Below are 56,485 nucleotides of genomic sequence, written 5' to 3' on the forward strand. Positions count from 1 at the left end.
CCCCGCCGTTACTGTCGCACTCTGCCTTTTCGCGAATTTCGAAGGTCGTAAGGTATTGCCTTATATCCTGTCTCAGGTTGCGGGTGCCTTCTGTGGCGCGGCGCTGGTTTACGGACTTTACTACAGCTTGTTTATCAATTTCGAACAAAGTCATAACATGGTACGAGGTTCAGTTGAAAGCCTGAGCCTGGCGGGCATTTTTTCTACCTACCCTAATCCACAGATTGGCGTAGGTCAGGCCTTCCTGGTAGAGATGGTGATCACTGCTGTCTTGATGTCCGTGATTATGGCCCTGACCGATGATGGCAATGGCGTACCGCGTGGCCCGATGGCACCGCTGTTGATTGGCCTTCTGGTTGCCGTTATTGGCGGCTCTATGGGTCCCCTGACCGGCTTTGCCCTTAACCCGGCACGTGACTTCGGTCCGAAAGTATTTGAGTGGCTGGCTGGCTGGGGCACCATTGCCTTCACTGGCGGTCATCAGATTCCTTATTTCCTTGTGCCAATTTTTGGCCCACTGGTCGGTGCTTGCCTGGGTGCCTTTGGTTATCGCGCCCTGATTGGCCGCCATTTACCGGGTGCGGTGATCGTCACACCAACCAGTGACAAACCGATTGCGTCCGCGCATGAACGTAAAGCGTAAGTTCCACTTTTTATCATCAGGAATGAATTTATGACTACCACCGATAAAAAATACATCGTCGCTCTCGATCAGGGCACTACCAGTTCACGTGCTGTTGTGCTGGATCATGACGCGAACATTGTGGCGGTATCGCAACGCGAATTTACCCAAATCTATCCGAAAGCGGGCTGGGTAGAGCACGACCCAATGGATATCTGGGCATCACAGAGTTCTACACTGGTTGAAGTCCTTGCCCATGCAGATATTCGTTCTGATGAAATTGCGGCCATTGGTATTACGAACCAACGTGAAACCGCCATTGTCTGGGATAAAGAAACCGGTAAGCCGGTCTACAACGCCATCGTCTGGCAGGACCCGCGTACTGCTGACTACTGTAATAAGCTGAAGAAAGAAGGTCTGGAAGAGTATATTCAGAAAACCACCGGTCTGGTGATTAACCCTTACTTCTCCGGCACCAAAGTTAAGTGGATTCTGGATAACGTTGAAGGCGCGCGTGATCGTGCAAAACGTGGCGAGCTGCTGTTTGGTACAGTTGACACCTGGCTGGTGTGGAAGATGACCCAGGGCCGCGTCCATATCACCGATTACACCAACGCCTCACGTACCATGCTGTTCAACATCCATAAGCTTGAGTGGGATGAGCGCATGCTGGAGATCCTTGATATTCCGCGTGAGATGCTGCCAGAAGTGAAATCCTCGTCTGAGGTTTACGGGCAGACGAACATCGGTGGTAAAGGCGGTACGCGCATTCCTATCGCGGGTATTGCAGGCGACCAACAGGCGGCGCTTTACGGCCAGTTGTGTGTCCAGCCGGGTATGGCGAAAAACACCTACGGCACCGGCTGCTTTATGCTGATGAATACCGGTACCGAAGCGGTTACCTCAACGCATGGCCTGCTGACGACTATCGCCTGCGGTCCGCGTGGCGAAGTCAACTACGCACTGGAAGGCGCGGTCTTTATCGGTGGCGCGTCCATTCAGTGGCTTCGCGATGAGATGAAGCTGATCAGCGATTCCGCTGACTCTGAATACTTTGCAATGAAAGTGAAAGATTCTAACGGTGTGTATATGGTTCCCGCCTTCACCGGCCTGGGCGCACCTTACTGGGACCCCTATGCACGTGGCGCGCTGTTCGGCCTGACTCGTGGTGCCAATGCTAACCACATCATCCGTGCAACGCTGGAGTCCATTGCTTACCAAACGCGTGACGTCCTGGAAGCCATGCAGAATGATGCCAACACGCGCCTGCAGGCACTGCGTGTGGACGGTGGTGCGGTTGCCAACAACTTCCTGATGCAGTTCCAGTCAGACATTCTTGGTACACGCGTTGAGCGCCCTGAAGTGCGTGAAGTGACTGCACTGGGTGCCGCGTATCTGGCGGGTCTGGCCGTGGGCTTCTGGCAGGATCTGGAAGAAGTCCGCGCCAAAGCCGTTATTGAGCGCGAATTCCGTCCAACACTGGAAACCACAGAGCGTAACTTCCGTTATGCTGGCTGGAAGAAAGCGGTTGCTCGCGCGCAAGCGTGGGAAGAACAAGAGTAATACGCACTACGCCCGCGACGTCCACCGTCGCGGGTCTTTTCCCCGCCTCCTCCCTCCGCTAAACTGCCAGCCTGTTTTTTGTCAGGTACATGCGATGAAACGAGAACTTGCCATTGAATTTTCCCGCGTAACCGAAGCTGCTGCACTGGCTGGTTATAAATGGTTAGGGCGCGGCGACAAGAATGAAGCCGACGGTGCAGCCGTCCACGCCATGCGCCATGTTTTAAATACCATCCAGATCGACGGCCAGATTGTGATTGGCGAAGGGGAAATTGATGAAGCCCCGATGCTCTACATCGGCGAAAAAGTCGGTACCGGCCAGGGCGATGCGGTGGATATTGCCGTTGATCCTATTGAAGGCACCCGTATGACGGCCATGGGACAGGCGAATGCGCTTGCCGTTATGGCTGTCGGGGACAGAGGCAGTTTTCTTCATGCGCCTGACATGTATATGGAGAAGCTTATCGTCGGCCCGGCGGCGCGCGGTCATATCAATCTGGATCTGCCGCTTGAGATCAACCTGCGCAATATTGCCATCGCCATGAATAAGCCGTTGTCACAGCTCACCGTGTCCATTCTGGCAAAGCCGCGCCATGACGCCGTTATCCAACAGCTTAAGCAGCTGGGCGTACGGATATTCGCTTTCCCGGATGGGGACGTGGCGGCCTCCATTCTTACCTGTATGCCCGACAGTGAAGTTGACGTGATGTACGGCATTGGCGGTGCGCCTGAAGGCGTGGTGTCCGCTGCGGTGATTCGTGCGCTGGATGGGGATATGCAGGGCAGATTACTGGCCCGGCATGATGTAAAAGGTGACAGCGAAGAAAACCGGCGGATTGGGGAATATGAGCTGAAGCGTTGTGCCGGCATGGGGATTGAAGCCGGCAAGGTGCTGCCACTCCAGGCGATGGCGCGTAACGATAACGTGATCTTTGCCGCCACCGGCATTACCAGCGGCGACCTGCTGAAAGGCATAACCCGTCAGGGCAATATGGCCACCAGCGAAACCCTGTTAATTCGCGGCAAATCGCGCACGATTCGCCGCATCCAGTCAGTGCATTATCTTGACCGCAAAGATCCCGCACTGCACCCCTTTATCCTGTAACCGCATGATTTTCGCCGGCTGGCTGCCGTGAAAGTGGGAGCCAGCATAGCAACATCACCAGGGCAGTAATAAACATCAGCATGCCAAGGCTGAACTGATCGCGCTGTGGCATGAGCGCCGACAGCGAAGCCACCAGCCCGGAGCCCAGGTTCTGCAGACCACCAATCAATGCGCCCGCGCTTCCTGCCAGCCAGGCATAAGGTTCCATTGCGCCGGATGTCGCCAGGGGAAACAACATACCCGCACCAAAGAAGAACAGCGATGCCGGTACCAAGAGCGTCCAGATAGTCATGATGCCAAACCAGGCCGGTACCCACATGAGCACCGCCGCCAGCAGGCAACTGTTTACCCCAAACCACATCAGGCTGTGCCAGGAACGCTGCTCGCGCCCGGCGAACCAGGCGCCAAAGAAGGCGGCCGGGATAGGCAAGATAAACAAAATACTCACGGTGAAACTGTTCAGGCCAAGCACGCCACCGAGAAGTACGCCACAGCTGGCCTCAAATACGGCAATGCCCGACAGCGCGCCAACCAACAGCAGCAGATAGCGAACGAAATTCGCATCGCGTAACAACCGGATATAGCGCGTAAAGAACGGGGTGACTTCGGTAGTGACGGGGCGCGTTTCCGGTAGCCAGCGCGCCATAGCGATCGTCACGATCAGACACAGCACCAGCAGAAAAGCGAAACAGGCATGCCAGCCAAACAGCTGCGTTAACAGCGCGCCAATAACAGGTGCGACTAAGGGGCTGGCGAGCACGCCCATGTTGAGCCAGCTGTTCGCCTGACGTAAGGCATGACCGTTATAGAGGTCGCGCGGCATAGTACGCGCCATTACGCCAGCCACGCCGGTGCCCGCGCCCTGAATCGCACTGCCGAGCACCAACATATCCAGCGACGAGGCCATCATGGCGGTGATCGAGCCGATCATAAAGATCGCCATTCCTGCCAGGATCACCGGGCGACGTCCAACGCTGTCAGACAGCGGTCCGTAGATCAGCTGCGATCCGCCATAGGTGATTAAATACGCCGCCATCACATGCTGCATCATGCCATTACGCACCTGCAGCGCATCCGCCATCGCCGCCATGGCGGGCACATAGATGGTCTGCGCCATTTGCCCTACTGCAACCAGCGCAATGAGCATGACCAGCAACGGGCGATTTTCTATTTTTTTCATCATGATTGAACAAAAGGTCTGTATGAACATGAACGTTTAAGCAGCACAAATAACGGCTGAAACGGGTTGTGGCAGGAAAATATCAGGATTTCATGACAAAGCGAGTCATTAATGAAAAGTGAGTGTTCAATTCACGTCAATAATGGCTACCAGGTTGTAAACTTAACAATACAGTTTGTCGATTAGAGCCTTTGCAGCCTGACAGACTGGTAATCTGCAAGTGCAGTAGAGAAGATGCTTATTCGCCTGACGATTCAACGCTGAAGGAGTAACCATGGCCGAGTGGATCAATGCTCAAGTAAAGGAAGTGAAAAACTGGACCGACGCGCTGTTTAGCCTGCGGATTAAGGCACCCATTGCTCCGTTTAGCGCTGGCCAGTATGCAAAGCTGGCGCTGGAGATCGAGGGCGAACGCGTGCAACGTGCCTACTCTTACGTCAATGCACCGAATGACGACCTGCTTGAGTTCTACTTAGTCACCGTGCCTGACGGTAAGCTAAGCCCCCATCTTCAGGCGCTGCGTCCCGGCGAGCAGGTCATGATTACCAAAGATGCTGCGGGCTTTTTTATCCTGGATGAAGTGCCGGACTGTCAGACCTTATGGATGCTGGCAACCGGTACGGCCGTCGGTCCTTATCTGTCGATTTTGCAGCAGGGCGACGGTCTGGATCGCTTCGATAACATCGTGTTAGTGCATGCCGCGCGTTACGCAGCCGACCTCAGCTTTTTGCCTCTCATGCAGCAACTTCAGCAAATCTACAACGGCAAGCTGCAGGTGATTACGGTCGTCAGCCGTGAAGAAAGTATGGGCTCATTGACCGGTCGTGTGCCGGCATTAATCGAAAGTGGCGAGCTGGAGCGGGCGGCCGGTTTACCTATAGAGGCAGAAACCAGCCACGTGATGGTCTGCGGCAACCCGCAGATGGTACGTGACACGCAGCAGTTGTTGAAAGAGACACGTGGCATGCGCAAGCACCTTAAGCGCAAGCCCGGTCATATCACCAGTGAGAACTACTGGTAACTCGCACGTTTCAGACGTAAAGGCACCGGCGTGGCACCAAAGCGGTTGTCGCCGACGGTGCCACGAAACACGCCCAGGTCCAGAATGAATCCTGCCAGAATGATAAAAGGCAGCACGCGCCCGATCACCCACTGCAGGATATCGCCGGTCATGCTCCAGTTGCCCGCCATCAGCAGCCAGGCGGCAATCAGTAACAGCGCCCAATAACCCCGGCGATCGCGATCGTGCAGGCGCTTAACCAGGATGGCGCTGGCGGGCCACAATAAACACACGATGCCAAACGCGGCCATTTGTGTATCCACCAGATCGTTACCGGCCAGAAAAAACAGCACGCTGGTTAACAGTAACCAGATCGCCTGCCAGAGCCAGAAATCCCGGCGCCCGATGCGGCCCCGAAAAGAGAAAAACCATTGCTGTAATATCATGCACGTTCCTCCAGACAAAATTTTACGCTGCACGCTTTTGACCTTGAAGGTAAAAACCGTTCTAATTTGATATCGAGTTTATTGGTCAGGGCCGACAACATGAAGAATTTGCCAGGCGTACTGTTGCTGAGTCTTGCGCTAACGGTTCCGGTTTTTGCTGCCGATCCGCCACCCCTCGACAAGGCAGAACATATGCCTACCGCGCCCTACCTGTTAACGGGTGCGCCCACGCTGGATATGACTATCGGCCAGTTTCGTGAAAAATATAATCTGGCGAATCCACAACTGCCGCTGCTGGAGTACCGCGCCATTGATTCCCGCGATGAAAAAACCGATCTGACGCGGGCAGCCACTAAGATTAACGAAACGCTCTACTCTTCCACGGCGCTTGAGCCTGGCACGGGTAAAATTAAAACGCTGCAGATCACCTGGCTCCCGGTACCGGGCCCTGATCAGAGTGCGTCCCAGGCCAAAGCCATGGATTATATGACCGCTCTGTTACGTTTTTTTGTGCCGGGACTCACGCCAGAAGAGGGACGTAAAAAGCTGGAAACGCTGCTTAAATCGGGCAAAGGCTCACGATACTACGAGCACGTTGAAGGTGCACTGCGTTTTGTGGTTTCCGACAACGGGGATAAAGGATTAACCTTTGCCATTGAGCCGGTAAAACTTGCGCTCGCCGCGCCCTGATGGTCGGGGCAAAAATGACGAAAAGCAAAGCCACGACGTTATTTGATCTCTATACTGTCTGGCAGACAACGTTGCCCCGGGGCAGCGCCATTTCATGTATCGCGTTATGCGGAGGATAGAATGCGACATCCACTGGTTATGGGTAACTGGAAGTTGAATGGCAGCAAGCATATGACAGCCGAACTGATCGACGGTCTGCGTAAAGAACTGTCGGGCGTTGAGGGTTGTGGCGTTGCTATCGCCCCGCCCGCGCTCTATCTTGATCAGGCGAAACATGCCATCTCCGGTAGCCACATCGCACTGGGTGCTCAAAACGTTGATGTGAACCTCTCTGGCGCATTCACCGGCGAAGTGTCCGCTGAAATGCTGAAAGATATCGGCGCGAAATACATCATCATTGGTCACTCAGAACGTCGCACTTATCATAAAGAGAGTGACGAGTTCATTGCGAAAAAATATGCCGTGTTGAAAGCGACAGGCCTGGTGCCGGTTCTTTGCATCGGTGAAACCGAAGCGGAAAACGAAGCGGGCAAAACGGAAGAAGTCTGTGCACGCCAGCTTGATGCCGTGCTGACCACTCAAGGTGCTGAAGCGTTTAAAGACGCGGTCATCGCTTACGAGCCGGTATGGGCGATCGGTACCGGGAAGTCAGCCACACCTGCTCAGGCGCAGGCGGTTCACAAATTTATTCGTGACCATATTGCCAAAAAAGATGCTGCCATCGCTGAGCAAGTGATTATTCAGTACGGTGGTTCAGTTAACGATAAAAATGCTGCCGAGCTGTTTACTCAGCCGGACATCGACGGTGCACTGGTTGGTGGCGCATCACTGAAAGCCGATGCGTTTGCCGTGATCGTTAAAGCCGCTGCGGCGGCTAAACAACGCTAACCGGCGATTGAGAACAGCATAAGCGGCCTCATCAGGCCGCTTTTTTTATGGGTTGTAGCAGGGCGCAGTCGTGATCCTGCACCTCCTCTGCCGATCCCTTATTCAGCAAAAGCCAGTTGCGCTCTACCGCCATTAGCACCAGACGACCATCTGATAAGCCGGTCAGTGCCATGCCGTATTTCCCCATTGCATTCTTAGCATCCGGAACTTCAGACGCTAACCGGATAAAAACACTCTGTTGATCCAGTTCCGCCTGACTGAGCACCCGCACAATATAGTGATGGTTCAGAAAGGTAACATCCTTCCACTGCGCATTGAGAGTCGGTGCCAGTCCATCCAGTTGCTGACGGACATCGGGCCGTAAGCAGGAAATATGAATATGCAGCTGGTTTTGGGTACGCCCGTATTCGGAATTGATCGCCAGCGACAGCACAGTGTCTTTAATGGGCGAACCGAATTTCTGCGCCACTACGCCTCTGTCCTGCCAGGCAAAGCTGAAAAAATTGGGTGTGGCTGCGCTGAGCAACCGCGGGCTTTCGATGCCGGTTATCTTATCAACGGGAATTAACAGGTATTGCAAGGGGCCGTTACGGTCTTTGAGCAGTGTATAACGCTGCTGCAGATCGACTCGCTCGCAAGGCGCGGGTTGCCCGTTATTCTGCTGATTGGGTACGCACTTTTCGCTGACGATCTGCCAAAGCGCATCGGCATTGCCTTTAACATGAAGGGAAGCTATCCCCATTCCTGTCACGACAAGCACCAGCAGAAACGCAATGATGATGAAGGCCCGACGATTTGCCTGCATAGTTACCCTCTCCATACTGAATCAGTCAGCATCCTCGCCTGACAGCGCCGGAATGTCACGCATAAAAAAACCAGCGTTTCCGCTGGCTTAGATTGTGTCAGTCAATCGTTACGGCTTCATGACCTGGTCATAGGTGCCGCCGTCCGCGAAGTGGGTTTTTTGTGCTTTAGCCCAACCCCCGAATTTGTCGTCCACGGTAAACAGTTTTACAGGGGCAAAGGTGCTGGCGAACTTCTTCGCAACCTCAGCATTGCGCGGACGATAGTAGTTTTCGGCGGCAATCGTCTGTCCCTCGGTCGAGTAGAGATACTTCAGATAGGCCTCAGCCACGGGGCGAGTTCCCTTCTCATCAACCACCTTATCCACCACGGAAACCGTTGGCTCTGCCAGAATAGACTCGCCTGGGGTGACGATCTCAAATTTGTCTTTGCCCAGCTTATTCACGGCCAGGTACGCCTCATTTTCCCAGGCGATGAGAACATCACCGATGCCGCGCTCAACAAAGGTGTTGGTCGCGCCGCGCGCGCCGGAGTCCTGGACTTCGACATTTTTAAACAGGGCTTTCACATAACTCAGTGCTTTTGCCTGATCGCCGTTGTTGTGATCCAGCGCCCAGCCCCAGGCTGCCAGGTAATTCCAGCGAGCACCACCTGAAGTTTTGGGATTAGGCGTGATGACGGAAACACCGGGTTTAATCAGATCGTTCCAGTCATGAATCCCTTTGGGGTTGCCTTTACGAACCAGGAACACAATCGTGGATGTATAAGGTGCCGAATTATCCGGCAGACGCTTAATCCAGTTCTTATCAATACGACCGCGTTCAGCAATGGCATCGATATCAGACTGCAGCGCCAGCGTCACAACGTCAGCACGAATGCCGTTTATGACGGATGTCGCCTGTTTGCCTGAACCACCATGCGACTGGCGGACCACCACGTCATCGCCCGTTTCCTGTTTGTAGTGCGCACTGAAGGCCTTGTTGTATTGCTCATACAGTTCACGGGTGGGATCGTAAGAAACGTTTAACAGCTGGATATCCTTCGCCAGAACACTGCCTGATGCCAGTAACAAGCTAATACCAATGGCCCATTTATTCATTACGCACTCTCCCAGTTCATTATGGGACAAGCGTGACATAAACTTTTTCAGAGCTAAAAGAATTAAAAATAAACGGTTATAACTTTGGGGAATATAGGAAAGGCGTAAGGGCATACCGTTAAGCATGCCCGTTAAGGCTGAGAAAATCAGTAAAGCTGTTTCGCCGTATCCATCCAGTCACGTTTGAACGGACGCTTCATGTTCTCAATCGCATCGATGATATCGTGATGAACCATCTTGTCGTTCTGAATACCTACGCAACGGCCACCGTAGCCCTGCATGAGCAGTTCGATGGAATAGGCACCCATACGGGACGCCAGAATGCGGTCATAGGCACAAGGCGCGCCGCCACGTTGAATGTGGCCCAGAACCGTGGCGCGCGTTTCGCGTTTGGTTTCAGTCTCAATAAAGCGCGCCAGATCGTCGATGTCACAAATGTGCTCAGTGATGGCAACAATCGCATGCTTTTTGCCTTTCGCAATACCGGCTTTAATTTCTGCCACCAGCTCTTCGCGGGTGTATGGAATTTCTGGCAACACGATAAATTCGCACCCGCCGGCAATGGCGGCAGCCAGGGTCAAATCACCACAATAACGGCCCATCACTTCGACGATGGAGATACGCTGGTGTGATGAAGAGGTATCGCGCAGGCGGTCAATGGCTTCAACCACCGTCTCCAGTGCCGTAAAATAGCCAATGGTGTAATCAGTACCGGCAACATCATTATCGATAGTGCCTGGCAGGCCAATACAGGGGAAACCCATCTCGGTCAGTCGCTTCGCCCCCATATAGGAGCCATCTCCGCCAATAACGACGAGCGCATCAATACCGCGTTTTTTCAGGTTTTCAATGGCCACCTGGCGAACATCATCATTACGAAACTCAGGAAAGCGCGCTGAACCCAGAAAAGTACCGCCGCGATTAATCATATCGGACACGCTGTAACGGTCGAGATTGATCATGCGATCTTCGTACAAACCCTGATAGCCGTCATAGATACCAAAAACTTCCAGCCCTTCACTTAATGCGGACCGAACTACGCCGCGAATGGCTGCGTTCATGCCTGGGGCGTCACCGCCGCTGGTCAGTACACCAATTTTTTTGATCATGACAACCTCTGGATTGTTCAAAGCTAAGGGTTAATCCGGCCTGTTCAACGCTGATAAACACGATTGTGATGAGCGCGACATATGATGGCAGATAGTATATCAAAGGCCTGCGGCTGAATTGATTCAGGTCAGACAACTTTTCACTAATTTTTTGCAGTAATGTTAACGATATGCCGTTTCCATTTTGTTAACTTAATTCATGTAAGTTAAAAGTTAAAAGAATCCTGCTTTTCAAACGGTACCACAGAACAGGGATCCTGATGAATAATGACGTCCGAACCGGGAAAAGCTTTTCGCAGCGCTTTCTCTACCTGATCGGCGATACGATGTGCCTGGACGAGCGGTAGTTGATCTTCGAGCTCAACGTGAAGCTGGATGAACTTTGTCGGGCCAGACTGACGCGTTCGTACATCGTGTATCCCCTGCACGCCCGGCCAGTTGGATGAAATCGAAATGATTTGCTGCCGCTCTTCGTCGGGTAAGGCTCTGTCGAGTAACGACTGTACCGCCTCATAACCCATACGCAATGCACTAAAAAGAATATAGACACCAATGCCGAGCGCAAACAGCGCATCGGCACGCGTAAAACCGTAGCTGCTTAATATCAGCGCCACCAGAATAGCGCCGTTCATAAACACATCGGACTGATAGTGCAGCATATCTGCCCGAATGGCCTGGCTGCGGGTTTTTCGCACGACCCAGCGTTGAAAGGTGACCAGAAATAACGTCGAAACCAGAGCCACCAGGGTCACAATGATCCCGATGCCGGGCGAGCGCAGTTCATTGGGGGACGCGAGATGCTGAATACCGGTGAGAAAGAGGAAAAGTGCTGAACCCGAAATAAACATGCTTTGTGCCAGTGCCGCCAGTGATTCGGCTTTACCATGACCAAACGTATGGTCCGCATCGGCAGGCTGTAAGGAATAACGCACCACCAGCAGGTTAGTAAGAGAGGCGGCGATATCAACCAATGAATCCACCAGCGCTGCCAGCAAACTCACCGATCCGGTGTACCACCAGGCAAAAATCTTCACGATCAACAGGATGGAAGCAAGCAGCGTCGCCGCAACTGCCGCAGATTGTATTAACTTTCCGTACGAAGCCTGCATGCCATCACTCCATGGACATCATTACTGAGAACGTAAAGCAGAATGAGAGAAGGGATAAGTTTAACACCATAGGCAGCGTCGCGCCTGACTGTTCAACTGCCATGGAGAGTCATGAGGAAAGTGTATTTCGGAAGGGAATTAGCCTGGTACTTCGCCCCATCCTGATGTAAGACGGGGCGAATTGCCTGTCTGAACAGGCGCCAAATCAACGTGCAGATTTGGTTCAGTGCTTAGCAGCCGTTACTTTTTGCCGCCTTTCTTGCCCGCTTCGGAGGCTTTTTCGGGGTTATTTTTGAAATTACCGCCGCCGCCATTGCCGCTGCTCTTACCGCCTTTCTTACCGGCTTCAGACGCTTTTTGCGGGTTGTCTGCGAAATTACCTGAACCACCACGATGCTCTGCCATAATTTACTCCGTTAATAGATTAATTCGGACTACATGATGTGGTTGCTGCTCTCCGTTAATTTCGTAAGTACATCGGCGTCCATGCTGAGACAATTTAAGTGTAGGTGGGGGCAATTAACGTGCAAGCGGAACGGGATATTTCCAGCTAATTGAAATATAAATGAAATTAAATCGAATTCGAAAATAACACATAAATATCAGCAAGTTGAAAACCATAAAGAGAAATGAAATATGCGCAATGAGGGAAAGCAGCAAAAAGCGGAATGAATAAAAAACAGGAAGAAAACCAAAGGCATTTCATATTTACCCGGTTCGGGGCAGGAATTGTAAGTTTATCGTAAATGATAAATAACAGATAAAAAAAACCCCCTCATCATGAGGGGGAAGACAGGGATGTGTCTATGGCAAGGAAAACAGGGATACTATTTACTACTGGTCACTACTGGTTACTACTGGTACGACTTACGGGTTGCAGCGATGATGCCGGCTGCAGATTCGAGAGCTTGCGTAATGTGTTTAAACGCTGCTCGTAATTCTTCTGTAACGCGGCTTGCTGATCGGGCGTTAACAGGTGATACATCTGATTACGGACCCGCGCCATCTCAACCTGCTGTTCGACCTGAACTCTGGCAATGGCTTCGGCTTTATTGCGGATGGCCGCTTCGTTAAATTTATCTGCAGTCACCAGATCGTGCATGGCTGCGATATCATCAATGTTCGTTGCAGGACGCTCATGTCGGGCTTGCTGCATAAGGTCACGCATCTGCTGTCTTTGATGTTCCGTCAACTCAATGCCGTCGAACATGTGACTTTGCGAATTTTGCGTCATACTGCCTGTCGTAAATCCGCCGTGATGCACCTCATCAAGCGCCATCGACTCTGCTGCTCTTGCGCTGGCGTTACAGAGAACCATCGCTGAGGCAATAACGACGGCGGTTAATTTGCGCATCGTTTACTCCAGTTCGTTCTGTTTTGCGATTCAACGATAGCCAGTGTACGGCGACAGCTGCAAACATCCGTCAGGGGGTGTAAAAGTACGTAAAGCGATGGATTGGTATCATAGGAACACGCTATTTTGCCTGCGGAGGGCTACAAAAATGAATAAAATCCTGTTGGTAGATGATGACCGCGAATTAACTTCGCTTTTGAAAGAGCTGTTAGAAATGGAAGGGTTTGAAGTCGTGGTCGCCAGTGATGGTGAGCAAGCGTTGAACCTGCTCGATAACTCAATTGATTTGCTTTTACTGGACGTCATGATGCCGAAGAAAAACGGTATCGACACCCTGAAAGAATTACGCCAGCAATACCAGACGCCCGTTATTATGCTCACCGCACGTGGAAGCGAGCTGGATCGCGTGCTGGGCCTTGAACTGGGTGCTGATGACTATCTGCCAAAACCCTTCAACGATCGTGAGCTGGTCGCGCGTATCCGCGCTATCCTGCGCCGCTCGAACTGGAGTGAACAACAGCAGCAACACGACAACAGTTCACCGACGCTCGAAGTTGACTGTCTGCGCCTGAATCCGGGTCGTCAGGAAGCCAGTTTCGACAGTGAAACGCTGGATCTCACCGGCACGGAATTCACCCTGCTTTATCTTTTGGCACAGCATTTGGGTCAGGTTGTCTCTCGCGAGCACCTTAGCCAGGAAGTTCTGGGTAAGCGCCTTACGCCTTTTGACCGCGCCATTGATATGCACATCTCCAACCTGCGTCGTAAGCTTCCCGAACGCCGTGACGGCCACCCGTGGTTTAAAACCTTACGTGGCCGCGGCTACCTGATGGTTTCTGCATCATGATAGGAAGTTTGACTACCCGCATCTTTGCTATCTTCTGGCTGACGCTGGCGCTGGTATTGATGCTGGTGCTCATGGTACCCAAGCTCGACTCACGTCAGATGACGGCACTGCTGGAAAGCGAGCAGCGTCAGGGGACGATGATAGAGCAGCACGTTGAAGCAGAGCTATCGCGCGATCCCCCGAATGATTTGATGTGGTGGCGGCGCTTATTTCGGGCTATTGAGAAATGGGCACCGCCCGGTCAACGCTTGCTGTTAGTCACCAGCGAAGGCCGGGTCATTGGCGCGCAGCATAATGAAATGCAGGTTATCCGTAACTTTATCGGTCAATCAGATAATGCCGACCATCCGCAGAAGAAAAAGTATGGTCGGGTCGAGATGGTCGGCCCCTTCGCTGTACGCGATGGGGAAGATAATTATCAGCTCTATCTGATCCGTCCCGCCAGCAGCTCTCAACTGGACTTTATTAACCTGCTGTTTGACCGGCCTCTACTGTTGCTTATCGTTACCATGCTGATTAGCTCACCGCTTCTGCTCTGGCTGGCATGGAGCCTGGCGCGTCCAGCGCGAAAACTCAAATACGCGGCGGATGAAGTCGCCAGCGGCAACCTGCGTCAGCATCCAGAACTGGAATCTGGCCCGCAGGAGTTTCTGGCAGCGGGTTCCAGCTTCAACCAGATGGTCAGTGCGCTGGAACGTATGATGAACGGTCAGCAACGCTTACTGTCCGATATCAGCCACGAATTGCGTACGCCACTGACGCGATTACAGCTGGCTACGGCTCTGCTGCGTCGCCGTCATGGCGAAGGCAAAGAGCTGGAGCGCATTGAGATGGAAGCTCAGCGACTGGATGGCATGATTAATGACCTGCTTGTGCTGTCGAGAACGCAGCACAAGAATGCGCTGGTGAGCGAAGCCATGAAGGCGAATCAACTCTGGAACGACGTGCTGGAAGATGCCAGGTTTGAAGCGGAGCAAATGGGCAAAACCCTGGAGATTCCTTATCCTCCTGGCCCCTGGCCGCTTTACGGTAATCCGCATGCGCTCGAAAGCGCCCTGGAGAACATTGTGCGTAATGCTTTACGCTACTCACATACGCATATCAGCGTCAGTTTTTCAGTCGATATTTCGGGCATTACGGTGCACGTTGATGACGATGGTCCTGGCGTGAGCCCGGAAGATCGCGAGCAGATATTCCGCCCTTTCTACCGAACGGATGAAGCCCGGGACAGGGAATCCGGCGGCACAGGTCTGGGGCTGGCGATTGTGGAAACGGCCATACAGCAACATCGTGGATGGGTCAAAGCGGATGACAGCCCACTCGGTGGCTTGCGTCTTACTATCTGGCTCCCACTCTACTCCTCTGCAAGGCAATAATTTGCTATGCTTCGGCCCTCGTTATCGGGGGCCTTATGCTTAACATCGTATTATTTGAACCAGAAATCCCACCTAACACAGGCAATATTATTCGCCTGTGTGCGAATACCGGTTTCCAGCTCCACCTGATTGAGCCGCTTGGCTTTGCCTGGGACGATAAACGTCTTCGCCGTGCGGGGCTGGATTACCACGAATTTACCGCCATCAAATTTCATGCTGATTATCCGGCTTTTCTCGCAACAGAGCAGCCTGAGCGCCTGTTTGCGCTAACCACGAAAGGCACACCGGCACACAGTGCGGTCAGCTATCAGCGAGGTGATTATTTGCTGTTTGGCCCGGAAAGCCGTGGGTTACCTGCAGAGGTGTTGCAGGCATTGCCTGCAGAGCAAAAAATACGCATTCCCATGATGGCGGAAAGCCGCAGCATGAACCTGTCTAATGCGGTATCGGTTGTGGTGTACGAAGCGTGGCGCCAACTCGACTATGCTGGCGCACTGATCAAATCCTAAATACCATCACCAAACTGGAAGCCGGCACCATTGCCGTTAAAGTGTTGATCCATATCCATTGACGGCTTTTCACTGCCGGGCTTACCGACGATGCGGGCAGGGACACCGGCAGCAGTCGTATGCGGTGGAATAGATTGCAATACGACAGAACCGGCCCCAATTTTGGCACCGCGCCCTACCTCGATATTGCCCAGGATTTTTGCACCTGCACCAATCATCACGCCTTCACGAATTTTCGGATGGCGGTCTCCGCTGGTTTTACCGGTGCCGCCAAGCGTGACTGACTGCAAAATTGAGACATCGTTTTCCACAACGGCTGTCTCACCGATCACAATGCCGGTCGCATGATCCAGCATGATCCCGTGACCGATTTTTGCAGCCGGATGAATATCCACCGCAAACGAGACAGACACTTCGTTCTGCAGATAAACCGCTAAGGCGCGTCGACCTTCATTCCACAGCCAGTGTCCAATGCGATGTGCCTGAAGAGCATGAAATCCTTTCAGATAAAGCAGTGGCGTGGAATATTTATCAACCGCGGGATCGCGCAGACGTACCGCCTGAATATCACAGGCCGCAGAGGCAATCATTGAGGGATCTTCACGGTATGCTTCTTCGACCACTTCACGAATAGCGATAGCAGGCATAATTGGATTAGCCAGTTTATTCGCCAGCATATAGCTCAGGGCACTGCCAAGATTCTCGTGCTTGAGCAATGTCGCGTGGTAAAAGCTGGCCAGCATCGGCTCGCAGTCTGCCAGCGCTCGTGCTTCTGCCTTGATATTATTCCAGACCAGTTCTAACTCATCAGACGACATGCTGTTTTCTCCCGATAAAAAAAGCGCCTTAACCGGCGCTACAGGTGATGATGCCTGGCTTCCTGCTTTAGTTTGTACTGTTTTCGTCCTTCCTTGAACGCCCCAGCAGGCTTAATGCTGCATCTCGTGCCGGTTTTCCGCAATAGAGCACCTGATAAATCTGTTCGGTAATCGGCATTTCGACCCCGACGCGTGCGGCCAGTGCTTTGACTTCTTTGGTGTTTCTGTAACCTTCTACAACTTGTCCGATAATGCGCTGCGCACCATCAACATCTTCGCCCTGTCCGAGCATCATGCCAAAACGGCGGTTGCGCGACTGATTATCGGTACAGGTTAGCACCAGGTCACCCAGACCGGCCATGCCCATAAACGTCGTCGGATCGGCACCCAGCGCCGCGCCAAGACGACTCATCTCAGCCAGCCCGCGGGTGATTAAGGCTGTTCGGGCGTTTGCGCCAAAACCGATGCCATCTGACATCCCGGCACCAATCGCAATCACGTTTTTCACTGCGCCGCCCAGCTGAACCCCAATAAAATCGGGATTACTGTATACGCGAAAGCTTTTGCCGCAGTGCAGTCGCGCCTGCAAATCATCCGCAAATTGTGAATCGGTGGCCGCCAGAGCAATCGCCGTCGGTAAACCCGCAGCCAACTCTTTCGCAAACGTTGGGCCGGAGATCACCGCCAGTGGAATCGCCTCACCCAGGATTTCCCGTGCAACGTCCTGCAGCAGACGACCGGTTTCTTTTTCCAGCCCTTTCGTCGCCCAGACAATGCGTGAGTCATCGCGCAAACCGGGTTTGATCTGCGTCAGCACATCGCCAAAAACGTGGCTGGGCACGACAACCAGCAGATCGCGGCTGGCAGCGATGACACTCGCCAGATCGGGTTCAACAGTCAGATTATCGGGAAAAGGAACATCAGGCAGGAAAGCAAGATTGCAGCGGTCGGACTGCAGTTGTGCCATATGAGCGGGATTGTGGCCCCACAACAACACCGGATGGCCATTGCGGGCCAGCGTAATCGCCAAAGCGGTGCCGTATGAACCGGCACCGATGACGCTAATCGAAGCGTGAGTACTCATCAGGCATCCTGATGTTGCGCAGCACCTTCTTCGCCTTGCTGCTGCTGCAGATAGTTCATGAACAGCGCATCAAAGTTCACTGGCGCAAGGTTGAGTTGCGGGAACGTTCCACGGGAAACAAGGCTGGTGATACATTCACGGGCATACGGGAACAGGATATTCGGACAGTAAGCGCCCAGGCAATGCGCCATCTGAGTACCGTCAATGCCGCCGATGGTGAAAATACCGGCCTGCTGAACTTCACACAGGAAAGCGGTCTCTTCGCCAACGGTCGCGGTTACGGTCACACGCAGCACCACTTCATACACTTCATCAGCCAGCTGCGAAGAAGCAGTATCCAGATCCAGCTTAACGTCTGGTTCCCACTCTTTCTGAAACACTTGTGGCGCGTTCGGCGCTTCAAAAGAAATATCTTTCGTGTAAACGCGCTGAATCTGGAATTGCATTTCGTTAGTGTTATGTTCTGACATGTGACTAAGTCCTGTAAGTTAAAATGTCTGGCGTAAAACTACGCCTGAAGTAACGGATCTAAACCTTCACGATCGTTCAGCGCCATCAGATCGTCGCAGCCACCAATATGCTGACCGTCGATAAAAATCTGCGGGACGGTAGTCCGACCACTGCGCTTAATCATCTCTTCGCGTTTTGCCATGTCCCCATCGATGGGAATCTCCTGGAACGCCACGCCTTTTTGACTCAGTAGCGCTTTTGCCCGGTGGCAATAAGGACAGGTTGCTTTAATGTAAATCTCAACGTTTGCCATAGGGACCTCAGGATGATTATTTACCGCGAACCAGCGGCAGATTTTCGCCGCTCCAACCGCTGATACCGTCTTTCAGAACGGACACCTGGTTGAATCCGGCCGCACTCAGATGTGCAGCAGGATCAGCTGCGCTTTGTCCGGTTGCACATACCACAATTATGGGCTGTGCTTTGTGCTTTTCCAACTCACCCAGACTGCCTTTCTTGATATCTGCGGCAGCCACATTAATCGCGCCCGAAATATGACCCTTGCGGTAATCGTCACGCGAACGCACGTCTACTACCACCGCGTCCTCTTTGTTAATAAGTCGGGTTGCTTCACCTCGACTGATCGTTTTTACTTTAGAGAACATTCCTTTAACGGTGGTCACAATCACCAATATAAGTAATACGACCCATGCCAGACTCAGGACGGGGTGATTGCTTGCAAACTGCATAATTTCTTGCATGAGGGGTAACGACTCCAGACCGGGCTAATAAGCTAAAACAAGGCTTCTGAGTATACCTGCGCCACTTCGCATGTACAGACGCTAAGCGGACAGAGTGAAGATTTGTGCGTCATTTTCCAAAAAAATGAGCGGAATGGCAAAAATGACGTGACGCTGGTGCCTTGTCCTGATGAAAATGGATCACTCTGGGAAAGCAAAAGCCGGTCGGCAATGCTGGTAAGCAACTGTTCATCGTGGAATAATCATCGACCTATGAAGGGAAAGATAACCGTTCTACCAACATGGACTCGTTACAACGGTCGCATCCTGCCGTTGTTCACCCGCTTGTCCGCCCTGTCTTTTAGCCTGCTTTATGCGGGCCTGTTGCTTTTCCCTGCGCCCGGCGTGGCTGCGGATGACAATAAAGCGCAACTGAAATCTATTCAGCAAGAAATTGCAGAAAAAGAAAAAAGCGTAAAAGCGCAAAAAGTTCAGCGTAGTCAGTTGCTCAATCAGTTGCAGAGTCAGGAAAAAATCATTGCTCAGGCAAGTCGACAGTTGCGGGAAACCCGTAACAGCCTGTCGGCCCTGAATGGTGAAATCACGCAGGTCACCGCCTCGGTTTCCCGCCTTGAGAAACAGCAGGCTCAACAGGAAAAGCTGCTTGCAGAACAGTTGGACGCGGCTTTCCGCCAGGGTCAGCATAAAGGCCTGCAACTCCTGTTAGGAGGCGAAGAGAGCCAGCGCAGCGAACGTATTCTGGCTTACTTTGGTTATCTGAATACCGCACGCCAGGAAAATATCACCGCCCTGCAAACTACCCGTCAGGAATTAGCCCAACAGCGCGCGTCACTGGAACAAAAGCAGCAACAACAGAAATCGCTGTTAACACAGCAGCAAGAACAACAAGACAAACTCCAGCAAGCCAGCGCAGCCCGTAAAAAAACCCTGACCTCTCTGGAAAGTGCCCTGCAGAAAGATCAGGCTGACCTGGTTGAGATGCGTCAGAACGAAAGCCGTCTGCAAGATAAAATTGCCCGTGCCGAACGTGAAGCCCGTGAGCGCGCAGCCCGTGAAGCACGCGAGGCAGAAAAAGTGCGTCAGCGTCAGGTGCAGGCTAAAGCCAAAGGCTCCAGCTATCAGCCAACACAAAGCGAGCGCGAACTGATGGCGCGAACAGGTGGACTGGGCCGCCCCAACGGTCAGGATATCTGGCCAGTACGGGGCCGCGTCGAGCATCGCTTTGGCGAGGAGCTCCAGGGTGAATTACGCTGGAAAGGCCTGGTCATTGCCGCCCCAGAGGGCACAGAAGTCAAAGCCATTGCCGATGGTCGTGTGTTGATGGCCGACTGGTTGCAAGGTTATGGCCTGGTCGTGGTCATCGAGCATGGTAAAGGGGATATGAGCCTGTATGGTTATAACCAAAGTGCGCTGGTCAGCGTGGGTGCCCAAGTGAAAGCAGGCCAGCCTGTTGCGCTGGTCGGCACCAGCGGCGGTCGCGGAACGCCTTCGCTCTACTTTGAAATCCGACGTCAGGGCAAGGCGGTCAACCCCATTCCGTGGTTAGGGAAATAAGTGCTACATCATCGTCATAAGATCACCGCGTTGTTGTGCGGCTTGCTGCTCAGTTGCGCGGCCCAGGCTGCTAAGCTCGCCATCGTTATTGATGATTTCGGCTACCGGCCAACGGAAGAGAATAAAGTACTGCAAATGCCGCGGGCGATTTCTATTGCCGTGCTTCCCGATGCGCCTTATGCCCGCCAGATGGCGACCAAAGCGCATAACGGCGGGCGTGAAGTGCTGATTCACCTGCCTATGGCACCGTTAAGTAAGCAACCGCTGGAAAAAAACACCTTAACGCCCGAAATGAGCAGCGCGGAAATTGAGCGCATCATTCGGAGTGCGGTGAATAATGTCCCCTATGCGGTGGGGCTGAATAACCATATGGGCAGCAAAATGACTTCCAGCCTGCCCGGTATGCAAAAAGTCATGCAGGTGCTTAATCAGTACAACCTGTATTTCCTCGACAGCATGACGATTGGTAACAGCCAGTCACTGCAGGCCGCGCAGGGAACGCACGTCAGAGTACTCAAGCGCCGCGTATTCCTGGATGACAGTCAGGACATCAATTCTATTCGTCAGCAATTTAGCCGGGCAGTCAAGCTAGCCCAGCGGGATGGCTACGCTATTGCGATCGGTCATCCGCATCCTAATACCGTGCGTGTGCTGCAACAAATGTTGCCCTCCTTGCCGGCGGATATCACCCTGGTGACACCGGGTCAGTTACTGAATGAGCCGATGCGCAACGGCAACACCTCGCCGACTAACACTCCGCCACGCAGCAAGCCATCGCAGGGTTTCCAGCCGCCGGGTGAATGTAAAGTGAAGCAGCCGCTGGCGCCCGTACCGGCTACGCGCGCGCTGGGCGTGATTGGAGAAAGCATCACAGAAAGTCCGCTTTATCACCGGCTCGATGAACTCTTCTGAAATATGCTGCACCCGGCATTAAACCGGGTGCAGCATATTTACACTACGCAAACTTACGTCATCTCACCCTGTGTTTGATGAGCACTCGCGGGCTCAATTATGCCCAGTTCAAAATCACCTTTCCCGACTGCCCCGAGCGCATTTCGTCGAACCCCTGCTGGAAATCATCGATAGCATAACGATGGGTAATGATTGGTGTAAGATCTAACCCTGACTGAATCAGTGCAGCCATTTTATACCAGGTTTCAAACATCTCTCGTCCGTATATCCCTTTGATAAACAGCCCTTTGAATATCACCTGGTTCCAGTCAATGGCCATTTCTCCGGGAGGAATGCCCAGCAAGGCGAGCCGACCGCCGTGATTCATCACCTCAAGCAGGGTTCGAAAAGCAGGTGGTGCGCCTGACATTTCTAATCCCACGTCGAAGCCTTCTTTCATATCCAGTGACTGCATGACCTCACGCAGATCTTGTTTTGCGACATTGACTGCACGGGTTACACCCATTTTGCGGGCCAGCTCAAGGCGATAATCATTGATGTCCGTAATCACGACATTACGCGCACCGACATGCCGGCACACGGCCGCGGCCATAATACCGATAGGGCCGGCACCGGAAATAAGCACGTCTTCTCCGACCAGGTCGAAAGATAAAGCGGTATGTACCGCGTTGCCGAAAGGATCAAAAATCGCCGCCAGTTCGTCGGAGATATTGTCAGGGATTTTGAACGCATTAAAGGCGGGAATAACCAGATATTCAGCAAAACACCCTTGCCGGTTAACGCCCACGCCTTGAGTATTGCGACACAGATGGGTACGACCGGCACGGCAGTTGCGACAGTGCCCGCACGTTATGTGACCTTCGCCAGAAACCCGATCGCCAATGTTAAATCCCTTGACCTCCTGACCAATAGCGACGACCTCGCCCACATATTCATGGCCGACAATCATAGGCACCGGAATCGTTTTACGTGACCAGTCGTCCCAGTTATAGATATGTACGTCAGTCCCGCAGATGGCGGTTTTGCGAATTTTTATCAATAAATCGTTATGACCCGGCTCGGGAACCGGCGCATCAGTCACCATCCAGATGCCCTGCTCTTTTTTCAACTTAGCCAGTGCTTTCATGGTCAATCCTCAGGCGATGACGCCAAGTTGTTTACCAATACGCGTGAAAGCCGCCACCGCCGTTTCCAGTTGCTGCTGGCTGTGTGCTGCTGAAATTTGGGTTCGGATTCGCGCCTGACCTTTTGGCACAACCGGATAGAAAAACCCGGTAACATAGATACCTTCATGTTGTAACAGCTGAGCAAATTCCTGCGCGACGCTGGCTTCTCCCAGCATGACTGGAATGATGGCGTGATCGGCACCAGCCAGCGTAAAACCTGCCGATGTCATTTTTTCACGGAAGAAGCGTGCGTTGTCCCACAGGCGCTGACGCAGACCGTCGCCTTCGCTTAATAAATCCAGTACGCGAATAGAGGCCGCCACAATCGCCGGTGCCAGGGAGTTAGAGAACAGGTAAGGTCGTGAGCGCTGGCGTAGCCATTCCACTACCTCTGCTTTTGCCGCGGTGTATCCGCCCGATGCACCGCCCAGCGCCTTGCCCAGAGTGCCGGTGATAATGTCTACCCTGCCCATGACCTCGCAATACTCGTGGGTGCCACGACCGGCGTTACCCACAAAACCCACCGCATGGGAATCATCCACCATGACCAGCGCTGAATATTCGTCTGCCAGATCGCAAATGGCTTTCAGATTGGCGATCACGCCGTCCATTGAAAACACACCATCCGTCGCAATCATCACTGTCTGCGCACCGTTATCCCTGGCTTCCTGAAGGCGGGCGCGCAGTTGGGTCATGTCATTGTTGGCATAACGATAGCGCTGTGCTTTGCACAAGCGGACACCATCGATAATCGACGCATGATTAAGCGCATCTGAAATGATGGCATCTTCCGCGCCAAGTAAGGTTTCAAACAGCCCACCGTTGGCATCAAAACAGGAGGAATAAAGAATGGCGTCCTCCATGCCAAGAAAGTCAGCCAGTTTTTTTTCCAGTTGTTTGTGCATATCCTGCGTACCGCAGATAAAGCGCACCGACGCCATGCCAAAGCCGTGTGAATCCATGCCCTCTTTAGCGGCCTGAATTAAGGCTGGATGGTTAGCCAGGCCAAGATAGTTATTGGCGCAAAAGTTAATGACAGGATGGTTATGTCCGACCTCAATCTCCGCCTGTTGCGCGGAGGTAATGATGCGTTCTTTTTTAAATAAACCTTCACGCTGGGCGGCGTCGAGTTGCTGTCGGATATGTTGGTAAAAATGCACTGGCATTATTCTGCTCCTGATAAGGTAGGAATGAGGCAAATATTACTGAACATATCGCCTTTCTACGCTTAATCGACCAACAGAATGTTAATTTTGCAGCATAGTTCACGTCGTTAAGAGGTATGAGTAACGCCTTACAGAGTCATCTGGCTGTCTGTGACGGGATGAAATGTTATGATGTAAGCATTACGTGTGAAACGTCCCGTTTCACCCCAAAACTTCAAAGGTAACAGTATGATTATCGTCACCGGTGGCGCAGGAATGATCGGCAGCAATATCGTGAAAACGTTGAACGATCGCGGTCACAACGACATTCTGGTCGTGGATAACCTGAAAGATGGCACCAAGTTCGTGAATCTTGCCGATCTGGACATCGCTGATTACATGGATAAAGAAGAATTTTTGACCTATATCATGTCCGGTGAAGACCTCGGTCCGATTGAAGCGGTTTTCCATGAAGGTGCCTGCTCAGCCACCACTGAGTGGGATGGCAAGTACATGATGGACAACAACTATCAGTACTCTAAAGATCTGCTGCACTTCTGTCTGGAGCGTGAAATTCCGTTCCTTTACGCGTCGTCGGCCGCCACCTACGGCGGACGTAACGAGAATTTTATTGAAGAGCGTCAGTATGAGCAGCCGCTAAACGTTTACGGCTACTCTAAAATGCTGTTCGACCACTATGTTCGCCAGATCCTGCCTGAAGCCACCTCGCCGGTATGCGGTTTTCGCTACTTCAACGTTTACGGCCCGCGTGAAGGTCACAAAGGCAGCATGGCAAGCGTGGCGTTTCATCTGAACACACAGATCAGTAACGATGAAAATCCAAAACTGTTTGAAGGCAGCGACAGCTTCAAACGTGATTTCATCCATGTTGATGATGTGGTGTCCGTGAATTTGTGGTGCTGGGAGAATGGGATTTCCGGCATTTATAACTGCGGAACAGGCCGTGCCGAATCCTTCCAGGAAGTGGCCGATGCCGTGCTTAACTTTCACCAGAAAGGCCAGATTGAATACATTCCATTCCCTGACAAATTGAAAGGCCGCTACCAGGCTTACACACAGGCCGACCTGTCAAAATTACGCGCAGCGGGTTATGACAAACCGTTTAAAACCGTGGCACAGGGTGTGTCTGAATATATGGTTTGGTTAAACCGTAACGTCTAAAGGAACGGATACCCGCGATGAAAATTCTGGTGATCGGCCCATCGTGGGTCGGCGATATGATGATGTCGCAAAGTCTCTATCGTACGCTCAAGGCCGAACATCCTGATGCGGTGATCGATGTGATGGCACCGGCCTGGTGCCGTCCGCTACTTTCACGGATGCCTGAAGTTAATCAGGCGCTGGCGATGCCGCTGGGTCATGGCGCATTGGGGATTGGCGAACGCCGCCGACTGGGCAAATCTCTGCGAGCCAGGGGTTACGATCGCGCCTATGTTCTCCCCAACTCTTTCAAATCCGCGCTGGTGCCCTTTTTTGCCGGGATTAAACGCCGTATCGGCTGGCGCGGAGAAATGCGTTATGGCCTGTTAAACGATCTTCGGGTGCTGGATAAAGAGGCGTTTCCGCTGATGGTCGAGCGGTATGTGGCTTTAGCTTATGACGCGCCAGTCCGTTCAGCCCGGCAACTGCCCCAACCCTTGCTAACGCCTCAACTGCAGGTTAGCGAACAGGAAAAAACAGAAACTGCCGCGCAGTTTCAGCTCGCTGCTGAGCGCCCGACGATTGGTTTTTGCCCCGGTGCAGAGTTTGGCCCGGCGAAGCGCTGGCCACATTTTCATTATGCTGCCCTTGCAGAGCAGTTAATCAGCGAAGGTTTTCAGGTCTTGCTATTCGGTTCGGCGAAAGATCATCCAACCGGTCAAGATATCATCTCTTCTCTGCCTGAAGATAGCCGGGCACACTGCCGTAATCTGGCCGGCGAAACTCAGCTTGAACAGGCCGTTATTCTTCTGGCACTGTGCCGCGCAGTCGTCAGTAATGATTCTGGCCTGATGCACATCGCCGCAGCGTTAAATCGACCGCTGGTCGCCTTATATGGCCCCAGCAGCCCTGACTTCACGCCACCACTCTCCGATCGGGCGCGGATTATCCGTTTGATTAGCGGCTATCACCGCGTACGTAAAGGGGATGCCGAGCAAGGCTACCATCAAAGTCTTATCGATATTCAGCCCGCACAGGTCCATGAAACACTGAGCACGCTATTGCGTGAAGCCCAGGAGGGGACATGCACGTCCTGATTGTTAAAACCTCTTCTATGGGCGACGTGCTGCATACGCTTCCGGCACTGACCGATGCCATGTATGCCCTACCCGGCATACGCTTTGATTGGGTGGTAGAAGAAAACTTTGCGCAAATCCCGTCCTGGCATCCGGCAGTGGAAAAAGTTCTGCCCGTCGCCATCCGTCGCTGGCGTAAACATTGGTTTGGCAGCCAACAGCGTGAAGAACGCGTTCAGTTTAAACGTGAGCTGCAGTCTCGTGAATATGATGTGGTTATCGATGCTCAGGGCCTGATTAAAAGTGCCGCGCTCGTCACCCGACTGGCTAAAGGCGTTAAGCACGGCCTGGACAATCGCAGCGCACGTGAACCTTTTGCCAGTTGGTGGTATGACAAAAAACATGATGTCAGCAAGAAGCAACATGCGGTTGAAAGAACGCGTGAGCTGTTTGCAAAAAGTCTGGGTTACGATAAACCGCACACTCAGGGCGATTATGCGATTGCCGAACATTTCCAGAAACACTTAGCATCGCGTGAAAACCCTTATCTGGTATTTCTTCATGCTACGACACGTGATAATAAACACTGGCCTGAAGCCCATTGGCGAGACTTAATTGAACGCATCCAGCCAACAGGTTTACGTGTGAAGTTGCCGTGGGGTGCCGAACATGAGCACCAGCGTGCGCTACGTCTGGCTGAAGGTTTTGAGCACGTAGAAGTCTTGCCTAGGCTTTCTCTTGAAGCTGTGGCACAGCAGTTGGCAGGTGCGGATGCCGTGGTGTCAGTGGACACGGGCCTGAGTCATCTGACAGCCGCGCTGGACAGGCCTAATATCACTTTATATGGTCCGACCGACCCGGGTTTGATTGGCGGTTACGGGCAAAATCAGCATATTTTGCGCCCTGTTGAGGGCAGCAAATTAGCAGACATCAGCGCTAAGGACGTCGCAGATATGGTCTTTGAGATTCTTGCATGAAGAAACTCCACATAATTAATCTTGGCAAAATGGGTGGCGTTGAGCGTCTGTTCTTGCAGTACATCAATGACTTTTCTGACGGGCATGACGATGTGATTTGCATCAGCAATGAGATAGACGACGACATTCGTCGCCATATTCCTCAACAAAAAATCACCTTTGCCAATCGTTGGGTTAATGGCCTGAAATTAAAAGTCCCACAATTTCTTCGGAAATATGTACTACAAAAACGGATAGAAGCCAGCGATGCCGATGTGATTGTAGTTTGGGATTTGATTCCGGGACTGGCAGCCAAACCCAGGCGCGCTGCTCTGGTCTATTACGACCACGGCTGCTCATGGCGCTATCCCAAGAATAAAAAAACGCTTAACTTTATGGCGATGCTGGATGGCGTTATTTCAGCCTCTTATGCTTCAAACCGCGTGATGCAGCATCGTTTTAATTTGCCTTGCCCACATCATGTCGTTATTAACCGAATCATGGTGCCACAGGGAATTAACCCCGCAACCAGAACGCTGAAAAATCCGATCAGACTGGGAACCGCATCACGCCAGGTTAGCCTTAAAGGTATTAGCGTAGCGCTACTGACGTTAAAAGAATTACGTCAACGTGGGCACAATGTTGTGCTGGAAATCGCGGGTAAAGGACCTGACCACGACGCCTTTGTGGGGCTCGCAGAGCGTTTAAATATTAGTGATTTCGTGACCTTTAGCGGTTTTCAGCATGACATAAGCACCTTTTTCAACCGTATTGATCTCTATCTCAGTACGCCCGTCACTGAGCCATTTGGTCTTTCTTGTATGGAAGCGCTTTATTTTGGTGTACCGGTCATTTTTCCAATGATCGATGGCCAACCAGAAGTCGTCAGCCATCAACAGTGTGGAATAGGTTTAATGCCCTCAGTGACGATTGATGAACATGAGAAATTAACTGGCATACGCGTTGATTTCCCTTATCAGATCTACGATCCTGTCCACGATGTTATGGAAGAGGCCAAACTGGTTTCTCATATTGATTGCGCCAACGCGGTTGAAATCTTATCCGGACATGAAACCTACCAACGATTTAGTGAAACCGCCAAAGCCTGGACAGCAGAGCATTTCGACTATGCGCTGTTTAAGACAGAATTCAATGATGCTTTGATGGACGTAATCAGTAAAAAATGAAACTTAATCATTTAATCTTAAAAAAAGATGCACCTGCCAACGTTCTTAACCAGCTGATTTTTATCGGATGTGCGATAGCCTTTATTACATCGCCATTTGGGGGAGATTTTGGCAAGAATGTTTTTTATCTATCGAGCTATCTGGCCTTTCTGGTCGTCATTTTCCATTTCAGATTTTACACCACCAATAAAAAAAATTTGATTCTTCCCGGTGCTCTTTTGGTTGTCGGTATCATCAGTATTATCTGGACAGCCATATATAAACAGCCTGGCGATTTCATCAGCCTTTACCGACAGTATCAGTCAACCGGAAGATTGCAGATCGCCGCAGCGTTTATCTTACTGACAATGCTCAATATTAAAATCGCACTGCAAAAACACACCGTGTTGACCGCCATTATTTGCGGACTTGCGGTAAATGGCTATGCCATTTACCAGGGTGTTTTCTTACATATAGACCGTGTAGAGCTTAATTTTGATCGGGCGACGGTTGCCGCCTATATTATTACCTCGGTTAATCTAATTTTTATTAAAGCCGTTTTACTCTTAAAGAACCGTCATAGAGTGCTGCTTTTTTTAGCCGCTTTCGCCTTTACCTATGCTTCCATTGTGCTGACCGGAACGCGTGCAGCGATGCTGGCTTATCCTGTGTTGACCTTAATGATTGTACTGATGAGTACACATGTCATTAGTCGTCGACATAAAATGACGCTGTTCACTTTGGTGCCGGTGATGATTTTGCTGAGCGCCGCGCTATTTCATAACCTCATTGCGACACGTATACAGCAGTTCAATCAGGACATTGCTCACATGCATGAGAAAACTGGTGAGAATTCAATAGCTTCTCGCTTGAGCATGCAAATTATTGCATTTCGTACCGGCTCAGAGGCCCCATGGGGAGAGTCCGCTGAGCAACGCGCGGAAGAGGCAAAGGCAATCGTGGCAAAAGAGCCTTCGCTTTATGGGGCGTTAACCTATCTTACCGTTCACATGCACAATGAACTGATGGAAAATTTCTCAATTAAAGGTATTATGGGGCTGTTGGCGATGGTCGGTTTATATCTCTGCTTAGTGCGTAATGCATTCACACCTTGCCATAATCCTGCACTCCTGGCCGTGACTGTATCATTAATAACATATGGCTTGAGCGACGTGATCTTTTTTAGTACTGAGGGCACACTAGCCTATTGTCTGGCTGTGATTATTAGCGGCTTGTTGGTCAATACGTCCGTTACATTACAGGACGCAGCATAATGCAAACCCGCGACTGGCTGCTAAGCGTAATTATCCCTTTGTACAATAGTGAACGTTATATTATCCCCTGCCTGAATTCACTATTTACGCAGATCGATGACGATATTCAGGTCATCATTATCGACGATGGTTCGACAGATCTTTCTGCGCAGCGCGTAAAAGATTTTCTGAGCGGTTATCCCTCAGCTTCTGTCGAATTCATCCAACAGGCTAACCAGGGCGTTGCCGCAGCCCGAAATGCCGGACTGCTCAAAGCCAGAGGAAAATTCATTACCTTCCTGGACGCTGACGATCTCCTCAGTAAAAACTATCTGTCGATTATCAAGCCATTATTATTATCCGATCAGGACGATCTGATTGATTTTAATTATGCCCGATTTGAACATACGGTGCCTGAAGCATCAGAAAACGAATCGCCTCAGCGTGTTGCTTATGATTTTTCAGGGCGGGGACTGGATTGTCTTCACCCTCTTTTTATCCGATCGATGTGGCATCTGTGGAACCGGGTATACAGAAATAGCTTACTGGAAGGAGACGCGTTTGAGGTAGGAAGGCGCTATGAAGACGTTATCTTTACGCCATTTCAGTATCTTAAGACGCAAAAGATCGCTCATCTTGAGAATACGCTCTACTATTACCGCGATAATCAGCAAGGTATTACGCGTAATGTTCGTGAGAGCGATATTCAGGACATGCTGTTCGCCATGAATAAAATGTGTGCCATCGCGCAGACAAACAGTGAACGGCGTCGGTTGGCGGCAGGCATGATAGTGAACTGTTTTAATGAAGTAAAAAGCATGTCGAAAGCGGTTTTTGGCTATTACCATTACGATAAACAAACAAAACTGGCGCTTAAGTCAGCAGCACGCCTTTGTAAGGGCCATTGCAAAACGAAAAAGTTTTGGCAAATGCGCTATCCCGAAGTCGACACGCTTTTTTCGTGGTTGCGATTTAAAACCCGTAAACCGGCTACTGGTGTGAATCGGTGACGGCTCCGAGTGCCGTTTTTTTCTTCAGGGCATATTCGGTTAATGTCATGCCCTGAGTGCGCACCTGAAGCCAGCTAAACAGCTGCTCTAAATCATCATAAAGACGGTCAATATCTGCGTCATTTTTAAACGTTGGGCTGCCATCAGGCATAAACTCAGAAGAGTGCAGCATAAATTCAACATAATCGTTTCCCTGCGACAGTGTTTGTTCAACTACCTGCTTCATTTGCGCCAGATTTCCGCCTATGGGTCGTAACCAGTTGACCCGAGCCCCTCTCGACTTGCCCCGAACAGTGTCCCAGGCTTTTTTAAACTGATTTTTCAATGGGCCATGTCGATACTGAATGCTCATCGGCAATTCCAGTAAGGTTGAGTGGCCGGGTTTTGAAATATCGTTGATATCGACGTAATAGGCACAGTCAGGAAACCGGCTGTAATCTGTACCACCTTTACCCTGGGGTGCACCAGGTGAGCCACGCCAGTCGACACGCGGCGTAACGGAGCAGTCAACCAGATAACCATTATCGATCAATGCGCGCGCATAAACTTCATTAAAGGCCCAGCGACCAGCACGATGACTGCGCATTTTGGTATCAAAAGCCGTTTCAAGCAGATCAGTCATGTAGGCGACTTTATCGCGCAGGACCGCCTCTGGGTACTCAATCAGATAAGGCTGGTAACGCCAGTCATCCTCCGTAAGTGCGAAATCAGGAGGGCTGTACCAGGCATGTAAATGCATGCCTATTTCACCCTGATTACGATCAAGAAGGTCGCGGCCAAACTCCACATAGGCAGGATCGCTGACCATCTCATAGTTAGTGAGCCAGGTGGGTTTGAACGCATATTTTTCGCACAACGACTGAAAACGCGGTAAAAAGCGAACATTATGCGTGGTGACATTGCCGCTGCGATTGCGCCAGAGGTTGTCACCTTCTGTATCAAGGGTGATTAAAAATGCTGGTTTATCCATGATTTATCCAACAATCAGTAGAGATTCTCTTTACCATGTTACGCAGGGTGCGCAATCCGCGCAAAAATATAATTGCGGTGAGTTTGGTTTTTATTCGTAGTCATCTATGCGCCGATAACCTAAAATCATTACCTTAATCCAAGGGGCATTCCGTTTATAAGCCATTGAATAACAGAGCGTTGTAATGTTTTTTATATTTGAAAAATTATTTGAAACTGCACTCACTATTTTACTCTGTTACGACTTGTTTAATGCCTGTGAGTCACATAATTAAGACCACGCACAGCGCAGGCGAGTCTTTGAGGTGAAAATTTGTCCAAGCGTATTTTGATGATAATTGACGGGCTGCCAGGCGGCGGTGCTGAAAAGGCCGTGCTGACGCTGGCACAGGGCCTGATAAATGACGGGCACCAGGTAGCACTTTTTTCTTTGCGTAACGTCTGCGATTATCCCCTACCTGCAGAACTCGATTACCAGATAATTAACGACGCTAGCCGTAGCCCATGGCGTAAGCTCACTGAAACATCGCGTCGCGCCACACTCCTGGATAAGGCCGTCCGTGCCAGTGAGACCCGGTATGGCAAATTTGATTTGGTACTGTCCCATCTGCATAAAACTGACCGCATTGTATCTTCCTCGCGTGCGCTCGATCCGTTAAAAACCTGGTACTGCATCCATGGCGTTTTTTCGGCCTCTTATCTGGCGCGCAAATCAGGTTTTGCGTTTTGGCTTAAGCGCCAGAAAATCCGTCACGTCTACCGTAATCGTCAGGTGGTCGCGGTTTCACAATATGTACTGGATGATTTGATCCATTGTGTCGGCGTGAAACCCTCGCGAACCAACGTGATTTTTAACCCTTTTGATTTTGATGAAATCCGCCAGCTTTCTCAGGAACCTTGTCCGCTCGCAGGCACAGATTTTCTGGTACATGTTGGTCGTTTTCATGAAACAAAACGGCATGATCGCCTGCTGGAAGCTTACGCACAAAGTGGCATCCAGGCTCCTCTGGTCTTACTGGGGCAAGGCAGCCCTGCAACGAAAGAGAAGTTACATCGATTGACTGAACAACTGGGCATTTCAGATCGCGTGCGCTTTGAAGGTTTCCAGCGTAATCCCTATCCCTGGATTCGTCATGCCAGGATGTTGATTCTGAGCTCAGACAGCGAAGGGTTTGGCAACGTTTTGATTGAAGCGATGAGTTGTGGAACACCGGTAGTGAGTACGCGTTGTCCTGGCGGACCAGCAAGTATTTTAACCGGCGACCTGGGACGCGGACTGTCTGAGATGAATGCAGCCTCTTTAGCGGAAAAAATGCGTGAAATCCACGATAATCCCCCTGATTTGCATCAACTTGATTTGAACATCTACAGCCTGTCGGTTATTTGCCAGCAATATTTGCACCTGGCTGACACCTGATCTGAACGCCCACATTTCTGCCGTTGAGCACACATCCTGTTAACCAGCCGTTCCTTAAATCACCGAACAGATTAAGGGAACGGCAGGTTTGGCCGTTGTTTGCGCAACGAAAGACGCCTTTAGTCTCAGACGTTCAATAAATGATAAGATTGCTACGCGACAACGGCTTCCGGACTGCCTTTGAGCTGTTGCCACGCATCAATAACGCTTTCCAGCGTCACGTCATTACATTCCCCGGAAGGCGTCTGCAGGATTTTATATTCACCTGACCATGGGTGCCATCCGGGGGCATCAGTATCGCCAAAAAACACCACCTGCTTTTTATGTAAACCTGCAGCGATATGCATTTGGCCACCATCGCTACACAGAATTTGGTCACAACAACTAAAGCCCGCCATTAAATCACGCACCGACGTTGTCGAGTAGGCGGCGACACGAGAGGAATTGACTAACGCCAGGAGGTTCTCTGCACGGGCATCATCACCCCTGTCATCCGGCCCCAGTGCACCCTGCGGAGACCAAAAGATCAGCACACGCGCTTGCTCATCCTCTAACAGATAATGGATAAAAGCCGCATAGCTTTCCAGGCCCCAACGTCGCTTCGGGCTACGGCTGCTGATGTGTATACCGTAAGTTTGGCCGGCTACGGAAAACATGGAATTGACACGTTTTTTTGCCTGCTCACGCTCTTTATGAGTTAAATAAACTCTTACCGGCGGAACTGCAGGCAAACGATCGGTCAGCGCTGAGAGATACGAGTAAGTGTGTTCGACCTGGTGGTTGCCAGAAAAATCGTCTCTGCAAAAGATTCTTGTCAGCCCGTTACTGGCTTCACCCGCGCCAATAATATGGGTGGCTCCCGCCATACGCGCCAGACGTAAGCTGTATTTGCAGGGGACCGGGTTAGCCAGTACCGCCGCATCAAACTTCGTTTTACGTAAAGCCCAAAAAATTTTTAAACGGTGCCAGTAAACGCCAATTGCGGTCTCATTCTTGCCACGGTGCTTGGCTTTCTTATAGACATGAAGCGCATCAACATGGGGGTTATGCAGTATCACATCCTGCGCCACTTTATTTACCAACAGCGTCAGTTTAGCTTCGGGAAAGGCCGTTTTGATGCCTTCGAGCAACGGCGTGGTACAAACCATATCACCAATGTTGTCGCGCCTGATGACGAGGATATTTTTCATACAATACTCAGTTTAGGAAAGCACGGCCGGGCTATAGCATACCTGGCGTTAAGAGTGGCGAAAAAATAAATTTCTGCTACACATAGTGTTTGACCCATATTGCAAAAAAAGTTCTGAATGCTTTCGTAATAATGTCCGCAAACATCCGCTCAATTTTCATTTGAATTTATGATGCCGTGTCACAGAATTTGCCTTTATTATCAATAATCACACCAATGTTTAACGCTGGTGCCATGTTTGAGACATTTATCCAGTCTTTGCTGGCTCAGACGCTGACATCCCTGGAAATCATCCTCGTTGATGATGGCTCCACAGACGGCTCAGGTGAGAAGGCAGACGGCTATGCACAGTGCTACCCCCACATTCAGGTCATCCACCAGCCCAACGGTGGCGTCTCACGTGCGCGCAATGCAGGGCTGGCGGTCGCTCGCGGCAAGTATGTGACCTTTCCAGACGCTGACGACACCATGAAGCCCGAGATGTACCAGACGCTGGTAGATATGGCAGAGTCAGACAATCTGGATGCGGCACAATGTAACGCCGAGTGGTTTTTCCAGGCGGATGGGAACGTTCAGCCACTTATTCCCCCGGACAGGCTCACCAGCACAGCCGTGTTGAGCGGACCAGAATGGCTCAACAAGGCGCTGAAGACTCATCGCTACAAACATGTCGTCTGGCTCGGTATTTACCGACGCGAACTGATTGAAAAACTGAAGCTGAATTTTGAACCCGGCCTGCACCATCAGGATATTCCGTGGACCACCGAGTTCATGCTGAATGTAGAGCGCGTACGCTATACCGATAAACAGCTGTATCGCTACTATCTGCACGATGCTTCTATCAGTAACCGTAAGCGTACCGGCCTGCGCAATGTTGAATATCAACGTCACTACCTGAAAATTGCCCAAATGCTGGAAGCGATCAATGCGCGCTATCGCCATAAAGTCAAAATCTACCCGGCATTCCACTATCAGATCACTTACGAAGCACTCAGCGTATGCCACAGTATCCGACGCGAACCTGAGGAATCAGCCCGTCAGGCGATGATTGCGGATCTCTTCGCTACCCAGACACACAAACGCATGCTGCGTAATGCGCGTGGTGTAAAACAGTGGTATCAGTTGCTGCTCTGGCTGAGCCGTATTTATTACTGGCGCAGGAAATAAGCGACGTCACTTGCTTTAACCCCTTCAGGGTTTGCCCTACAATCAGCTCACTGAATTCTGAGAGCATTTGAGTATGACAAGCCCGATTCCAGCCCAGTTTGCACCGAAAAAAATTCTGTTAATCAAACTGCGTCATCACGGCGACATGCTGCTGACTACGCCTGTCATCAATGCTTTGCATCAGCATTATCCGCAGGCCACCCTTGATGTCCTGCTTTATAAAGAAACACGCCCCATGCTGGAGGCGCATCCTTCCATACATCACCTGCATATCATCGATCGCAACTGGAAAAAGGAAGGCGGCTGGCAGAAGTTGCGCCATGAAATGGCCCTGCTCTCAGCGGTGCGATCCCGTCATTACGATGTGGTGATTAACCTTGCCGATCAGTGGCGCAGTGCGATTATTACCCGGCTGTCTGGCGCGCCGGTGCGCATTGGCTTTGCGTTTAAGAAACGCGATAACGCCTTCTGGGGTTGGTGCCACAATCATTTGGTCACCACAGAAAATCATGATCGGTTGCACACGGTGGAGCAGAACCTGTCAGCCCTGTCACCGCTGCAGATTTCAACCGAGGGCGCCAAAGCCTCTATGCATTTCAGCCCGAACGACGATCGGAAAGTGCAGGATATGCTGCTCCAGCAACAGATAAATAGCCCTTTTATCGTACTGCAACCTACGTCGCGCTGGCAGTTTAAATGTTGGGAAGAAGATAAAGTTGCAGCCACTATCGACCAACTGGCTCAAGCCGACCGAAAAGTCATCCTGACAGCAGGACCGGATGATAGTGAGCTGGCGATGGTTGAGCGGATTCTGGCGCAGTGCCATTCTCCGCATGTTATCTCCCTGGCAGGCCAGCTGACGCTGCCTCAGTTGGCCGCGCTTATCGCTCGCGCCAGGCTTTTTATTGGCGTGGACTCGGCCCCCATGCATATGGCCGCCGCGCTGGACACACCGTGCATTGCGCTGTTTGGTCCCACTAAGTTGCAACACTGGCGTCCGTGGGGTGACAACAATCGGGTCATCTGGGCTGGCGATTATGCCCCCCTTCCTCCGCCAGACTCCATTGATACGCGCACCGGGCAACGGTATTTATCCGTTATTCCGGTTGAGGACGTGGTGACCGCCGCAAGGAGCTATTTAAATGAGTAAGTTACGTCTGGCGATTGTCCGGCAAAAATACCGCCCCGATGGCGGGGCCGAGCGTTTTATTTCACGCGCACTGGAAGCCCTGGGTAGCGAACAGTTAGATCTCAATATCATCACCCGAAGCTGGCAAGGAAAACCCAATCCGGACTGGCATCTGCATATCTGCAATCCTGCTAAACTGGGACGGGTCTCGCGTGAGCGGGGTTTTGCCCATGCGGCACGGGCCTGCTGGGAACGGGAGAAGTTTGATATTGTCCAGAGCCATGAGCGTATAGCGGGCTGTGACATATTTCGGGCCGGCGACGGTGTACATCGTGTCTGGCTTGAGCAACGGGCACGCATTGTTTCTCCGCTGCAGCGCTTGAGCGCCGCAATAAGTCCTTATCATCGCTACGTCCTGCAGGCGGAAACGGATATGTTTCATTCCCCCTCGCTGAAAGCGGTAATATGTAATTCTGAGATGGTGAAAAAAGACATCCTGCGCTGCTTTACGCTGCAGGCAGAGAAAATACATGTCATTTACAACGCTATCGATTCAACGCGCTTTCAGCCGGCCACTGAGGCCTCTCGTCATGCTGTGCGTACACAGCTGAACCTGCCCACTAACGCAACCGTACTGATTTATGTGGGTTCTGGATTTGAACGTAAAGGCCTGAAAGCCGCCATTGAAGCGCTGGCCAAAAGTAATCGCTATCTGATTGTGGTCGGTCAGGATAAACAGGTGAAACGTTATCAGCAGTTAGCCAACCAGCTCAACTGCCTTGAACGGTTACGTTTTGTCGGCGTACAGCAGGATGTGCAGCCCTTTTACCATGCTGCTGATGGTTTGCTACTGCCAACGCTCTACGATCCTTTTCCCAATGTTGTGCTGGAAGCGATGGCATGTGGTTTGCCCGTGATTACCAGCACGGGCTGTGGCGGCGCGGAATTTATTCGCGAAGGCCAGGAAGGCTTTGTACGCGATGCGCTAGACATCACAGGCCTTAACCAGGCTATTAACGCCCTTTCTATGCTGACCGTCGATATGAGGATGGGAGAAGCGGCGCGGCGCAGGATCGAACCCTACAGTCCACAGAACCTGGCGAATTCACTGAATGCGCTTTATCAGCAGGTGCTGAATAGCCACTCATGATGTGGGATGAGTGATTATGCTGTTTCTGATAAGATGCAGTAATCTGACTTTAATCTGTTTTTTTGACGCCAACGTGTCATAACGGTAACTATGACGACCATTTACACCGCATTGCTCTATTTTATTCAGCCACTGATTTGGCTGCGCCTGTGGCTGCGTGGTCGTAAAGCCCCTGCCTACCGTAAACGCTGGGCAGAGCGTTATGGCTATTGCGCCGGAAAAGTAAAACCTGAAGGCATAGTTTTGCATTCCGTCTCCGTGGGTGAAACCCTGGCGGCGGTGCCTCTGGTGCGCGCACTACGTCATCGTTATCCTACGCTGCCTATTACCGTAACAACCATGACGCCAACCGGCTCTGAACGCGCGCAGTCTGCGTTTGGCAAAGATGTGCATCACGTCTATTTGCCCTACGATCTGCCAGGCTCCATCAATCGCTTTCTTGATACGGTTAATCCGCGCCTGGTGATCATTATGGAAACGGAGTTGTGGCCAAACATCATCCGCATTCTGCATGAGCGCCATATTCCGCTGGTGATCGCCAACGCCCGGCTGTCGGAACGTTCTGCAAAGGGCTACCGCAAGCTGGGCAAGTTTATGCGTAACCTGTTACAGAGCATCACGCTGATTGCCGCTCAGAACGCCGAGGACGGGGAGCGTTTTCTTCAGCTCGGCCTGAAACGTTCTCACCTGTCGATTACCGGTAGCCTGAAGTTTGATATTTCTGTTACGCCAGAGCTGGCCGCAAGAGCGATAACGCTGCGGCGTCAGTGGGCGCCCCGCCGCCCGGTTTGGATTGCCACCAGCACTCATGAAGGCGAAGAGGCGATTCTGCTGGATACGCACCGCCGTTTATTACAAACCTTTCCGGATCTGCTGCTTATTCTGGTGCCACGTCATCCGGAGCGTTTCAACGATGCCCGCGAACTGACGCAAAAACGCCAGTTCAGTTTTACCTTGCGTAGCAGCGGTGAAATCCCATCCAGTTCAACGCAGGTCGTCATTGGCGACTCGATGGGGGAACTGATGCTGCTGTATGGCATTGCCGATCTGGCATTTGTGGGCGGCAGTCTGGTTGAGCGCGGCGGTCATAATCCGCTTGAACCTGCAGCCCATGCTATTCCTGTGCTGATGGGCCCGCACACCTGGAACTTCAAAGATATTTGCAGCAAGTTGCAGCAGGCACAGGGACTGATCACCGTCACCGATGCTGCGTCACTTGAAAAAGAAGTGACGAATCTGCTGCAGGACGATGATTATCGTCGCTACTACGGACGCCATGCCGTAGAAGTGCTCCACCAAAATCAGGGAGCCATACAGCGTCTGCTACAGTTACTTGAACCCCATTTACCGCCACGAGCTCATTGATGACTTCAACGCGCCAACGCCTGTCAGTGGTGATGATTGCCAAAAATGAAGCAGAGCTGCTGCCTGACTGTCTTGCATCCGTACATTGGGCCGATGAAATCATCGTGCTGGATTCAGGCAGTACGGATAACACCATAGCGCTGGCCCGTGAAGCAGGTGCACAGGTTTATCAGGCGACGGAATGGCAGGGCTATGGCAAGCAGCGTCAGCGGGCGCAGAGTTTTGCCCGTTGCGACATGATTTTGATGATCGATGCCGACGAGCGTGTAACGCCAGCGTTACGTCGGGCGATTGAGCAGGTACTGGACGCGCCGCCGGGCCGCACCGTTTACAGCCTCAGCCGAAGTAATCTTTTTTTAGGGCGTTTCATGCGCCATAGCGGCTGGTACCCTGACCGGGTAATGCGTCTGTATCCGCGTACGTTACGCTATAACGACAATCTGGTGCACGAGTCGCTGAACACCGAAGGCGCACCAGTCAAGGTCCTTAACGGGGATTTGCAGCACCTGACCTGCCGCGACCTGATGGCATTTCAACGCAAACAGCTGGCCTACGCGGAAGCCTGGGCACAGGAAAGATTCCTGCGCGGAAAAGCGTGCAGTCTGTTTTCTGTCTTCTCGCATACGCTGGGTGCCTTCATTAAAACGCTACTGCTGCGTGCCGGTTTCCTTGATGGCAAACAGGGTTGGCTGCTGGCGGTCGTTAATGCCCAGTACACGTTCAACAAATATGCGGCGCTATGGGCGCTGAATAATGCTTCGGCGAAAGGGCGCACATGACCACTAAAGCTATCTATCCAGGCACCTTCGATCCCATCACATTAGGCCATATTGATATTGTGACGCGTGCTGCACAGATGTTTGACTGGCTTGTCGTGGCGATTGCGGCCAGCCCAGGCAAAAAACCCTTGTTTACGCTGGATGAAAGGGTTGCGTTGGCGCGTCAGGCAACCGCCCATTTATCGAATGTTGAGGTGGTGGGTTTTAGCGATCTGATGGCCAATTTTGCCCGCGCGCAGCAGGCAAATGTCTTAGTACGCGGATTACGTGCGATATCGGATTTCGAGTATGAGATGCAGCTGGCGCGTATGAACCGGCATTTGTTGCCGACGCTGGAAAGCGTGTTTTTGATGCCGTCAGAAGACTTTTCTTTTATCTCTTCTACGCTGGTAAAAGAAGTGGCGCGGCATGGCGGCGATGTTTCGGCCTTCCTCCCCGCGCCTGTTCACCAGGCGTTACTGGCTAAGCTACCTTAGCGCTGACAGTTTGGGCACCAGTAAGTACTGCGTTGCCCATGCTTACCGCTGACAATGGGCGTGCCACATGCCCGGCACGGCTCACCCGCACGACCATAAACCTGTAGCTCTTGTGCAAAATAGCCGGGCTTACCATCACTTTGCAAAAAGTCGCGTAATGTCGTCCCACCCTGCTCGATTGAGCGTAGCAACACCGCTTTGATGGTATTAGCCAAAAGCGCGGCGTCTTCATGGGACAGACTCATTGCGGGGCGATCAGGAACGATCCCGGCGGTAAACAGCGACTCACTGGCATAAATGTTACCCACGCCAACCACAACTTTATTGTCCATCAGCCACTGCTTAATCACCGTTCGCTTACCACGGGATTTTTCGAACAGATAGTCGCCATTGAACAGTTCACTCAGCGGCTCTGGGCCGAGGTGTGCCAGTACGCTACTGCCGGCCAGGTCACTGCTCCACAGCCAGGCCCCAAAACGCCGGGGATCGGTATAGCGCAGCACTTTACCGTTGCTCATCACCAGGTCGACATGATCGTGTTTGGCGGCAGGCAACTCTTCTGAAAGCACGCGCAAACTGCCAGACATACCCAGATGGATAATGATCCAGCCGTGCGGCAACTCCAGCAAAAGGTATTTGGCGCGACGTTGAACACTCAGCACAGGCTGATCGCTTAGCGCCAAAATTTCTTGTGAGACCGGCCAACGCAATCGCGCGTTACGCACAACCGCGTGAAGAATTGTTTGACCAACCAGATGTGGCTCAATGCCGCGTCGGCTGGTTTCTACCTCTGGCAACTCAGGCATAACCTCTCCCCTGCGCATTACACAAACAAAAAACCCGGCCTGAGCCGGGTTTTTTGCAGAAAACCAAAATTACTTAATTTTGGCTTCTTTGTAGATCACATGCTGACGTACAACCGGATCGAACTTTTTCAGTTCAAGTTTCTCTGGTTTAGTACGTTTGTTCTTCGTGGTGGTATAGAAGTGACCTGTACCAGCAGAGGAAACCAGCTTGATCTTCTCACGAATACCTTTAGCCATGATTCAGTTCCTTAGTACTATTAGTACTTCTCACCACGGGCACGCATGTCGGCTAACACCGTATCAATGCCCTTTTTATCAATAATACGCATACCTTTTACAGATACACGCAGAGTAACGAAGCGCTTCTCGCTCTCAACCCAAAAACGGTGTGAGTGCAGGTTCGGAAGGAAACGGCGTTTCGTCGCGTTCATTGCGTGGGAACGGTTGTTACCGGTCACCGGACGCTTTCCAGTTACCTGGCAGACTCGTGACATGTCTATTCTCCAAAAATCAAATCAGCTCGAGCTTTAAAAATTAGGTTTTGGCCGCCTCGTCAGGCTTACAGCCCGCCAGGCGAGTTCCATGGAACCCGCTAAGCTGGCCTAACCGCCAAACCCGAGATTCTCAAAGGTGGCGTAGTATACGCCGCTCGGCCCAAGTGCTCAAGTCCCGAACAGATAAAGATCCCGAATGATCGTGTAAAAAGCCGTCATCTGGACCAGATTTTCAGGCTCAGAGCCATCCCCGTTCGGTAAATGAGACAGATTCACCATGTCCAATCACCAGATGATCGAGCACGCGAATGTTTACCAAGCGACAAGCTTCGCAGATTTTCACCGTAATGTCGCGGTCAGCCTTACTGGGCTCGGCTTTTCCCGACGGATGGTTATGCGCGATGATCAACGCTGCAGCGTTAATTTTAAGCGCCTCGCGCACAATCTCTCGTGGATGAACCTCCACACTATTAATGGAGCCAGAGAACATTTGCCGGGCGGTTATCACCCGATGTTGATTATCTAAAAACATCACGATAAAAATCTCACGTTCCTGCTCCGCCAACAGCATTTGCAGATACTGGCGTGTTGCAATGGGGCTATCGAGCGTATTTTCACGGGCCAGCTGGCTGGCAAAAAAGCGTTTAGCCAGCTCAGCAACGGCCCGGAGCTGGATTAACTTAATTTCGCCCGCCCCTTTAATGCCTTTAAAATCCTCGGCACTGGCGTTCACGATGTTGTATAGCGAGCCCAACTCTTGCAACATCTGCTGTGCCAGCTTCATCACCGGTACGCCTCTTGAACCGGTGCGCAAAAAGATGGCTAACAGTTCTGCATCACTTAATGCATCTGCGCCCAGTAGCTTAAGTTTTTCCCGTGGTAGAAAATGATTCATTGCTGCTCTCCCTGTCGCCCCCTGTATCATCCCCTGTCAGTGAAAACGCCACCAGTGAGCAAATGTGATTCTTCGGCACATCTCGCAAACGCAGTCATTGAAAAGGTGCCTGAGAGGTTTTGTGATAAAATTCGACCATTCCGCCGTCCCGAAACGGCAATTGAAAATGAGGTTAGCTGCATGATGGGATTAGCCGGTAAAAAAGTGCTGTTAGGCGTAAGTGGTGGTATTGCGGCCTATAAAACACCCGAGCTGGTGCGCCGTCTTCGCGATCGCGGTGCCGATGTGCGCGTGATGATGACCCATGCAGCAAAAGCGTTTATTACGCCGCTCAGCCTCCAGGCCGTATCGGGCTATCCGGTAATGGACGATCTGCTCGACCCAGCAGCCGAGGCAGCAATGGGCCATATTGAGTTGGCCAAATGGGCCGATCTGATTCTACTGGCACCGGCATCAGCAGATGTAATTGCGCGAATGACGGCCGGTATGGCGAATGATTTAGTGACGACCGCCGTGCTGGCTACCGCGTCACCTGTCGCGATTGTGCCCGCAATGAATCAGCAGATGTACCGTGCAGCCGTCACGCAAGCAAACCTCGCGACGCTTCAGTCGCGTGGCGTGTTGATCTGGGGGCCTGACAGCGGCAGCCAGGCATGCGGCGATGTCGGGCCGGGTCGTATGCTCGACCCGCTGGCTATCGTGGACTACGCGGTGCAGTGGGCAAGCCCCGTCAACGATCTGCAACATCTCAACATTATGATTACCGCCGGTCCTACCCGTGAAGCCATCGATCCTGTGCGTTATATCAGCAATCACAGTTCCGGAAAAATGGGCTTTGCCATCGCGACAGCCGCCGCCAGCCGTGGTGCAAATGTCACGCTGGTTTGTGGCCCGGTGACCTTACCTACGCCCACCGGTGTTAAGCGGGTTGATGTGACATCGGCACTGGACATGCAGGCGGCAGTGATGGGCGAGATAAACAAACAACATATTTTCATTGCAAGCGCTGCCGTGGCAGACTACCGGGCAGCCAACATTGCGGATGAGAAAATCAAGAAACAGGATGACAATAATGATGATAATGTCACCCTGCAACTCATCAAAAATCCCGATATTGTCGCGGGCGTTGCCGCGTTACCGCAGGGCCGACCGTTTGTGGTTGGATTTGCGGCTGAAACCCAGAATGTGGAAGAATACGCCCGGAAAAAACGCGCGCGTAAAAAGCTGGACCTGATCTGTGCTAACGACGTGTCAAAAGCAGGACAAGGGTTCAATAGCGACACCAATGCTCTTCACCTTTTTTGGCAGGAAGGAGAAAAGACCTTACCGCTCAGCGATAAGTCACTCCTTGGTCAACTTTTAATAGACGAGATTGTCAGCCGTTATGATGAAAAAAATAGACGTTAAAATTCTCGATGCGCGCGTCGGCAAGGATTTCCCATTGCCGACTTATGCGACACCGGGTTCCGCTGGGTTAGATCTGCGTGCCTGTATTGATGATGCGATGGAAATCGCACCGGGTACCACAATACTGGTCCCTACCGGACTGGCTATTCACATTGCCGATCCGAGCCTTGCTGCTGTTATTCTCCCGCGCTCAGGCCTGGGTCATAAACATGGCATCGTACTGGGTAACCTGGTCGGCCTTATTGATGCCGATTATCAGGGACAACTGATGGTATCGGTATGGAATCGTGGGCAGGAAAGCTTTACGCTACAGCCGGGCGACCGCATGGCCCAGCTGGTTTTTGTACCTGTCGTCCAGGCCGAATTCAATCTGGTGGAAACGTTTGACGCCAGCTTGCGCGGCGAAGGTGGCTTCGGTCACTCAGGCCGTCAGTAACCAGCACTACCGATTTTCACTTACGCCAATCATTTTATTTCTCATCGCCATAAGTCTTTCTCTTGTGGCTGATGCGTAGGTGTTGCCTGTTTATGGTGAAATTCAGGGGTTTTTAAGGGCATGGCAGAAAAAAAAGTCGTAAAGCGGAATCGTCGCGAAGAGATTTTGCAGGCGCTGGCACAGATGCTCGAATCCAGCGATGGCAGCCAACGTATTACTACCGCAAAACTCGCGGCTAACGTCGGTGTTTCGGAAGCGGCGCTTTATCGTCATTTTCCCAGCAAAACACGCATGTTCGACAGCCTGATCGAATTTATTGAAGACAGTCTGATTACCCGCATCAATCTCATCCTTAAAGATGAAAAAGAAACGATGGCGCGCCTGCGTCTTATCGTGCAGCTGATTCTGGGGTTTGGTGAGCGTAATCCGGGGTTGACGCGTATTTTAACGGGTCATGCGCTGATGTTTGAACAGGACCGCCTTCAGGGGCGTATTAATCAGCTGTTTGAGCGGATTGAGGTCCAGCTACGTCAGGTGATGCGTGAGCGAAAAATGCGAGAAGGTGAAGGCTTTCACACTGATGAAGCATTATTAGCCAGTCAGTTACTGGCGCTGTGCGAAGGATTATTATCGCGTTACGTTCGTTCCGAGTTCCGCTTTAGTCCTACTGCCGAGTTCGACACCCGCTGGCCGCTGATCGCGGCACAACTGGTGTAATACGCTGGCGGGCTCTGGCCCGCCGGCGATCAGACGCCGTACGCTTTTTGATACGCACGCACCTGGGCTAAGTGGTCAGCCATGTGCGTTTTTTCAGCCAGGTAGTCAATCAGGTCGTTGAGCGTAATAATGGCGGTCACCTTGCAGCCGTAGTCACGTTCCACTTCCTGAATGGCGGAAAGTTCACCACGGCCACGCTCCTGGCGATCCAGTGAAATCAGCACCCCAGCCAGACTCGCATCATGTGCATTAATGATATCCATGGATTCACGAATCGCGGTTCCTGCCGTGATGACGTCGTCGACCAGCATAATTTTACCCTGCAGCGGGCTTCCTACCAGCAGACCGCCCTCACCGTGATCTTTGGCCTCTTTCCGGTTAAAGCAGTAAGGCACATCCCGGTCATGATGATCGGCTAAGGCAACAGCCGTTGTGGTCGCGATAGGAATCCCTTTATAGGCCGGCCCAAACAGCAAATCGAAATCCACACCGCTGTCGACTAATGCCTGCGCATAGAAACGCCCCAGCAACGCTAAATCCCGCCCACTGTTAAACAGACCAGCATTAAAGAAATAGGGACTTTTACGACCCGACTTTAACGTAAACTCACCAAATTTAAGCACCTGCTTATTCAGTGCGAATTCAATAAACTGCCGTTGCCAGGCTTTCATGTCTTACTCCTCAGATAAAAAAGGCGACTCTGTGGTCGCCTGTTACTTTACTTTTCCAGCGCTGCTTTTTGCGCCTGAATTAATTCTTCGATACCGCCGCGCGCTAACGCCAGCAGTGCCAGTAACTCTTCATGACTGAAAGGTTCGCCTTCGGCAGTGCCCTGCACTTCGATCATGCGCCCATCTTCCATCATTACCACGTTCATATCGGTTTCAGCGGCGGAGTCTTCGACATATTCAAGGTCGCACAGGGCTTCACCGTTAACGATGCCCACGGATACGGCCGCGACCATCCCTTTCATCGGGTTCGCTTTCAGCTTACCGCTGGCCACCAGCTTGTTTAGCGCGTCGGCCAGTGCCACACATGCGCCGGTAATCGAGGCTGTCCGGGTACCGCCATCGGCCTGAATCACGTCGCAATCAAGCGTGATGGTGTATTCACCCAGCACCTTGAGATCGACAGCGGCACGCAATGACCGGGCAATAAGACGTTGAATCTCAAGTGTGCGCCCGCCTTGTTTCCCTTTTGCGGCTTCACGCGCCATACGGCTGTGCGTTGAACGCGGCAACATGCCATATTCGGCGGTGACCCAGCCCTGGCCCTGCCCTTTGAGGAAACGCGGAACACCTTCATCCACCGTTGCAGTGCAGAGCACTTTGGTTTCACCGAACTCCACCAGAACGGAACCCTCTGCGTGTTTGGTGTAATTGCGGGTCAATGTGACGGGACGCACCTGATGTGCGCTACGGCCTGCTGGACGCATGGTTATCTCCGGCTTGCAAATGGTTGGCTGCGTATTATACGGACTTCCTGGCCTGCTGTCTCTTGCCCTGGCCCGTCAGGCTCATGATGAAATTCATGTTGGAGTATGGCTAAATGCCTTACCTTTTGCCGCATATTTGCTAACTGATAAAACTATGGCCGCTATTTTTCATTTCCTGCTGGCGCTGGTGGTGATTTTCGCCCTTGCGTTACTGGTCAGTCATGACCGTAAACACATTCGCCCACGCTATATTATTCAACTTATTGTCGTTGAAGCCGCACTGGGCTGGTTCTTTCTTCATTCTGCCGGTGGACTGGCGCTCGTGGGTGCGGTGGGCCGCTTTTTTGAAACGCTGCTTGGTTTTGCTGCGCAAGGCACAGAGTTTGTTTTTGGCGGCATGAGTCAACAAGGCCTGGCCTTTATCTTTCTTGGCGTACTCTGCCCGATCGTTTTTATTTCCGCCCTGATTGGTATTTTGCAGCACTGGCGCATTCTGCCATTGCTGATCCGGCTCGTGGGAACAGTCCTGTCTAAAATCAACGGCATGGGAAAGCTGGAGTCCTTTAACGCAGTCAGTACGCTGGTACTGGGCCAGTCTGAAAACTTTATTGCTTATAAAGGTATACTGGCCGATATCCCACCTAAGCGCCTTTACACGATGGCCGCAACCGCCATGTCCACCGTTTCGCTGTCCATTGTCGGTGCTTACATGTCGATGATTGAGGCTCGATATGTTGTGGCTGCGTTACTGCTCAATATGTTCAGCACCTTTATCATCCTGTCGATTATCAATCCCGGCAAGGAAAGTGATGAGCAGCCTGTCGCACTGGACAAGTTGCATGAAGAACAGAGTTTCTTCGAAATGTTGGGTGAGTACATCCTGGCAGGCTTTAAAGTGGCCATGATCATCCTGGCGATGCTGATTGGTTTTATTGCCTTAATCGCGGCCATCAACGCCCTGTTCGCCGCCGTGTTTGGATACAGTTTCCAGCAGCTCCTTGGCTATGTTTTTTATCCCTTTGCCTGGCTAATTGGTATTCCTGCCGCCGACGCCCTCCAGGCTGGCAGCATTATGGCAACCAAACTGGTCGCCAATGAATTCGTCGCCATGATCGAGCTGAAGAAAGTCGCGGCAGGCATGACGCCACGAGGATTAGGCATCCTGTCGGTATTCCTGGTGTCTTTTGCTAACTTTGCGTCAATTGGCATTGTGGCAGGCGCGATTAAGGGGCTGAACGAACGGCAGGGGAACGTCGTTTCCCGATTTGGCTGGAAACTGGTTTATGGTTCAACCCTGGTAAGCCTGCTTTCGGCGGCCTTCGCCGGACTGTTTATCTGATTCTTTCACGGCGGCCAATGCCGCCGTTAATGACATCAGAAACTCACGCAGGAAGGCGAATCGACGCGCATGACCGATTCCTGACCAAACTCTTTTTTATACTGCTCGCGCAGTGCTTCAACACGGCTGTTGCTATCGCTGTCAAAATTATAAATGAGCACCAACGCTTTACTTTTCTCACGCGCCAGTTGACCGTTTTCACTCAGCCATTGCCCCTGGGCATCATAAACCGACAATCCAGATTTAAAGCGCGGGGTCACTTCTTTATCGATAAAACGCATCCAGTCCTGTGAACTCACGCTGCCACCTTTTGGCTTGCTGAGACCAAACCACAATGTGGTTTGCATCATCACTTCACCGCCAGCGCAAATGGGAACGGGCCGGGTAGAGGGCGCAAGTTGCAGTGCAGACGGCGGAGGCGGAGGCGGCGAGTGGCAGCCAGCCAACAGCAAGGTCAGCAGTACAGGAAAGCACAATACACGAGACATAAAAGGGATCCTCGATGAGTAAACCAGTAAACAGCATAAGTGCCTGTTGCTAAAAGCGGAAATAATTTGTTATCTCATCCTGTTCACGCTTACACCTGTTATGGTTAGCCTTGCCTCGTTATACTGACGCTAATCTTTCTGAAAATGAGTAACGCTTATGATCCGCAGTATGACCGCCTATGCCCGCCGTGAAGTCAAAGGCGACTGGGGCAGCGCCGCCTGGGAGCTGCGTTCCGTTAATCAACGTTATCTTGAAACCTACATCCGTCTGCCGGAGCAGTTCCGCGGGCTGGAGCCGATGATTCGGGAACGCATTCGTCAGCGCCTGACGCGCGGTAAAATCGAATGTAATCTGCGCTTTGATGCTGACCCGGGCGCGCAAGGCGAGCTGATGCTGAACGAGTCGTTGGCTAAACAGCTGGTGCAGGCCGCTAACTGGGTAAAAATGCAGAGCGACGAAGGCTCGATCAATCCGCTGGATATTTTGCGCTGGCCGGGCGTGATGTCTGCGCAAGAGCAGGATCTGGATACGATCAACACACAGCTGATCCAGGCGCTGGATGGCGCGCTGGATGATTTCATCGACGCACGCGAAAGCGAAGGTAGTGCATTAAAAGCGATGATTGAGCAGCGGCTGGAAGCGGTGACGCATGAGGTAAGTAAAGTGCGTGCTCAACTGCCCGACGTGATCAAGTGGCAGCGTGAACGTCTAATCGCCAAACTGGAAGACGCCGAAGTACAGTTGGAAAACAACCGTCTGGAGCAGGAACTGGTCATGATGGCGCAGCGTGTGGATGTCGCAGAAGAGCTGGATCGTCTGGATGCGCATGTCAAAGAGACGTACAACATTCTGAAGAAAAAAGAAGCCGTAGGACGTCGCCTCGACTTTATGATGCAGGAATTCAACCGCGAGTCGAATACGCTGGCCTCTAAATCAATTAATGCAGAGATCACCAACTCAGCGATTGAGTTAAAAGTGTTGATTGAACAGATGCGTGAGCAGATTCAGAATATCGAGTAATCTCCATGCAACTGCATTAATAAAGACAAGCCCATATTAAGTGGGCTTTTTTATTTCTCATTTACATCAATGATCGTCAGTATTATTTGAGAATTATGCGCTGATGGTGAGCAATATTTTAATGAGAAAAAAAACCCCACCCTGCATTTATTAATTAATAACTCACCGCATCACCCTGCCAAGGGCACATTAAATGCAATCCAATCATAAGCTTTCACTTTAATTAAACAGGCCGGTTACGTAAGTGATTTTTTGCACACTTTAATTAAGGAAATATCACTAATATTTATTTCGATGCAACCTTTAATTTTTATATTAAAAATATTCAAAACAGATTACTCATGAAAAAAGCATCAAGCAAGGAAGTAAAATTTATAAAGATGACAGTATAAACATCTAATTCTATCCCGTTAGATGTTAAATTACAGTTTCACTTTTAGGGGTGGTAGATTTATTTTACGCATTTCAATAAAATGAAAGCACCGTTTTGACTACACTACCGGAGGCGTCAATGAGCATGAGAAAAACGCTCGCTTATGTTGCAGCATTGACAACTTTAGCTTTTTTTTCATGTGATTTTTTCAATTCTCCAATAGTCTTTGCCGTTCATGGCACCGATTCCACTCAAGAATTATTGGTTAAAAACATGCCTTTCACTGATAGTGATAAAATCAAGTGGTGGGATAATAATGGTGCTAAAACCATCTCTTCTCCTGAAACGTACAATGTTTCAATCTGGAAATTTGATGGCAAGTATCAAAAGCTAGCGCCTAAGAACTCTGGGTTGTTTCCAGACCATGATATCGATTACTTGCTATGCTTTGACGACATAAAAACAGAAGAAAACTGTATAGACAAGTCAAACTGGATCATGGATATCACTAGAACAAAGGATGGCTACACTTATTACCGTCTTGATGGTGAGTCTTACTATCGAAAACCTTCTGGTGAACTGATCAAAGGTGATAGATTTACGACAACCATTAAACCTGTAAGCTGAATAGCTTGTCATTATGCTTAACGGTGAGTGGATTTGTGAGTGAAACAGAAATGCACTGCAAAGGAAACCACTAACCCTATGATTAATAATAATTAATTATTCCAATCGATATTAAAATCCAGAACATGAGCAATATCCATGCAACTGCATTAACAAATGCAAGCCCATATTAAGTGGGCTTTTTTATTTCTCATATATATTAATTATCGTTAGTATTATTTTAAACTTGTTCACAGATGGTGAGCAATGTCTTAATGAGAAAACTAAGCACCATCCTGTCAAGCAGGATGGTGGCGATATTTAAACCCTGCCTACCGATAGATTGATATCATGACGTATTAACGCATTGTGAGCCTGTATAACGCCACCTTCATTTATCACCCTTGAGGTGATAAATAATTAAGCATGCAGAACGTTATCTATCATGCGACTTCCTAACCTTACAGCGACTAATTCTGCACGCTTGCTAAAATTTTTTGTATTTACACGATATAAGCAACCATTCCATTATAAGCATTTGCGCTTCATCTCGTTAACCTCCCGAAAAGAAAACCTCTCTGTTAAAAAACGTCATCGCTAATCATAGAAGCGTGACAGCCGACAACTCAGGTAAAAAATAAGAATAAGGAAAATTCTTATGTATGTAAGATCAGTACATGACGTTACGTGTCAGCACGTGTAATCGTGCCTACCTCATTGAGTTATCACTCAGAATGCGTATGTAAAAAATTTTATACGCGTTGATAAGTACGATTAGTTTTAAGTTGCCTTTCATTACCCAAAATGCGTTATTCCGAAAGAAATCATTAATTAAAAGCCAGATGCGCAAAAAATTTCAGAAACGATAAGCCTGCTTATTTTTAATGCTCGGTATTATAACACAACAAAAAAACACCAATTCGCTCACATTTTCGTATTAAAAAAGCAAAGATGAGAAATAAAAAACGAATGTTCTACTAAAGTTTTATTTTTAAATGCCGTTCTTTCTTTGTGAAACCAATCAGAGACTGAAGCCATGAAAAAATTAACTTTTGTGTTTGTATTAATGACGTTATCGCCATTGTCATTTGCCACTGGCGGACAAATCAATTTCAAAGGTTCAATTGTGGAACCCGGTTGTGACACGCTTATTGTTAATTCTCAGATTAAACAAAGTTGCACGAGAGGAGGAAAAACTGAAGCCACAACCCTGCGTATGAATGACAGCCAACAATCTTTGCCGCTTAAGCTGGGTAAGGTGCAGTTAAAAAAAGTCGGTGATTTTCGCCTGATGACGATTACCTATAACTAGGATTTTTCTTTTCCAGACTCGGTTTTTCTCTTAAGCCATACACGTTACGTATGTGGGTAAACGTGTATCGCTTGTGAGGATAATTTCCGCTGAATTTCCAGTTCTCAAACATCCTGAACAGTGCGCACGCATTCATCATGTAGCTTTTCACAAGAAGCCTGTGCATACTCATGCATAGTCATTTTTTAGATTTTTGCCACTAAGAATGTAAATTTATCGAAAAGATGGTGGCTGTTGAGTACAGAACTGTCTTAATTTCCAGACGCCTGTTTTGCTATCCTCAACACACAACCGAAAAAATAAGACATTGTTTTATAACAATAAAATATTTTCACACCACCATTTCTTGCTCGATGACGCCCCGATGCAATCGATCATCCTAATCCTGAAGATGACGAAAGCTCACTGTGACAGAGGGCACTTTTTGATAAAGTGCTGGTCGTAGTTAGTACAGCCGTACCGCTTGGGAACTTAAGGAATGGGTCTTTTTGCGTTACATCCATCAATCCTTTAAGGTCAATGATGAAAAACACCAGGCAGTTCAGCAGCACCCTTTTACATCCCCGTTATTGGTTTACATGGTTTGGTCTTGGCATTCTCTGGCTCTTAGTTCAACTTCCCTATCCTGTCCTGATGCGACTTGGCGCAGGTGCCGGTAAACTTTCCCGTCATTTCCTTCAGCGTCGAGAGCGCATTACCCGTCGTAACATTGAACTTTGTTTTCCTGGCATCAGTGATGAAGACAAAGAAAGCATGATTGCGGGAAACTTTGCTTCTCTTGGTATGGCGCTGCTTGAAACAGGCATTGCCTGGTTCTGGCCGGACCACGCCGTTAAGCGCCTGTTTACTGTCTCCGGGCTTGCAAACCTCTATTCTGCTCAGAATGAAGGCCGGGGCGTGATGTTAATCGGTATCCATTTTATGTCTCTGGAGCTGGGTGGCCGCATCAGCGGATTGTGTCAGCCGATGATGGCTATGTACCGACCACATAATAACCGCGCGATGGAGTATGTTCAGACCAAAGGCCGCATGCGTTCCAATAAGGCGATGATTGACCGTCGCGATCTGCGCGGGATGGTACAGGCGCTTAAGCAGGGCGAATCCGTCTGGTTTGCACCGGACCAGGATTACGGCCCAAAAGGCAGTACTTTCGCACCGCTGTTCGCCGTTGAGAAAGCAGCGACAACAAACGGCACATACGTTTTATCTCGCCTGGCCAAGCCTGCGATGGTGCCGATCATGCTGATTCGTAATCCAGGCAACGATGGTTATAAACTGATTATCGAACCGATTCTGGAAAACTACCCTCATACGGATGAATCAGCCGCCGCTGCCTATATGAATAAAGTGATTGAGAGCCAAATCATGCGAGCGCCTGACCAGTACCTTTGGCTGCATCGCCGATTTAAAACGCGTCCACCAGGTGAAGCGTCTCTCTACGTATAACGATAAAGCAGGCTCAAGCCTGCTTTATTTTTTCATACTGCCGCTATCGCTCTTTCCCCGTTACGACTCACAGCACTTGCTCATCCAGCGTGCAGATATCAATATTCTGTCCTGACCATAAAACGGCCGTACCCGCATCTGCCATACCTCCTCTTATGACGTTGTGCCTCTCTACCATGAACATATTCTGACGTCTGGGAAATTTTTACGTTCAGAATGGATAAGCGCTACGACCATTGCTTACATAACCACCTTGCACTTTATTTGCCCCGGCTTAAGTGTTTCATACGGGAAAAATCCTGGGTCATCGCCTTAAAACGATGCTATGTATAACGTTTCAAAGCCTTTTTTATTTTGTATTGTTTACTACTGAATAGTCATACGTGACTTTGCCACAAGTCGTTATGAAGCGTTTATTTAGCAAGTGAGAAATATCATCCAGACAATAAACATTATCGCCTTTCTCAAATCACATATCAGATTTTCCTTATGATGTTAACCTCATTAAAAAGCGTTATAAATTATCTACACACAGCAAAACCTTTATAACGATATAACAGGGATCGTTTTTAATGTTCATCGTTAAATCAAGAACAGAAGAACAGGTTTGGGCATTAAACATAAAAAAGCATTTAGCACTCCACGTGATTTTTATACAGTGCTGATGTGCTCAAGGCCGTGTTAACTGAAAAACCACAATAAAATATAAATAACCCCGAGGGTAAGCAGGCATCACTGTCTGCTTACCCTCATAACAATTTACCCGGCGGGAATATTATGGCGATACGTAAAATAAATCTTATACACGTTAATTGGCCGCTTCTTTCATCGTTTAAAATATTAAGCATTGGCGTATTGCAACTTTCCCTGCTGGGTAAAATCCTGCAGGCTGAAGCCTTTAATTTGTTGGCTGTTGTCATTGCTGGATTGCTGGTCATTGACACACTGGCGGATCGCGGGTTCTCAAACAGCGTGATTCGTTATTCGACACTCTCAGTCAATAGGTTATCGGTTATTTACTGGGGCAACATACTGCTGGGACTGATCATTTTTGCTGTTTTTTTTATTTCCGGCATTGTTGTCGATCGGCTGTTTAATCAGCCACAGATAACCATGATGCTTGAGATGGCTGCCGTCATCTTTATCATCATTCCTCAGGGGCAACACTATCGCGCGATATTGCAGCGCGAAAAACAATTTTCCGATATCGCATTTTGCGAAATATCATCCGTATTCGTGGGCCTGGTCATTACACTGCTGACGGTATGGAGCACACCTTCGGTTTTGTGCGCACTATGGGGCTACCTGGCAATGGTGTCAGTAAGAATGCTGGCTTACTGCTGTTATGGCCGTATATGGTTTCAACCGGTATATCAATTCAGTCTGAAAACATTCTTCCAGATCTGCCTCAGGAATATATAATGCGCTTGCTGGATGCCGGACACCTGAAAAGCGGTCTTGCCGTGTTGTCGATCAGCACGGTTTTTATAAGACCTGGCACGTTGCATCAACAGCCTTCTCCGCTCGCTTAAACCACACTTCACTTGCGCTCACCCCGCATACGGGCTGCCATTAATCAGCCCTGTAGATTCCCGGCTTACACTGTTTCCTTTCTCTGTTTATACCAACATAATGTCGTCTCAAAGAGCCTGAGCCGTGCAATACGTCAACGGGGAGTAAGGCTGACCCGGTTTATCCAATAGAATTTGTGTTGATACAGGCCCTTAATTTTCTATAAATTATTGATTAATAAAAGCTTAGCCTGAAAGAGTGAGTTTTACTGATACTTTTAAAGCTATTAACAGAAAATCTCAGTCGCGCCGTTCTCTTCAGTGGCGTAGCCTTGCCGCCGTCTTCCTGGAGCCTGCTATGTTACTTACTGTTCTCTATATCCTTGGTATCACCGCTGAGGCAATGACGGGGGCGCTTGCCGCTGGCCGTCGTAAAATGGACCTGTTTGGTGTGATCATCATTGCTTCTGTGACCGCGATAGGTGGGGGTTCAGTGCGCGATATTCTCCTTGGTCATTATCCGCTGGGTTGGGTAAAGCATCCTGAATACATCATGATCGTAGCCGCTGCTGCCGTGGTGACCACGTTTGTCGCGCCGTTAATGACCCATCTACGAAAGGTGTTTCTGGTACTGGATGCGCTTGGTCTGGTGGTGTTTTCTATTATCGGTGCGCAGGTCGCCCTGGATTCGGGCCATGCCATGATTATTGCCGCGATCAGTGCGGTTATTACCGGCGTCTTTGGCGGCGTTTTGCGCGATATGTTTTGTAATCGTATCCCGTTGGTGTTTCAAAAAGAGTTATATGCCGGTATCGCGTTCGCATCAGGCTGGATGTACATCCTGCTGCTGAAAACCCCTCTGGCACATGAGGTTGTGATTATTATCACCTTACTCTTTGGCTTCTTTGCCCGCCTGCTGGCCCTGCGATTTCGCCTCGGTTTGCCCATCTTCAATTATCCCCATCCCGATCATTGATGAGGAAGGGATACCCTGCTGCTGTAAAAAGGTAATCAACGTTCGCAGCCCGGCATCCTTAAGATGTGAGGTAATACGTTCTGCCCGCAATGCGCCCACGCCGGGCAGAGATTGCCAGCCTTTTACATCCCGAGTCAGCACAGCGTCCCACGCTTTATCGTCTAATGCGCGCAGTGCCTTTTGCGGCAGTTCAATGCCTAACGCATTGAGCCAGCGACGCAAAGGTTGTTTCCGGGTCAAATCAAACCGATGCCAGATGTGTTGTGCTCTCTCGGATGAGATACCCGCTGCGGCGGCGATTTGTTCTGGCGTAATGGTCAGCCAGGAAAACAGATGCGTAATACAGCCGGTTTCCAGTAGCCGTTGCCAGGTACTGCGTTGCACACCAGGAATGTCGAGCACTGACTTTTGGCTCAGCCAACTCAAACGCGCCAGTAACTGGCGATGGCAATCCGGCGTTAAGGTATAACAACTTAGTCGCGTGAATTGCTCAGGTTCAGGCGGTTCAGGGTAATCCCGCTGCGCCACGCGCCAGATAACACGATCAAGCCGTGGAATGCCCTGACCCGCAAGGCTAATCGTCACCTGATCGCCTGCGATAATATCCTGCTCACGCCAGCGTTTTAGCGACCCTATACTGACTCGCCTGACGGTTTTATCATCCAACTGCACAGGTTGCAGGTTCAGTACCACTGCGACTTTTCCCGTGCGCCCTATCGAAAAATCAACGGAGCGTACCTCACTGCTGACCGCCGGTGGCTGGTATTTCCAGGCGATAGCCCATTCCCCCTCACCTGGCTGCCAGTACTTTCCCGCCGGACGTGTTGTCTGATGCACGACAACGCCATCGGTGACAAAAGGCAAGGGTGCATGAAACCAGCGATCACGCCAGCTTTCAGCCTCCTCTTCATCCTGAACGGGTTGGGTCCAGTGACTGGCAAGATCGAATCCCCATGCGGCCAATCGGGTCAGGCGTTCATGCATACTGGCTGGCCCGTCAGGCCAGCCCCAGATAAAAATACCCAGTTGTTCCAGAAGCGGCGAGTCTTCCTGACTCATCATTGCCCCCGCAACGCGGGCTCTGGCGTTCTTGCCGCCATCGGTCGCCTGTTGATGACCGGTCATCCGCAAAAAAAGCTCGCCCTGTAAGACAACGGTAGCGTCATCACTGTCAATCATCGCCGGAATGGCGGGAATCCGTCTGGCTTTCGCCAGCCACTGCTCACCATGTAAACCATCTCCACGGCTAATTAACGACACCAGTTTTCCCTGTCGATAGATTAGCGAGACGGCAACACCATCGATTTTCGGTTGGACCCAAAGGTCTTGCCGCGTCTGCATCCAGTAACCCAGTGCACGTTTATCCTGT

The 56,485-nt window shown here is 50.8% G+C and carries 59 protein-coding genes (1 of these 59 cut by a window edge); 34 read left to right on the top strand and 25 right to left on the bottom strand.

Features of this window, described 5'->3' with window-relative positions; all coding sequences use genetic code 11:
• The 3 genes from CMR03_RS06290 to glpX all read left to right on the top strand — a co-directional run.
• Positions 1 to 643: MIP/aquaporin family protein (locus CMR03_RS06290; RefSeq protein WP_096011097.1), on the top strand; the 643-nt coding region annotated here is incomplete at its 5' end.
• A 30-nt stretch (positions 644 to 673) separates the two neighbouring features.
• Positions 674 to 2,185, top strand: a complete 1,512-nt coding sequence (gene glpK / locus CMR03_RS06295) for a glycerol kinase GlpK (protein WP_063877682.1) — start codon at positions 674 to 676, stop codon at positions 2,183 to 2,185.
• A gap of 94 nt (positions 2,186 to 2,279) precedes the next feature.
• Positions 2,280 to 3,290 (top strand): class II fructose-bisphosphatase, encoded by a 1,011-nt coding sequence (gene glpX / locus CMR03_RS06300; protein ID WP_063877683.1) that lies wholly within the window; start codon positions 2,280 to 2,282, stop codon positions 3,288 to 3,290.
• On the opposite strand, the gene emrD is transcribed toward glpX, so the two are convergent.
• Positions 3,280 to 4,473, bottom strand: a complete 1,194-nt coding sequence (gene emrD / locus CMR03_RS06305; protein ID WP_063877684.1) for a multidrug efflux MFS transporter EmrD — start codon at positions 4,471 to 4,473, stop codon at positions 3,280 to 3,282. The two genes, glpX and emrD, sit on opposite strands and share 11 nt — an antisense overlap.
• 271 nt (positions 4,474 to 4,744) lie before the next feature.
• On the opposite strand from emrD, the gene fpr reads away from it, so the two are divergent.
• A complete protein-coding gene (gene fpr / locus CMR03_RS06310) occupies positions 4,745 to 5,491 on the top strand; it encodes a ferredoxin--NADP(+) reductase (protein WP_096011098.1) in 747 nt (248 codons plus the stop codon).
• On the opposite strand, the gene CMR03_RS06315 is transcribed toward fpr, so the two are convergent.
• Positions 5,482 to 5,916, bottom strand: a complete 435-nt coding sequence (locus CMR03_RS06315) for a DUF805 domain-containing protein (RefSeq protein WP_096011099.1) — start codon at positions 5,914 to 5,916, stop codon at positions 5,482 to 5,484. The two genes, fpr and CMR03_RS06315, sit on opposite strands and share 10 nt — an antisense overlap.
• 99 nt (positions 5,917 to 6,015) lie before the next feature.
• Here CMR03_RS06315 and CMR03_RS06320 point away from each other — a divergent pair, with 99 nt between their 5' ends.
• Together CMR03_RS06320 and tpiA are read left to right on the top strand one after the other, a co-directional pair.
• Entirely contained in the window at positions 6,016 to 6,606 is a 591-nt protein-coding gene (locus CMR03_RS06320) for a DUF1454 family protein (protein WP_096011100.1), read from the top strand.
• A 120-nt stretch (positions 6,607 to 6,726) separates the two neighbouring features.
• On the top strand, positions 6,727 to 7,494 hold the full coding sequence (tpiA, locus tag CMR03_RS06325) for a triose-phosphate isomerase (protein WP_063877688.1): 768 nt from the start codon (positions 6,727 to 6,729) through the stop codon (positions 7,492 to 7,494).
• Positions 7,495 to 7,525: 31 nt separating this feature from the next.
• Here tpiA and CMR03_RS06330 read toward each other — a convergent pair whose 3' ends face one another.
• The 6 genes from CMR03_RS06330 to cpxP form a co-directional block, all read right to left on the bottom strand.
• Positions 7,526 to 8,299 carry a CDP-diacylglycerol diphosphatase gene (locus CMR03_RS06330; RefSeq protein WP_164484314.1) on the bottom strand — a complete coding sequence of 258 codons (774 nt, stop codon included), beginning with the start codon at positions 8,297 to 8,299 and terminating at the stop codon, positions 7,526 to 7,528.
• 108 nt (positions 8,300 to 8,407) lie between these two features.
• Positions 8,408 to 9,397, bottom strand: coding sequence for a sulfate ABC transporter substrate-binding protein (locus CMR03_RS06335; protein ID WP_096011136.1), 990 nt, complete (start codon positions 9,395 to 9,397; stop codon positions 8,408 to 8,410).
• Positions 9,398 to 9,543: 146 nt separating this feature from the next.
• Positions 9,544 to 10,506 carry a 6-phosphofructokinase gene (gene pfkA / locus CMR03_RS06340; protein WP_006121288.1) on the bottom strand — a complete coding sequence of 321 codons (963 nt, stop codon included), beginning with the start codon at positions 10,504 to 10,506 and terminating at the stop codon, positions 9,544 to 9,546.
• Positions 10,507 to 10,712: 206 nt separating this feature from the next.
• The gene (gene fieF, locus CMR03_RS06345; protein ID WP_063877690.1) at positions 10,713 to 11,615 is read right to left on the bottom strand and encodes a CDF family cation-efflux transporter FieF; all 903 of its coding nucleotides are present in this window, start codon (positions 11,613 to 11,615) and stop codon (positions 10,713 to 10,715) included.
• 240 nt (positions 11,616 to 11,855) lie between these two features.
• Positions 11,856 to 12,020, bottom strand: coding sequence for a KGG domain-containing protein (locus tag CMR03_RS06350; protein WP_028723167.1), 165 nt, complete (start codon positions 12,018 to 12,020; stop codon positions 11,856 to 11,858).
• A 439-nt stretch (positions 12,021 to 12,459) separates the two neighbouring features.
• Entirely contained in the window at positions 12,460 to 12,969 is a 510-nt protein-coding gene (gene cpxP, locus CMR03_RS06355) for a cell-envelope stress modulator CpxP (RefSeq protein ID WP_096011102.1), read from the bottom strand.
• Positions 12,970 to 13,117: 148 nt separating this feature from the next.
• Between cpxP and cpxR the strand changes: the two genes are divergently transcribed.
• The 3 genes from cpxR to trmL are packed head-to-tail and all read left to right on the top strand — an operon-like array spanning position 13,118 to position 15,701.
• A complete protein-coding gene (cpxR, locus tag CMR03_RS06360; RefSeq protein ID WP_063877692.1) occupies positions 13,118 to 13,816 on the top strand; it encodes an envelope stress response regulator transcription factor CpxR in 699 nt (232 codons plus the stop codon).
• A complete protein-coding gene (cpxA, locus tag CMR03_RS06365; RefSeq protein ID WP_063877693.1) occupies positions 13,813 to 15,192 on the top strand; it encodes an envelope stress sensor histidine kinase CpxA in 1,380 nt (459 codons plus the stop codon). Before cpxR ends, cpxA begins: the two co-directional genes overlap by 4 nt.
• A 35-nt stretch (positions 15,193 to 15,227) precedes the next feature.
• Complete coding sequence (gene trmL / locus CMR03_RS06370; protein WP_096011103.1) at positions 15,228 to 15,701, top strand: tRNA (uridine(34)/cytosine(34)/5-carboxymethylaminomethyluridine(34)-2'-O)-methyltransferase TrmL; 474 nt, start codon at positions 15,228 to 15,230, stop codon at positions 15,699 to 15,701.
• Here the strand turns inward: trmL and cysE are convergent.
• From cysE to CMR03_RS06395, 5 genes are all read right to left on the bottom strand, one after another.
• Complete coding sequence (gene cysE / locus CMR03_RS06375; protein ID WP_063877695.1) at positions 15,698 to 16,519, bottom strand: serine O-acetyltransferase; 822 nt, start codon at positions 16,517 to 16,519, stop codon at positions 15,698 to 15,700. The two genes, trmL and cysE, sit on opposite strands and share 4 nt — an antisense overlap.
• A gap of 67 nt (positions 16,520 to 16,586) precedes the next feature.
• On the bottom strand, positions 16,587 to 17,603 hold the full coding sequence (gene gpsA, locus CMR03_RS06380) for an NAD(P)H-dependent glycerol-3-phosphate dehydrogenase (protein WP_181377168.1): 1,017 nt from the start codon (positions 17,601 to 17,603) through the stop codon (positions 16,587 to 16,589).
• Positions 17,603 to 18,073 carry a protein-export chaperone SecB gene (gene secB, locus CMR03_RS06385; RefSeq protein ID WP_063877697.1) on the bottom strand — a complete coding sequence of 157 codons (471 nt, stop codon included), beginning with the start codon at positions 18,071 to 18,073 and terminating at the stop codon, positions 17,603 to 17,605. Before secB ends, gpsA begins: the two co-directional genes overlap by 1 nt.
• Positions 18,074 to 18,111: 38 nt before the next feature.
• Positions 18,112 to 18,366 (bottom strand): glutaredoxin 3, encoded by a 255-nt coding sequence (gene grxC, locus CMR03_RS06390; RefSeq protein ID WP_063877698.1) that lies wholly within the window; start codon positions 18,364 to 18,366, stop codon positions 18,112 to 18,114.
• Between the two features lie 16 nt (positions 18,367 to 18,382).
• A complete protein-coding gene (locus CMR03_RS06395) occupies positions 18,383 to 18,814 on the bottom strand; it encodes a rhodanese-like domain-containing protein (protein ID WP_096011105.1) in 432 nt (143 codons plus the stop codon).
• A gap of 252 nt (positions 18,815 to 19,066) precedes the next feature.
• Between CMR03_RS06395 and envC the strand changes: the two genes are divergently transcribed.
• On the top strand, positions 19,067 to 20,368 hold the full coding sequence (gene envC, locus CMR03_RS06400) for a murein hydrolase activator EnvC (RefSeq protein ID WP_096011137.1): 1,302 nt from the start codon (positions 19,067 to 19,069) through the stop codon (positions 20,366 to 20,368).
• Entirely contained in the window at positions 20,369 to 21,280 is a 912-nt protein-coding gene (locus CMR03_RS06405) for a divergent polysaccharide deacetylase family protein (RefSeq protein ID WP_096011106.1), read from the top strand. It abuts the gene before it with no gap.
• 97 nt (positions 21,281 to 21,377) lie between these two features.
• Here the strand turns inward: CMR03_RS06405 and tdh are convergent, their stop codons facing one another.
• Together tdh and CMR03_RS06415 are read right to left on the bottom strand one after the other, a co-directional pair.
• Entirely contained in the window at positions 21,378 to 22,406 is a 1,029-nt protein-coding gene (tdh, locus tag CMR03_RS06410; RefSeq protein ID WP_063877701.1) for an L-threonine 3-dehydrogenase, read from the bottom strand.
• Between the two features lie 9 nt (positions 22,407 to 22,415).
• Positions 22,416 to 23,612 carry a glycine C-acetyltransferase gene (locus CMR03_RS06415; RefSeq protein WP_063877702.1) on the bottom strand — a complete coding sequence of 399 codons (1,197 nt, stop codon included), beginning with the start codon at positions 23,610 to 23,612 and terminating at the stop codon, positions 22,416 to 22,418.
• A gap of 228 nt (positions 23,613 to 23,840) precedes the next feature.
• On the opposite strand from CMR03_RS06415, the gene rfaD reads away from it, so the two are divergent.
• The 6 genes from rfaD to CMR03_RS06445 are packed head-to-tail and all read left to right on the top strand — an operon-like array spanning position 23,841 to position 30,213.
• On the top strand, positions 23,841 to 24,773 hold the full coding sequence (gene rfaD / locus CMR03_RS06420; protein ID WP_063877703.1) for an ADP-glyceromanno-heptose 6-epimerase: 933 nt from the start codon (positions 23,841 to 23,843) through the stop codon (positions 24,771 to 24,773).
• Between the two features lie 17 nt (positions 24,774 to 24,790).
• Positions 24,791 to 25,849, top strand: coding sequence for an ADP-heptose--LPS heptosyltransferase RfaF (rfaF, locus tag CMR03_RS06425; protein WP_096011107.1), 1,059 nt, complete (start codon positions 24,791 to 24,793; stop codon positions 25,847 to 25,849).
• On the top strand, positions 25,837 to 26,805 hold the full coding sequence (gene rfaC, locus CMR03_RS06430; protein WP_096011108.1) for a lipopolysaccharide heptosyltransferase RfaC: 969 nt from the start codon (positions 25,837 to 25,839) through the stop codon (positions 26,803 to 26,805). The genes rfaF and rfaC overlap by 13 nt, the downstream gene beginning before the upstream one ends.
• Complete coding sequence (locus tag CMR03_RS06435) at positions 26,802 to 27,971, top strand: glycosyltransferase family 4 protein (protein ID WP_096011109.1); 1,170 nt, start codon at positions 26,802 to 26,804, stop codon at positions 27,969 to 27,971. The genes rfaC and CMR03_RS06435 overlap by 4 nt, the downstream gene beginning before the upstream one ends.
• Positions 27,968 to 29,224: an O-antigen ligase family protein gene (locus tag CMR03_RS06440; RefSeq protein ID WP_096011110.1), complete on the top strand. Its 1,257-nt coding sequence runs from the start codon at positions 27,968 to 27,970 to the stop codon at positions 29,222 to 29,224. The genes CMR03_RS06435 and CMR03_RS06440 overlap by 4 nt, the downstream gene beginning before the upstream one ends.
• Complete coding sequence (locus CMR03_RS06445; RefSeq protein WP_096011111.1) at positions 29,224 to 30,213, top strand: glycosyltransferase; 990 nt, start codon at positions 29,224 to 29,226, stop codon at positions 30,211 to 30,213. The genes CMR03_RS06440 and CMR03_RS06445 overlap by 1 nt, the downstream gene beginning before the upstream one ends.
• Here the strand turns inward: CMR03_RS06445 and CMR03_RS06450 are convergent.
• On the bottom strand, positions 30,194 to 31,183 hold the full coding sequence (locus CMR03_RS06450) for a polysaccharide deacetylase family protein (RefSeq protein WP_063877708.1): 990 nt from the start codon (positions 31,181 to 31,183) through the stop codon (positions 30,194 to 30,196). The two genes, CMR03_RS06445 and CMR03_RS06450, sit on opposite strands and share 20 nt — an antisense overlap.
• Positions 31,184 to 31,513: 330 nt before the next feature.
• On the opposite strand from CMR03_RS06450, the gene CMR03_RS06455 reads away from it, so the two are divergent.
• Positions 31,514 to 32,599 carry a glycosyltransferase gene (locus CMR03_RS06455; protein ID WP_096011112.1) on the top strand — a complete coding sequence of 362 codons (1,086 nt, stop codon included), beginning with the start codon at positions 31,514 to 31,516 and terminating at the stop codon, positions 32,597 to 32,599.
• 152 nt (positions 32,600 to 32,751) lie between these two features.
• On the opposite strand, the gene CMR03_RS06460 is transcribed toward CMR03_RS06455, so the two are convergent.
• Positions 32,752 to 33,789, bottom strand: coding sequence for a glycosyltransferase family 9 protein (locus CMR03_RS06460; protein ID WP_096011113.1), 1,038 nt, complete (start codon positions 33,787 to 33,789; stop codon positions 32,752 to 32,754).
• Between the two features lie 176 nt (positions 33,790 to 33,965).
• Here CMR03_RS06460 and CMR03_RS06465 point away from each other — a divergent pair, with 176 nt between their 5' ends.
• The 6 genes from CMR03_RS06465 (at position 33,966) to coaD (ending at position 39,854) form a co-directional block, all read left to right on the top strand.
• Positions 33,966 to 34,955: a glycosyltransferase gene (locus CMR03_RS06465; protein ID WP_096011114.1), complete on the top strand. Its 990-nt coding sequence runs from the start codon at positions 33,966 to 33,968 to the stop codon at positions 34,953 to 34,955.
• A 73-nt stretch (positions 34,956 to 35,028) separates the two neighbouring features.
• A complete protein-coding gene (rfaQ, locus tag CMR03_RS06470; protein WP_096011115.1) occupies positions 35,029 to 36,105 on the top strand; it encodes a putative lipopolysaccharide heptosyltransferase III in 1,077 nt (358 codons plus the stop codon).
• A complete protein-coding gene (locus CMR03_RS06475) occupies positions 36,098 to 37,234 on the top strand; it encodes a glycosyltransferase family 4 protein (protein WP_096011116.1) in 1,137 nt (378 codons plus the stop codon). The genes rfaQ and CMR03_RS06475 overlap by 8 nt, the downstream gene beginning before the upstream one ends.
• Positions 37,235 to 37,324: 90 nt before the next feature.
• A complete protein-coding gene (waaA, locus tag CMR03_RS06480) occupies positions 37,325 to 38,599 on the top strand; it encodes a lipid IV(A) 3-deoxy-D-manno-octulosonic acid transferase (protein WP_063877714.1) in 1,275 nt (424 codons plus the stop codon).
• Positions 38,599 to 39,378: a glycosyltransferase family 2 protein gene (locus tag CMR03_RS06485; RefSeq protein WP_096011117.1), complete on the top strand. Its 780-nt coding sequence runs from the start codon at positions 38,599 to 38,601 to the stop codon at positions 39,376 to 39,378. Before waaA ends, CMR03_RS06485 begins: the two co-directional genes overlap by 1 nt.
• A complete protein-coding gene (coaD, locus tag CMR03_RS06490) occupies positions 39,375 to 39,854 on the top strand; it encodes a pantetheine-phosphate adenylyltransferase (protein ID WP_063877716.1) in 480 nt (159 codons plus the stop codon). Before CMR03_RS06485 ends, coaD begins: the two co-directional genes overlap by 4 nt.
• Here the strand turns inward: coaD and mutM are convergent.
• From mutM to radC, 4 genes are all read right to left on the bottom strand, one after another.
• A complete protein-coding gene (gene mutM / locus CMR03_RS06495) occupies positions 39,851 to 40,660 on the bottom strand; it encodes a bifunctional DNA-formamidopyrimidine glycosylase/DNA-(apurinic or apyrimidinic site) lyase (protein ID WP_096011118.1) in 810 nt (269 codons plus the stop codon). The two genes, coaD and mutM, sit on opposite strands and share 4 nt — an antisense overlap.
• Before the next feature lie 69 nt (positions 40,661 to 40,729).
• Positions 40,730 to 40,897: a 50S ribosomal protein L33 gene (rpmG, locus tag CMR03_RS06500; RefSeq protein WP_001051798.1), complete on the bottom strand. Its 168-nt coding sequence runs from the start codon at positions 40,895 to 40,897 to the stop codon at positions 40,730 to 40,732.
• A 20-nt stretch (positions 40,898 to 40,917) separates the two neighbouring features.
• Positions 40,918 to 41,154 (bottom strand): 50S ribosomal protein L28, encoded by a 237-nt coding sequence (rpmB, locus tag CMR03_RS06505; protein ID WP_006121249.1) that lies wholly within the window; start codon positions 41,152 to 41,154, stop codon positions 40,918 to 40,920.
• 238 nt (positions 41,155 to 41,392) lie between these two features.
• Positions 41,393 to 42,049, bottom strand: coding sequence for a RadC family protein (radC, locus tag CMR03_RS06510; RefSeq protein ID WP_063877718.1), 657 nt, complete (start codon positions 42,047 to 42,049; stop codon positions 41,393 to 41,395).
• A gap of 180 nt (positions 42,050 to 42,229) precedes the next feature.
• Between radC and coaBC the strand changes: the two genes are divergently transcribed.
• The 3 genes from coaBC (at position 42,230) to slmA (ending at position 44,609) form a co-directional block, all read left to right on the top strand.
• Entirely contained in the window at positions 42,230 to 43,456 is a 1,227-nt protein-coding gene (coaBC, locus tag CMR03_RS06515; protein WP_096011119.1) for a bifunctional phosphopantothenoylcysteine decarboxylase/phosphopantothenate--cysteine ligase CoaBC, read from the top strand.
• Positions 43,434 to 43,892: a dUTP diphosphatase gene (dut, locus tag CMR03_RS06520; protein ID WP_162287603.1), complete on the top strand. Its 459-nt coding sequence runs from the start codon at positions 43,434 to 43,436 to the stop codon at positions 43,890 to 43,892. Before coaBC ends, dut begins: the two co-directional genes overlap by 23 nt.
• A 120-nt stretch (positions 43,893 to 44,012) precedes the next feature.
• Positions 44,013 to 44,609, top strand: a complete 597-nt coding sequence (slmA, locus tag CMR03_RS06525) for a nucleoid occlusion factor SlmA (RefSeq protein WP_063877721.1) — start codon at positions 44,013 to 44,015, stop codon at positions 44,607 to 44,609.
• A 29-nt stretch (positions 44,610 to 44,638) separates the two neighbouring features.
• On the opposite strand, the gene pyrE is transcribed toward slmA, so the two are convergent.
• Both pyrE and rph read right to left on the bottom strand, forming a co-directional pair.
• Positions 44,639 to 45,280, bottom strand: a complete 642-nt coding sequence (gene pyrE / locus CMR03_RS06530) for an orotate phosphoribosyltransferase (protein ID WP_063877722.1) — start codon at positions 45,278 to 45,280, stop codon at positions 44,639 to 44,641.
• A gap of 47 nt (positions 45,281 to 45,327) precedes the next feature.
• Positions 45,328 to 46,044: a ribonuclease PH gene (gene rph / locus CMR03_RS06535; RefSeq protein ID WP_013027743.1), complete on the bottom strand. Its 717-nt coding sequence runs from the start codon at positions 46,042 to 46,044 to the stop codon at positions 45,328 to 45,330.
• Between the two features lie 154 nt (positions 46,045 to 46,198).
• On the opposite strand from rph, the gene CMR03_RS06540 reads away from it, so the two are divergent.
• On the top strand, positions 46,199 to 47,383 hold the full coding sequence (locus tag CMR03_RS06540; protein WP_063881061.1) for a NupC/NupG family nucleoside CNT transporter: 1,185 nt from the start codon (positions 46,199 to 46,201) through the stop codon (positions 47,381 to 47,383).
• A gap of 35 nt (positions 47,384 to 47,418) precedes the next feature.
• Here the strand turns inward: CMR03_RS06540 and CMR03_RS06545 are convergent, their stop codons facing one another.
• Entirely contained in the window at positions 47,419 to 47,871 is a 453-nt protein-coding gene (locus tag CMR03_RS06545; protein WP_096011121.1) for a DUF3574 domain-containing protein, read from the bottom strand.
• A 157-nt stretch (positions 47,872 to 48,028) separates the two neighbouring features.
• Here CMR03_RS06545 and CMR03_RS06550 point away from each other — a divergent pair, with 157 nt between their 5' ends.
• From CMR03_RS06550 to CMR03_RS06575, 6 genes are all read left to right on the top strand, one after another.
• Complete coding sequence (locus tag CMR03_RS06550; protein WP_063877724.1) at positions 48,029 to 48,892, top strand: YicC/YloC family endoribonuclease; 864 nt, start codon at positions 48,029 to 48,031, stop codon at positions 48,890 to 48,892.
• Between the two features lie 511 nt (positions 48,893 to 49,403).
• Positions 49,404 to 49,892 (top strand): DUF943 family protein, encoded by a 489-nt coding sequence (locus CMR03_RS06555; RefSeq protein ID WP_096011122.1) that lies wholly within the window; start codon positions 49,404 to 49,406, stop codon positions 49,890 to 49,892.
• A gap of 1,015 nt (positions 49,893 to 50,907) precedes the next feature.
• Entirely contained in the window at positions 50,908 to 51,183 is a 276-nt protein-coding gene (locus tag CMR03_RS06560; protein ID WP_063877727.1) for a hypothetical protein, read from the top strand.
• Positions 51,184 to 51,705: 522 nt separating this feature from the next.
• Positions 51,706 to 52,629 carry a kdo(2)-lipid IV(A) palmitoleoyltransferase gene (gene lpxP, locus CMR03_RS06565; protein ID WP_063877728.1) on the top strand — a complete coding sequence of 308 codons (924 nt, stop codon included), beginning with the start codon at positions 51,706 to 51,708 and terminating at the stop codon, positions 52,627 to 52,629.
• Positions 52,630 to 53,406: 777 nt separating this feature from the next.
• Positions 53,407 to 54,051, top strand: a complete 645-nt coding sequence (locus CMR03_RS06570) for an oligosaccharide flippase family protein (RefSeq protein ID WP_063877729.1) — start codon at positions 53,407 to 53,409, stop codon at positions 54,049 to 54,051.
• 447 nt (positions 54,052 to 54,498) lie between these two features.
• Positions 54,499 to 55,116, top strand: a complete 618-nt coding sequence (locus tag CMR03_RS06575; RefSeq protein ID WP_063877730.1) for a trimeric intracellular cation channel family protein — start codon at positions 54,499 to 54,501, stop codon at positions 55,114 to 55,116.
• Here CMR03_RS06575 and ligB read toward each other — a convergent pair.
• Positions 55,030 to 56,485, bottom strand: the 3' portion of a protein-coding gene (gene ligB / locus CMR03_RS06580; RefSeq protein ID WP_096011123.1) for an NAD-dependent DNA ligase LigB. It continues 314 nt past the right edge of the window; 1,456 of the gene's 1,770 nt are visible here — the last part of the coding sequence; its start codon lies beyond the right edge, outside the window; its stop codon occupies positions 55,030 to 55,032. The two genes, CMR03_RS06575 and ligB, sit on opposite strands and share 87 nt — an antisense overlap.

This window comes from Pantoea allii (assembly GCF_002307475.1).
In the GTDB taxonomy this organism is placed as follows: Bacteria; Pseudomonadota; Gammaproteobacteria; order Enterobacterales; family Enterobacteriaceae; genus Pantoea; species Pantoea allii.

Excerpts from the sequence above, each read along its gene's own strand:
- glpK (WP_063877682.1), top strand. The coding sequence starts at position 674 with ATGACTACCACCGATAAAAAATACATCGTCGCTCTCGATCAGGGCACT.
- glpX (WP_063877683.1), top strand. The coding sequence starts at position 2,280 with ATGAAACGAGAACTTGCCATTGAATTTTCCCGCGTAACCGAAGCTGCT.
- emrD (WP_063877684.1), bottom strand. The coding sequence starts at position 4,473 with ATGATGAAAAAAATAGAAAATCGCCCGTTGCTGGTCATGCTCATTGCG.
- fpr (WP_096011098.1), top strand. The coding sequence starts at position 4,745 with ATGGCCGAGTGGATCAATGCTCAAGTAAAGGAAGTGAAAAACTGGACC.
- CMR03_RS06315 (WP_096011099.1), bottom strand. The coding sequence starts at position 5,916 with ATGATATTACAGCAATGGTTTTTCTCTTTTCGGGGCCGCATCGGGCGC.
- CMR03_RS06320 (WP_096011100.1), top strand. The coding sequence starts at position 6,016 with ATGAAGAATTTGCCAGGCGTACTGTTGCTGAGTCTTGCGCTAACGGTT.
- tpiA (WP_063877688.1), top strand. The coding sequence starts at position 6,727 with ATGCGACATCCACTGGTTATGGGTAACTGGAAGTTGAATGGCAGCAAG.
- CMR03_RS06330 (WP_164484314.1), bottom strand. The coding sequence starts at position 8,299 with ATGCAGGCAAATCGTCGGGCCTTCATCATCATTGCGTTTCTGCTGGTG.
- CMR03_RS06335 (WP_096011136.1), bottom strand. The coding sequence starts at position 9,397 with ATGAATAAATGGGCCATTGGTATTAGCTTGTTACTGGCATCAGGCAGT.
- pfkA (WP_006121288.1), bottom strand. The coding sequence starts at position 10,506 with ATGATCAAAAAAATTGGTGTACTGACCAGCGGCGGTGACGCCCCAGGC.
- fieF (WP_063877690.1), bottom strand. The coding sequence starts at position 11,615 with ATGCAGGCTTCGTACGGAAAGTTAATACAATCTGCGGCAGTTGCGGCG.
- CMR03_RS06350 (WP_028723167.1), bottom strand. The coding sequence starts at position 12,020 with ATGGCAGAGCATCGTGGTGGTTCAGGTAATTTCGCAGACAACCCGCAA.
- cpxP (WP_096011102.1), bottom strand. The coding sequence starts at position 12,969 with ATGCGCAAATTAACCGCCGTCGTTATTGCCTCAGCGATGGTTCTCTGT.
- cpxR (WP_063877692.1), top strand. The coding sequence starts at position 13,118 with ATGAATAAAATCCTGTTGGTAGATGATGACCGCGAATTAACTTCGCTT.
- cpxA (WP_063877693.1), top strand. The coding sequence starts at position 13,813 with ATGATAGGAAGTTTGACTACCCGCATCTTTGCTATCTTCTGGCTGACG.
- trmL (WP_096011103.1), top strand. The coding sequence starts at position 15,228 with ATGCTTAACATCGTATTATTTGAACCAGAAATCCCACCTAACACAGGC.
- cysE (WP_063877695.1), bottom strand. The coding sequence starts at position 16,519 with ATGTCGTCTGATGAGTTAGAACTGGTCTGGAATAATATCAAGGCAGAA.
- gpsA (WP_181377168.1), bottom strand. The coding sequence starts at position 17,603 with ATGAGTACTCACGCTTCGATTAGCGTCATCGGTGCCGGTTCATACGGC.
- secB (WP_063877697.1), bottom strand. The coding sequence starts at position 18,073 with ATGTCAGAACATAACACTAACGAAATGCAATTCCAGATTCAGCGCGTT.
- grxC (WP_063877698.1), bottom strand. The coding sequence starts at position 18,366 with ATGGCAAACGTTGAGATTTACATTAAAGCAACCTGTCCTTATTGCCAC.
- CMR03_RS06395 (WP_096011105.1), bottom strand. The coding sequence starts at position 18,814 with ATGCAAGAAATTATGCAGTTTGCAAGCAATCACCCCGTCCTGAGTCTG.
- envC (WP_096011137.1), top strand. The coding sequence starts at position 19,067 with ATGAAGGGAAAGATAACCGTTCTACCAACATGGACTCGTTACAACGGT.
- tdh (WP_063877701.1), bottom strand. The coding sequence starts at position 22,406 with ATGAAAGCACTGGCTAAGTTGAAAAAAGAGCAGGGCATCTGGATGGTG.
- CMR03_RS06415 (WP_063877702.1), bottom strand. The coding sequence starts at position 23,612 with ATGCCAGTGCATTTTTACCAACATATCCGACAGCAACTCGACGCCGCC.
- rfaD (WP_063877703.1), top strand. The coding sequence starts at position 23,841 with ATGATTATCGTCACCGGTGGCGCAGGAATGATCGGCAGCAATATCGTG.
- rfaF (WP_096011107.1), top strand. The coding sequence starts at position 24,791 with ATGAAAATTCTGGTGATCGGCCCATCGTGGGTCGGCGATATGATGATG.
- rfaC (WP_096011108.1), top strand. The coding sequence starts at position 25,837 with ATGCACGTCCTGATTGTTAAAACCTCTTCTATGGGCGACGTGCTGCAT.
- CMR03_RS06435 (WP_096011109.1), top strand. The coding sequence starts at position 26,802 with ATGAAGAAACTCCACATAATTAATCTTGGCAAAATGGGTGGCGTTGAG.
- CMR03_RS06440 (WP_096011110.1), top strand. The coding sequence starts at position 27,968 with ATGAAACTTAATCATTTAATCTTAAAAAAAGATGCACCTGCCAACGTT.
- CMR03_RS06445 (WP_096011111.1), top strand. The coding sequence starts at position 29,224 with ATGCAAACCCGCGACTGGCTGCTAAGCGTAATTATCCCTTTGTACAAT.
- CMR03_RS06450 (WP_063877708.1), bottom strand. The coding sequence starts at position 31,183 with ATGGATAAACCAGCATTTTTAATCACCCTTGATACAGAAGGTGACAAC.
- CMR03_RS06455 (WP_096011112.1), top strand. The coding sequence starts at position 31,514 with ATGATAATTGACGGGCTGCCAGGCGGCGGTGCTGAAAAGGCCGTGCTG.
- CMR03_RS06460 (WP_096011113.1), bottom strand. The coding sequence starts at position 33,789 with ATGAAAAATATCCTCGTCATCAGGCGCGACAACATTGGTGATATGGTT.
- rfaQ (WP_096011115.1), top strand. The coding sequence starts at position 35,029 with ATGACAAGCCCGATTCCAGCCCAGTTTGCACCGAAAAAAATTCTGTTA.
- CMR03_RS06475 (WP_096011116.1), top strand. The coding sequence starts at position 36,098 with ATGAGTAAGTTACGTCTGGCGATTGTCCGGCAAAAATACCGCCCCGAT.
- waaA (WP_063877714.1), top strand. The coding sequence starts at position 37,325 with ATGACGACCATTTACACCGCATTGCTCTATTTTATTCAGCCACTGATT.
- CMR03_RS06485 (WP_096011117.1), top strand. The coding sequence starts at position 38,599 with ATGACTTCAACGCGCCAACGCCTGTCAGTGGTGATGATTGCCAAAAAT.
- coaD (WP_063877716.1), top strand. The coding sequence starts at position 39,375 with ATGACCACTAAAGCTATCTATCCAGGCACCTTCGATCCCATCACATTA.
- mutM (WP_096011118.1), bottom strand. The coding sequence starts at position 40,660 with ATGCCTGAGTTGCCAGAGGTAGAAACCAGCCGACGCGGCATTGAGCCA.
- rpmG (WP_001051798.1), bottom strand. The coding sequence starts at position 40,897 with ATGGCTAAAGGTATTCGTGAGAAGATCAAGCTGGTTTCCTCTGCTGGT.
- rpmB (WP_006121249.1), bottom strand. The coding sequence starts at position 41,154 with ATGTCACGAGTCTGCCAGGTAACTGGAAAGCGTCCGGTGACCGGTAAC.
- radC (WP_063877718.1), bottom strand. The coding sequence starts at position 42,049 with ATGAATCATTTTCTACCACGGGAAAAACTTAAGCTACTGGGCGCAGAT.
- coaBC (WP_096011119.1), top strand. The coding sequence starts at position 42,230 with ATGATGGGATTAGCCGGTAAAAAAGTGCTGTTAGGCGTAAGTGGTGGT.
- dut (WP_162287603.1), top strand. The coding sequence starts at position 43,434 with ATGATGAAAAAAATAGACGTTAAAATTCTCGATGCGCGCGTCGGCAAG.
- slmA (WP_063877721.1), top strand. The coding sequence starts at position 44,013 with ATGGCAGAAAAAAAAGTCGTAAAGCGGAATCGTCGCGAAGAGATTTTG.
- pyrE (WP_063877722.1), bottom strand. The coding sequence starts at position 45,280 with ATGAAAGCCTGGCAACGGCAGTTTATTGAATTCGCACTGAATAAGCAG.
- rph (WP_013027743.1), bottom strand. The coding sequence starts at position 46,044 with ATGCGTCCAGCAGGCCGTAGCGCACATCAGGTGCGTCCCGTCACATTG.
- CMR03_RS06540 (WP_063881061.1), top strand. The coding sequence starts at position 46,199 with ATGGCCGCTATTTTTCATTTCCTGCTGGCGCTGGTGGTGATTTTCGCC.
- CMR03_RS06545 (WP_096011121.1), bottom strand. The coding sequence starts at position 47,871 with ATGTCTCGTGTATTGTGCTTTCCTGTACTGCTGACCTTGCTGTTGGCT.
- CMR03_RS06550 (WP_063877724.1), top strand. The coding sequence starts at position 48,029 with ATGATCCGCAGTATGACCGCCTATGCCCGCCGTGAAGTCAAAGGCGAC.
- CMR03_RS06555 (WP_096011122.1), top strand. The coding sequence starts at position 49,404 with ATGAGCATGAGAAAAACGCTCGCTTATGTTGCAGCATTGACAACTTTA.
- CMR03_RS06560 (WP_063877727.1), top strand. The coding sequence starts at position 50,908 with ATGAAAAAATTAACTTTTGTGTTTGTATTAATGACGTTATCGCCATTG.
- lpxP (WP_063877728.1), top strand. The coding sequence starts at position 51,706 with ATGAAAAACACCAGGCAGTTCAGCAGCACCCTTTTACATCCCCGTTAT.
- CMR03_RS06570 (WP_063877729.1), top strand. The coding sequence starts at position 53,407 with ATGGCGATACGTAAAATAAATCTTATACACGTTAATTGGCCGCTTCTT.
- CMR03_RS06575 (WP_063877730.1), top strand. The coding sequence starts at position 54,499 with ATGTTACTTACTGTTCTCTATATCCTTGGTATCACCGCTGAGGCAATG.